At 64.4% G+C, this 55,313-nt stretch carries 55 protein-coding genes and 2 tRNA genes; 27 read left to right on the forward strand and 30 right to left on the reverse strand.

Annotation, left to right across the window (positions count from 1 at the left end; translation table 11 throughout):
* Positions 1–345 precede the first annotated feature (345 nt).
* Complete coding sequence (locus tag FFS18_RS11945; protein ID WP_137871012.1) at positions 346–696, forward strand: DUF2200 domain-containing protein; 351 nt, start codon at positions 346–348, stop codon at positions 694–696.
* Positions 697–708: 12 nt separating this feature from the next.
* The gene (locus FFS18_RS17475; RefSeq protein ID WP_171005301.1) at positions 709–867 is read left to right on the forward strand and encodes a hypothetical protein; all 159 of its coding nucleotides are present in this window, start codon (positions 709–711) and stop codon (positions 865–867) included.
* On the opposite strand, the gene FFS18_RS11950 is transcribed toward FFS18_RS17475, so the two are convergent.
* Positions 839–1,744 (reverse strand): LysR family transcriptional regulator, encoded by a 906-nt coding sequence (locus FFS18_RS11950; RefSeq protein ID WP_137871013.1) that lies wholly within the window; start codon positions 1,742–1,744, stop codon positions 839–841. The two genes, FFS18_RS17475 and FFS18_RS11950, sit on opposite strands and share 29 nt — an antisense overlap.
* A 94-nt stretch (positions 1,745–1,838) precedes the next feature.
* Between FFS18_RS11950 and bla the strand changes: the two genes are divergently transcribed.
* Positions 1,839–2,714 carry a subclass B3 metallo-beta-lactamase gene (gene bla / locus FFS18_RS11955; RefSeq protein ID WP_137871014.1) on the forward strand — a complete coding sequence of 292 codons (876 nt, stop codon included), beginning with the start codon at positions 1,839–1,841 and terminating at the stop codon, positions 2,712–2,714.
* Between the two features lie 155 nt (positions 2,715–2,869).
* On the opposite strand, the gene FFS18_RS11960 is transcribed toward bla, so the two are convergent.
* A complete protein-coding gene (locus FFS18_RS11960) occupies positions 2,870–4,084 on the reverse strand; it encodes an SPOR domain-containing protein (RefSeq protein ID WP_137871015.1) in 1,215 nt (404 codons plus the stop codon).
* Positions 4,085–4,327: 243 nt separating this feature from the next.
* Here FFS18_RS11960 and FFS18_RS11965 point away from each other — a divergent pair, with 243 nt between their 5' ends.
* From FFS18_RS11965 to FFS18_RS11975, 3 genes are read left to right on the forward strand one after another with little or no spacing between them, the layout of a single operon-like run.
* Positions 4,328–5,050, forward strand: coding sequence for an AAA family ATPase (locus FFS18_RS11965; RefSeq protein WP_120215849.1), 723 nt, complete (start codon positions 4,328–4,330; stop codon positions 5,048–5,050).
* 17 nt (positions 5,051–5,067) lie between these two features.
* Complete coding sequence (locus FFS18_RS11970) at positions 5,068–5,748, forward strand: hypothetical protein (RefSeq protein WP_120215850.1); 681 nt, start codon at positions 5,068–5,070, stop codon at positions 5,746–5,748.
* 23 nt (positions 5,749–5,771) lie between these two features.
* Complete coding sequence (locus FFS18_RS11975) at positions 5,772–7,163, forward strand: SPOR domain-containing protein (protein ID WP_137871016.1); 1,392 nt, start codon at positions 5,772–5,774, stop codon at positions 7,161–7,163.
* A 367-nt stretch (positions 7,164–7,530) separates the two neighbouring features.
* On the opposite strand, the gene mtgA is transcribed toward FFS18_RS11975, so the two are convergent.
* The 5 genes from mtgA to FFS18_RS12000 all read right to left on the reverse strand — a co-directional run bounded on the left by mtgA (position 7,531) and on the right by FFS18_RS12000 (position 12,313).
* On the reverse strand, positions 7,531–8,244 hold the full coding sequence (gene mtgA, locus FFS18_RS11980) for a monofunctional biosynthetic peptidoglycan transglycosylase (RefSeq protein ID WP_137871017.1): 714 nt from the start codon (positions 8,242–8,244) through the stop codon (positions 7,531–7,533).
* Positions 8,245–8,302: 58 nt separating this feature from the next.
* Positions 8,303–9,436: a M23 family metallopeptidase gene (locus tag FFS18_RS11985; protein WP_137871018.1), complete on the reverse strand. Its 1,134-nt coding sequence runs from the start codon at positions 9,434–9,436 to the stop codon at positions 8,303–8,305.
* A gap of 81 nt (positions 9,437–9,517) precedes the next feature.
* Positions 9,518–10,399 carry a LytR/AlgR family response regulator transcription factor gene (locus tag FFS18_RS11990; protein WP_137871019.1) on the reverse strand — a complete coding sequence of 294 codons (882 nt, stop codon included), beginning with the start codon at positions 10,397–10,399 and terminating at the stop codon, positions 9,518–9,520.
* On the reverse strand, positions 10,374–11,273 hold the full coding sequence (rpoH, locus tag FFS18_RS11995; protein WP_120215855.1) for an RNA polymerase sigma factor RpoH: 900 nt from the start codon (positions 11,271–11,273) through the stop codon (positions 10,374–10,376). Before rpoH ends, FFS18_RS11990 begins: the two co-directional genes overlap by 26 nt.
* Before the next feature lie 83 nt (positions 11,274–11,356).
* Complete coding sequence (locus FFS18_RS12000; protein ID WP_137871020.1) at positions 11,357–12,313, reverse strand: RluA family pseudouridine synthase; 957 nt, start codon at positions 12,311–12,313, stop codon at positions 11,357–11,359.
* A 194-nt stretch (positions 12,314–12,507) separates the two neighbouring features.
* Here FFS18_RS12000 and FFS18_RS12005 point away from each other — a divergent pair, with 194 nt between their 5' ends.
* Entirely contained in the window at positions 12,508–13,152 is a 645-nt protein-coding gene (locus FFS18_RS12005) for a histidine phosphotransferase family protein (RefSeq protein ID WP_120215857.1), read from the forward strand.
* Positions 13,153–13,190: 38 nt separating this feature from the next.
* On the opposite strand, the gene FFS18_RS12010 is transcribed toward FFS18_RS12005, so the two are convergent.
* Together FFS18_RS12010 and FFS18_RS12015 are read right to left on the reverse strand one after the other, a co-directional pair.
* On the reverse strand, positions 13,191–13,490 hold the full coding sequence (locus tag FFS18_RS12010) for a HigA family addiction module antitoxin (RefSeq protein ID WP_137871021.1): 300 nt from the start codon (positions 13,488–13,490) through the stop codon (positions 13,191–13,193).
* Positions 13,490–13,777 (reverse strand): type II toxin-antitoxin system RelE/ParE family toxin, encoded by a 288-nt coding sequence (locus tag FFS18_RS12015; RefSeq protein WP_137871022.1) that lies wholly within the window; start codon positions 13,775–13,777, stop codon positions 13,490–13,492. The genes FFS18_RS12010 and FFS18_RS12015 overlap by 1 nt, the downstream gene beginning before the upstream one ends.
* Positions 13,778–13,924: 147 nt before the next feature.
* Here FFS18_RS12015 and FFS18_RS12020 point away from each other — a divergent pair, with 147 nt between their 5' ends.
* From FFS18_RS12020 to FFS18_RS12045, 6 genes are all read left to right on the forward strand, one after another.
* Positions 13,925–16,357 carry a chemotaxis protein CheA gene (locus FFS18_RS12020; protein WP_137871023.1) on the forward strand — a complete coding sequence of 811 codons (2,433 nt, stop codon included), beginning with the start codon at positions 13,925–13,927 and terminating at the stop codon, positions 16,355–16,357.
* A complete protein-coding gene (locus FFS18_RS12025; RefSeq protein ID WP_120215861.1) occupies positions 16,354–16,791 on the forward strand; it encodes a chemotaxis protein CheW in 438 nt (145 codons plus the stop codon). The genes FFS18_RS12020 and FFS18_RS12025 overlap by 4 nt, the downstream gene beginning before the upstream one ends.
* Positions 16,792–16,855: 64 nt before the next feature.
* Complete coding sequence (locus tag FFS18_RS12030) at positions 16,856–17,230, forward strand: response regulator (protein ID WP_120215862.1); 375 nt, start codon at positions 16,856–16,858, stop codon at positions 17,228–17,230.
* 10 nt (positions 17,231–17,240) lie between these two features.
* A complete protein-coding gene (locus tag FFS18_RS12035) occupies positions 17,241–18,341 on the forward strand; it encodes a chemotaxis protein CheB (protein WP_249340387.1) in 1,101 nt (366 codons plus the stop codon).
* Positions 18,338–19,195 (forward strand): CheR family methyltransferase, encoded by an 858-nt coding sequence (locus FFS18_RS12040; protein WP_137871025.1) that lies wholly within the window; start codon positions 18,338–18,340, stop codon positions 19,193–19,195. The genes FFS18_RS12035 and FFS18_RS12040 overlap by 4 nt, the downstream gene beginning before the upstream one ends.
* Before the next feature lie 66 nt (positions 19,196–19,261).
* Positions 19,262–19,951: an N-acetylmuramoyl-L-alanine amidase gene (locus FFS18_RS12045; RefSeq protein ID WP_120215865.1), complete on the forward strand. Its 690-nt coding sequence runs from the start codon at positions 19,262–19,264 to the stop codon at positions 19,949–19,951.
* Between the two features lie 58 nt (positions 19,952–20,009).
* On the opposite strand, the gene FFS18_RS12050 is transcribed toward FFS18_RS12045, so the two are convergent.
* Together FFS18_RS12050 and FFS18_RS12055 are read right to left on the reverse strand one after the other, a co-directional pair.
* Positions 20,010–21,233, reverse strand: a complete 1,224-nt coding sequence (locus FFS18_RS12050; protein ID WP_137871026.1) for a dihydroorotase — start codon at positions 21,231–21,233, stop codon at positions 20,010–20,012.
* Positions 21,224–22,219: an aspartate carbamoyltransferase catalytic subunit gene (locus tag FFS18_RS12055; protein WP_120215867.1), complete on the reverse strand. Its 996-nt coding sequence runs from the start codon at positions 22,217–22,219 to the stop codon at positions 21,224–21,226. Before FFS18_RS12055 ends, FFS18_RS12050 begins: the two co-directional genes overlap by 10 nt.
* Before the next feature lie 29 nt (positions 22,220–22,248).
* Here FFS18_RS12055 and FFS18_RS12060 point away from each other — a divergent pair, with 29 nt between their 5' ends.
* A complete protein-coding gene (locus FFS18_RS12060) occupies positions 22,249–23,436 on the forward strand; it encodes a helix-turn-helix domain-containing protein (RefSeq protein WP_137871027.1) in 1,188 nt (395 codons plus the stop codon).
* Between the two features lie 4 nt (positions 23,437–23,440).
* On the opposite strand, the gene ruvX is transcribed toward FFS18_RS12060, so the two are convergent.
* Positions 23,441–23,896, reverse strand: coding sequence for a Holliday junction resolvase RuvX (ruvX, locus tag FFS18_RS12065; protein ID WP_137871028.1), 456 nt, complete (start codon positions 23,894–23,896; stop codon positions 23,441–23,443).
* Positions 23,897–23,992: 96 nt separating this feature from the next.
* Positions 23,993–25,273, reverse strand: coding sequence for a DUF3089 domain-containing protein (locus FFS18_RS12070; protein ID WP_137871029.1), 1,281 nt, complete (start codon positions 25,271–25,273; stop codon positions 23,993–23,995).
* An 86-nt stretch (positions 25,274–25,359) separates the two neighbouring features.
* On the opposite strand from FFS18_RS12070, the gene FFS18_RS12075 reads away from it, so the two are divergent.
* The 5 genes from FFS18_RS12075 (at position 25,360) to FFS18_RS12095 (ending at position 31,038) form a co-directional block, all read left to right on the forward strand.
* Positions 25,360–27,123, forward strand: coding sequence for a DUF4153 domain-containing protein (locus tag FFS18_RS12075; protein ID WP_249340388.1), 1,764 nt, complete (start codon positions 25,360–25,362; stop codon positions 27,121–27,123).
* A gap of 97 nt (positions 27,124–27,220) precedes the next feature.
* Positions 27,221–27,523: an Asp-tRNA(Asn)/Glu-tRNA(Gln) amidotransferase subunit GatC gene (gene gatC / locus FFS18_RS12080; protein WP_137871030.1), complete on the forward strand. Its 303-nt coding sequence runs from the start codon at positions 27,221–27,223 to the stop codon at positions 27,521–27,523.
* Positions 27,523–29,004: an Asp-tRNA(Asn)/Glu-tRNA(Gln) amidotransferase subunit GatA gene (gene gatA / locus FFS18_RS12085; protein WP_120215871.1), complete on the forward strand. Its 1,482-nt coding sequence runs from the start codon at positions 27,523–27,525 to the stop codon at positions 29,002–29,004. The genes gatC and gatA overlap by 1 nt, the downstream gene beginning before the upstream one ends.
* A gap of 1 nt (position 29,005) precedes the next feature.
* A complete protein-coding gene (gene gatB, locus FFS18_RS12090; RefSeq protein WP_137871031.1) occupies positions 29,006–30,472 on the forward strand; it encodes an Asp-tRNA(Asn)/Glu-tRNA(Gln) amidotransferase subunit GatB in 1,467 nt (488 codons plus the stop codon).
* Positions 30,473–30,564: 92 nt separating this feature from the next.
* Complete coding sequence (locus FFS18_RS12095; RefSeq protein WP_137871032.1) at positions 30,565–31,038, forward strand: hypothetical protein; 474 nt, start codon at positions 30,565–30,567, stop codon at positions 31,036–31,038.
* A gap of 7 nt (positions 31,039–31,045) precedes the next feature.
* Here the strand turns inward: FFS18_RS12095 and FFS18_RS12100 are convergent, their stop codons facing one another.
* Positions 31,046–32,737, reverse strand: a complete 1,692-nt coding sequence (locus tag FFS18_RS12100; RefSeq protein ID WP_137871033.1) for an amidohydrolase — start codon at positions 32,735–32,737, stop codon at positions 31,046–31,048.
* A 95-nt stretch (positions 32,738–32,832) separates the two neighbouring features.
* Positions 32,833–33,051, reverse strand: coding sequence for a hypothetical protein (locus FFS18_RS12105; protein WP_120215875.1), 219 nt, complete (start codon positions 33,049–33,051; stop codon positions 32,833–32,835).
* Positions 33,052–33,220: 169 nt separating this feature from the next.
* Between FFS18_RS12105 and FFS18_RS12110 the strand changes: the two genes are divergently transcribed.
* Together FFS18_RS12110 and tig are read left to right on the forward strand one after the other, a co-directional pair.
* Positions 33,221–33,305, forward strand: a tRNA-Leu gene (locus FFS18_RS12110).
* Positions 33,306–33,405: 100 nt separating this feature from the next.
* Positions 33,406–35,013, forward strand: coding sequence for a trigger factor (tig, locus tag FFS18_RS12115; protein ID WP_137871034.1), 1,608 nt, complete (start codon positions 33,406–33,408; stop codon positions 35,011–35,013).
* A 266-nt stretch (positions 35,014–35,279) separates the two neighbouring features.
* Here tig and FFS18_RS12120 read toward each other — a convergent pair whose 3' ends face one another.
* The gene (locus FFS18_RS12120; RefSeq protein WP_137871035.1) at positions 35,280–35,897 is read right to left on the reverse strand and encodes a DNA-3-methyladenine glycosylase family protein; all 618 of its coding nucleotides are present in this window, start codon (positions 35,895–35,897) and stop codon (positions 35,280–35,282) included.
* Positions 35,898–35,997: 100 nt separating this feature from the next.
* On the opposite strand from FFS18_RS12120, the gene FFS18_RS12125 reads away from it, so the two are divergent.
* Positions 35,998–36,315, forward strand: coding sequence for a 2Fe-2S iron-sulfur cluster-binding protein (locus tag FFS18_RS12125; RefSeq protein ID WP_137871036.1), 318 nt, complete (start codon positions 35,998–36,000; stop codon positions 36,313–36,315).
* A gap of 93 nt (positions 36,316–36,408) precedes the next feature.
* Here the strand turns inward: FFS18_RS12125 and rlmB are convergent, their stop codons facing one another.
* Entirely contained in the window at positions 36,409–37,176 is a 768-nt protein-coding gene (gene rlmB / locus FFS18_RS12130) for a 23S rRNA (guanosine(2251)-2'-O)-methyltransferase RlmB (protein WP_137871037.1), read from the reverse strand.
* An 80-nt stretch (positions 37,177–37,256) separates the two neighbouring features.
* Between rlmB and FFS18_RS12135 the strand changes: the two genes are divergently transcribed.
* Positions 37,257–37,342 (forward strand) — tRNA-Tyr (locus tag FFS18_RS12135).
* Positions 37,343–37,400: 58 nt separating this feature from the next.
* On the opposite strand, the gene FFS18_RS12140 is transcribed toward FFS18_RS12135, so the two are convergent.
* The 3 genes from FFS18_RS12140 to FFS18_RS12150 form a co-directional block, all read right to left on the reverse strand.
* Positions 37,401–39,506: a prolyl oligopeptidase family serine peptidase gene (locus FFS18_RS12140; RefSeq protein WP_137871038.1), complete on the reverse strand. Its 2,106-nt coding sequence runs from the start codon at positions 39,504–39,506 to the stop codon at positions 37,401–37,403.
* A gap of 101 nt (positions 39,507–39,607) precedes the next feature.
* Positions 39,608–40,030 (reverse strand): DUF4112 domain-containing protein, encoded by a 423-nt coding sequence (locus FFS18_RS12145; protein WP_120218116.1) that lies wholly within the window; start codon positions 40,028–40,030, stop codon positions 39,608–39,610.
* 40 nt (positions 40,031–40,070) lie between these two features.
* The gene (locus FFS18_RS12150; protein WP_137871039.1) at positions 40,071–41,573 is read right to left on the reverse strand and encodes an ABC transporter substrate-binding protein; all 1,503 of its coding nucleotides are present in this window, start codon (positions 41,571–41,573) and stop codon (positions 40,071–40,073) included.
* A gap of 89 nt (positions 41,574–41,662) precedes the next feature.
* On the opposite strand from FFS18_RS12150, the gene FFS18_RS12155 reads away from it, so the two are divergent.
* Complete coding sequence (locus FFS18_RS12155) at positions 41,663–42,595, forward strand: GNAT family N-acetyltransferase (RefSeq protein ID WP_137871040.1); 933 nt, start codon at positions 41,663–41,665, stop codon at positions 42,593–42,595.
* Between the two features lie 253 nt (positions 42,596–42,848).
* Here the strand turns inward: FFS18_RS12155 and FFS18_RS12160 are convergent, their stop codons facing one another.
* The 8 genes from FFS18_RS12160 to FFS18_RS12195 form a co-directional block, all read right to left on the reverse strand.
* Complete coding sequence (locus FFS18_RS12160) at positions 42,849–43,037, reverse strand: DUF6961 family protein (protein WP_137871041.1); 189 nt, start codon at positions 43,035–43,037, stop codon at positions 42,849–42,851.
* Complete coding sequence (locus FFS18_RS12165) at positions 43,027–43,782, reverse strand: hypothetical protein (protein ID WP_137871042.1); 756 nt, start codon at positions 43,780–43,782, stop codon at positions 43,027–43,029. The genes FFS18_RS12160 and FFS18_RS12165 overlap by 11 nt, the downstream gene beginning before the upstream one ends.
* Before the next feature lie 47 nt (positions 43,783–43,829).
* Complete coding sequence (locus tag FFS18_RS12170) at positions 43,830–48,545, reverse strand: thermonuclease family protein (protein ID WP_137871043.1); 4,716 nt, start codon at positions 48,543–48,545, stop codon at positions 43,830–43,832.
* Positions 48,542–49,669, reverse strand: a complete 1,128-nt coding sequence (locus FFS18_RS12175; RefSeq protein WP_137871044.1) for a hypothetical protein — start codon at positions 49,667–49,669, stop codon at positions 48,542–48,544. The genes FFS18_RS12170 and FFS18_RS12175 overlap by 4 nt, the downstream gene beginning before the upstream one ends.
* A gap of 14 nt (positions 49,670–49,683) precedes the next feature.
* A complete protein-coding gene (locus FFS18_RS12180) occupies positions 49,684–50,250 on the reverse strand; it encodes a hypothetical protein (RefSeq protein WP_137871045.1) in 567 nt (188 codons plus the stop codon).
* A 71-nt stretch (positions 50,251–50,321) separates the two neighbouring features.
* Positions 50,322–50,708 (reverse strand): hypothetical protein, encoded by a 387-nt coding sequence (locus FFS18_RS12185; RefSeq protein WP_137871046.1) that lies wholly within the window; start codon positions 50,706–50,708, stop codon positions 50,322–50,324.
* Between the two features lie 70 nt (positions 50,709–50,778).
* Complete coding sequence (locus FFS18_RS12190; protein ID WP_137871047.1) at positions 50,779–51,171, reverse strand: hypothetical protein; 393 nt, start codon at positions 51,169–51,171, stop codon at positions 50,779–50,781.
* Positions 51,168–51,386: a helix-turn-helix domain-containing protein gene (locus FFS18_RS12195; RefSeq protein ID WP_249340389.1), complete on the reverse strand. Its 219-nt coding sequence runs from the start codon at positions 51,384–51,386 to the stop codon at positions 51,168–51,170. The genes FFS18_RS12190 and FFS18_RS12195 overlap by 4 nt, the downstream gene beginning before the upstream one ends.
* Positions 51,387–51,537: 151 nt before the next feature.
* Here FFS18_RS12195 and FFS18_RS12200 point away from each other — a divergent pair, with 151 nt between their 5' ends.
* The 3 genes from FFS18_RS12200 to FFS18_RS12210 all read left to right on the forward strand — a co-directional run bounded on the left by FFS18_RS12200 (position 51,538) and on the right by FFS18_RS12210 (position 53,100).
* A complete protein-coding gene (locus FFS18_RS12200; protein WP_137871048.1) occupies positions 51,538–52,251 on the forward strand; it encodes a hypothetical protein in 714 nt (237 codons plus the stop codon).
* Complete coding sequence (locus FFS18_RS12205; RefSeq protein ID WP_137871049.1) at positions 52,248–52,604, forward strand: hypothetical protein; 357 nt, start codon at positions 52,248–52,250, stop codon at positions 52,602–52,604. Before FFS18_RS12200 ends, FFS18_RS12205 begins: the two co-directional genes overlap by 4 nt.
* Before the next feature lie 112 nt (positions 52,605–52,716).
* Positions 52,717–53,100 (forward strand): hypothetical protein, encoded by a 384-nt coding sequence (locus FFS18_RS12210; RefSeq protein ID WP_137871050.1) that lies wholly within the window; start codon positions 52,717–52,719, stop codon positions 53,098–53,100.
* Between the two features lie 154 nt (positions 53,101–53,254).
* Here the strand turns inward: FFS18_RS12210 and FFS18_RS12215 are convergent, their stop codons facing one another.
* Together FFS18_RS12215 and FFS18_RS12220 are read right to left on the reverse strand one after the other, a co-directional pair.
* The gene (locus tag FFS18_RS12215; RefSeq protein WP_171005302.1) at positions 53,255–54,535 is read right to left on the reverse strand and encodes a hypothetical protein; all 1,281 of its coding nucleotides are present in this window, start codon (positions 54,533–54,535) and stop codon (positions 53,255–53,257) included.
* 126 nt (positions 54,536–54,661) lie between these two features.
* Positions 54,662–55,003: a hypothetical protein gene (locus FFS18_RS12220; protein ID WP_137871052.1), complete on the reverse strand. Its 342-nt coding sequence runs from the start codon at positions 55,001–55,003 to the stop codon at positions 54,662–54,664.
* Between the last annotated feature and the right edge of the window lie 310 nt (positions 55,004–55,313).

A 55,313-nucleotide genomic window follows, 5' to 3' on the forward strand; every position in this document is an offset into this window, starting at 1 on the left:
GTCCCCCTCCCCCAACGGGGGAGGGGGACCACCCGAAGGGTGGTGGAGGGGCACAGGAGGTTACCGCAGCCTCAATCGAATGTGCTGACTTTTCCGAAGACCGAGCCGTGGAGCACGACTTCGGCGGCAAGGCAAACCGATGGTGCCCCTCCACCAGCTTCGCTGGTCCCCCTCCCCGTTCCGGGGAGGATCGCTCCGGCATCTCCCCACCCCAAAGTAGCCGAGCTCCTCGTCATGCCGGACTTGATCCGGGATCCATGACTCCAGCGCCGCGGTGGATCCCGGATCAAGTTCGGGATGACGAAGGGGTGGGCGATGGTTATGGTGTCCAATGTGGAGGCTCCGATGACCAAACACCGCATCTTTTCGATCAGCGTCGCGAGCGTCTATCCGCATTATATTGCCAAGGCGGAGAAGAAGGGGCGGACGAAGGCCGAGGTCGACGAGATTATTCGCTGGCTGACGGGGTATAGCCAGAAAGCGCTGGAGAGCGAACTGGCGAAGGGGACGAACTTCGAGGATTTCTTTGCGCGGGCGCCGCGGCTGAACCCGGCTCGAGAGCTAATCACCGGGGTGATTTGCGGGATCCGCGTCGAGGCGATCGAAGACCCGCTGATGCGCGAGCTGCGCTATCTCGACAAGCTGATCGACGAATTGGCGCGGGGGAAGGCGATGGAGAAAATCCTGCGCGGGTAGCGGCTTTGATCTGTGCTGTTCCCGGTGCCGCCAGCCGATCCGCAACATGTCGATTTCGTTCAGCTGGCGCAGGACAGTATCGCGGCGGCGCGGCGTCGCCGCGAGCATGATGCCGAAGCCGCCTATCTGGTCGCGCTGGGCGTCATGCAGCAGTTTCACGCGCCGTCCTAGCCTCCTCGTCCGCCACGATTTCACCCGACAGCCACCCCCGGAACCGCGCCATCGCGTCGCTTTCGGGGCGCGATATCAGGCGAGTGAGCCAATAGCGGCCCGCGTCGATGGTGGCGGCGAACGGTTGGACCAGAATCTCCGCGGCGAGCTCGCGGGTGAACATGGCGGGCGGGGCGAGGGCGATGCCCTGGCCGGCGGCGGCGGCGGTCGCCATCAGCGCGCTGCTGTCGAACATCGGGCCGCGCAGCAGCGGCGCGACTAGCCCGATGCTGGTAAACCAGCGCGCCCATTCGTCGCTGCGGTACGAACGCAGCAGGCGTTCGGGGATGAGGTCGGCGGGCGATTGCAGCCGCGCCGCGACGGCGGGGGCGCAGAGCGGTGCGAGCGGGGCGGAGAGCAGGGGCTCGGCGTGGGTGGCGTGCCAGGCGCCATCGCCGAAGCGGATCGCGAAATCGAGCGCCTCGCCCGCGAGATCGACGCGGTTGTTGTTGGTCGCGATGCGCAGATCGATCGACGGATGCGCGCGCGCGAAGGCATCGAGGCGTGGGAGCAGCCAGCCGGTGGCAAAGGTGCCGACGACCCCGACCTTGAGCACCTCGCGAAACCGCCCGTCCGCATATTGATCGAGCGTCGCGGCGACGCGATCGAAGGCGTCGGCGACGACGGGGACGAGCGCCTGCCCCTCGTCGGTGAGCGCGAGGCCGCGCGGCAGGCGGTGGAACAGGCGGGTGCCGAGGCGGCGTTCGAGCTGCGCCACCTGATGGCTCACCGCGCCCTGGCTGACGCAAAGCTCGATCGCGGCGCGGGTGAAGTTGAGGTGGCGCGCGGCGGCATCGAAGGCGCGCAGGGCGTTCAAGGGGAGCTGGGCGCGGTCCATAGCCTACTATCAATTATTCTCATGGCTTTGTCGAGAATTCATGCTTTGTCGGGCGCGCGCGCGCTTGGCATCCTGACTGCGAAGGGAGACGATGATGTTTGAAGCAATCAGCCTGTTGGCCTGGCTCGCCGCGGCGAGCGGGGCGCCGGTTCCGGCGGTCGATCCGCTGACCCAGCCGATCGTCACGTCGCGCTCGGCAGAGTGGCTGGCGCCCGCGAAGCCGGAGAAAATTCTGGGGAACAGCTATCTGGTCGGGTTCGGCGGGATGAGCGTCGTGCTGATCGACACCGGCGCCGGGCTGGTGCTGGTCGATGGCGCGCTGCCGCAGGCGGCGCCGGCAATCCTGGCGAACGTCCGCGCGTTGGGGTTCGACCCCAAAGACATCAAATTTATTCTGAGCACCGAGCCGCATTTCGACCATGCGGGCGGGATCGCGGCGCTGGCGCGCGACACCGGCGCGACGGTTGTGGCGAGCGCGCGCGGCGCCGAGGGGTTGCGGTCGGGGCGGCACGCCGCCGACGATCCGCAGCTCGCCTATGGCGGCAGATGGCCCGCGGTCACGACGCCGATGCGCGTGATGGCGGACGGCGAGGTGCTGCGGCTGGGCAAGACCGCGATCACCGCGCATGCGACCCCGGGGCATACGATGGGCAGCATGAGCTGGAGCTGGCAGGCGTGCGCCGATGAAGGTGGGGCGGAGGCGTGCAAGGAGATCGTCTTTGCGTCGAGCCTGAACCCGGTGTCGGCGGACGATTACAAGTTCAGCAGCGCGGCGGGGGCGCCTTTCGTCGCGGCCTTTGCGCAAAGCTGGCGCACGGTCGAAGCGCTGAAATGCGACATATTGATCGCGGCGCATCCCGACAATGCGGGCGAGGGGCGGTATAACGCCAGTCCCGGCGCGTGTCGGAGCTATGCTGATCGGTCGCGTCAGGCGCTCACGAAGCGGTTGGCGGCGGAGAAGGGGGAGTAGATGGGTTTCAATCCTCCCTGTGGCGAAGCCATGGGGAGGGGGACCGCTTGCGAAGCAAGTGGTGGAGGGGCTTTGCGACGGTAGCGCTACCGCCCCTCCGTCAGCGCTTCGCGCTGCCCCCTCCCCATGGCTTCGCCACAGGGAGGATTTTGGCGTTATTTATCCACCACCAGACAGGCTTGCCCGCTCTTGCTGAGCGCGGCGCAGAAATTGTTGGCTTCACCCTTGTTGGCAAAGCCGCCGGTCTGGAGGCGGGTGACCTTGCCCGTCTTCAGATAGATCGGCTGGCGCGCGGCGACGGCAGGATGTTTCTTGCCGAGCGATGCCCAGAGATTGCGGGCGTTGGCCTCGACACCAAAGGCGCCGAGCTGGGCGCGCCAGGGGCTGTTGCCGCCGGTGGGGCGCGCTGGGGTCGGGGTTTCGCGAACCGCGATCGGCGCGTTGTTTGCCGGTTTCGGCTTGGGCGCGGCCGCCGCGGGCGGCTGCTTTTCGCTGGCGGGCGGCGGGGCATAGGTCGTGCCGGGCTTGCCCTTGGCCGCATCGGCAGCGGCCGTCGCTTCGACGGCGGCGATCGTGGCGGCTTGCGCGGCGGGTGTCGGCATCGTGGTGGCGTGGGGAAGCGGTTGCTGTTTCTCTGGCGGCACACGCGGCGGTAAGGCGAGCACCGGCGGCGGCGTATAGCTGGCGCCGGGAACCGAGGCGGGGAGGCTCGCGGTCTTGATCGGTGAGGGCGGGGCGGCGCTGGACGCGGGCGCCGGCGTCGAAGCGGTCACCGCGGCGAGTCGCGCGCGCGCTTCACTTTTTTCGATCTCGGGCAGCATCGCGAGGCCGCGCTGGCGCTGTTCGAGCGGGATCAGGCTGTCGAGCTGCGCGAGCCGTGCCGAGGCGATGCCGAGCCCGGCGTCGCTGGCGCGCTTGGTCAGCGCATAGGCGCGGGCCAGATCGCGCGGCGCCAGGTCGCCGTTGAAATGGGCGGTGCCAAGGACATATTGGGCGCGGGGTTCGCCGCGCTCGGCCGAGCGGGTGATGAAGGGCATGGCTTCGTCGCGGCGGTTCGCGGTGAACAGGACGAGGCCGAGATTATCCTCGGCCTGCAGATGCCCCTGTTTGGCGGCGCGGCGATACCAGGCCTCGGCCTGCGCCAGATCGGTGGGAACGCCGCGGCCGAGCTTGTACGCCTGGCCGAGATTGAACTGCGCATCGGCATCGCCCGCGAGCGCAGCAGGACGCCATTCGGCGACGGCACCCTGATAGTCGCCGCGCTGCCACGCATCGACGCCGTCCTTGACATCGGCATGGGCGGGTGCGGCGAGCATCGACGCCGCGAGCAGCGGCAGCGCCAGCGAGACGGCGGTGCGGAAGTGAGGCATCTTGTTCTCCAATGACTGGCATTGCTGCAGTCCCCGACGGCTTTTTAGGGTGGAATGGCTAACAGCGCGTTAGCAACCCGCAGCTTGTGCCATATTTGGTCCATTTCGGGACAGGTTGATGTTGAACGCTTGTTAACCATGATCGCGAGCGGGCCGTTCACCTTCTTTTTATCATCGTTAACTCAATTTTAGCGCCCCGCATGGCATTCCACCGCCAATTACTGGTTTTTCAGGGGGACAGCTGTGCGCGTTTTGGCATTGGCTTCACAAAAAGGCGGGTCGGGAAAGACGACCCTGTCGGGGCATCTCGCGGTACAGGCGCAGCTGGCGGGCGCGGGCCCGGTTGTCCTGATCGACATCGATCCGCAGGGCTCGCTCGCCGACTGGTGGAACGAGCGCGAGACCGACCTTCCGGCCTTTGCGCAGACCACCGTCGCGCGGCTGGCATCCGACCTGGAAATCCTGCGTCAGCAAGGGTTTAAACTCGCGGTCATCGACACGCCGCCGGCGATCACCATGGCGATCCAGAGCGTGATTTCGGTCGCCGAACTGATCGTCGTGCCGACGCGGCCCTCGCCGCATGACCTGCGCGCCGTCGGCGCCACCGTCGATCTTTGCGAACGCGCCGGCAAGCCGCTGGTGTTCGTCGTCAACGCCGCGACTCCGAAAGCGAAAATCACCAGCGAGGCCGCGGTCGCGCTGTCGCAGCATGGCACCGTGGCGCCGGTCACGCTGCACCACCGCACCGATTATGCGGCGTCGATGATCGACGGCCGCACGGTGATGGAGGTCGATCCCAATGGCCGCTCGGCCGAAGAGATCCGCCAGCTGTGGACCTATATGAATGATCGGCTGGAAAAGAATTTCCGCCGTACCGTGTTTGCCGCGCCGACCCCGACGCAGGGCAATTATGGCGCAGTCCGCCCGATGGGCGGTGGCTTTGGCCGCCGCATCGCTGGCCAGTGACGGGAGGGATGGGAACCATGGGCGAACCGAAACCCCTCGCATCGCTGAGCGCCGGATTGCTGGCCCGCAAGGGTGGCGCACGGCCCGCCATGCGCCGTCAGCCGCTGGGCAGCGGCCCTGCACCGGTCAACGCCGTCGGCTATGACGATCTTGGCTGGAACGACATGGGCTATGACGTCGACCCCGATCAGTCGGGCGAACCGGCGCGGATGCTCGATCTGAAGCCGCTGCTCACCGGGTCGGTGCTGGCCCATAATGCCGAAGCCGAACATGCGGTCGACGACAGCGTCGGCCACGAACTGACCGATGCGATCGCTGAGGATTATGCTGCGGCAGATCATGGTGCCGAGGCTTTCGAGCCGGAAGTGCATGAAGTGCCCGAAATCGTTCGCCAGCAGGAATCGCTGATCGACCGCGTCGCCGCCGTGGCGCGCAAGGTCGAGGCGCGGCCCGAGCCGAAAGCGAAGAAGGAAAAGGCGCCGCGTGCCTTGCGGGCCCGCGAAAAGGCGGCGTTCACGCTGCGGCTCGATGCCGAACGGCATCTCAGGCTGCGGTTGGCGAGCGCGGTGACCAACCGGTCGTCGCAGGTGATCCTGACCGATCTGCTCGACGAATATCTGGCGTCGCTGCCCGAAATCGACGCGATGGCAAGCCGCCTGCCGGCGGCGCGCCCGACGCGCCAGACGATGCCGCGCTGAACCAATCAAGAGGGGACCGAGTCATGAACCGCAAGATGCTGATGAACCTCGCCATGTCGGGCTTTGTCCTGAGCGTTGCGACCGGATGCAGCGGGATGGGGGCGATGGCCGAAGCGCCGTCGCGCGCCGCGGGCAAGCCCGCGCTCGCCGTCAAATCGGCGACGCAGGCGCGCGCTGCACTGGAAGCCGGGAAGGTCAGCAAGGCGGTCGGCCTGGCCGAAGCCGCGGTGGCGGGAAGCCCGCGCGACGCGAGCTATCGTGCGCTGCTGGGGCAGGCCTATTTGAACGACGGTCGCTTTGCGTCGGCGACGGCGGCGCTCACCGAAGCGATGGAACTGGGCGCGACCGACAGCAATACGATCATCGCGCTGACGCTGGCGCATATCGCGCAGGGCAAGGGCGCCGAGGCGATCACGCTGCTCCAGGCGCATCGCGACACCGTACCCGCATCGGACATCGGACTGGCGCTGGCGCTGGCCGGGGATAGCGAAGGCGCGATTTACGTGCTGACCGACGCGGCGCGCGCGCCCGACGCAAGCGCGCGGACGCGGCAGAATCTGGCGCTGGCCTTTGCTCTGTCGGGGCGCTGGGCGCAGGCGCAGATTTTGGCATCGCAGGACCTGTCGCCCGCCAAGCTGGAAGCGCGGATGGCCGAATGGTCGAAGCTTGCCGAAACGCCGAACGCGCAGCTGCGCGTCGCGAGCCTGATCGGTACCAAGGCGCAGAGCGACACCGGGATGCCGGTTCGTCTGGCGCTGAGCAATTTTGCCGACACCCAGATGGCCGCCGCCGAGGCGCCTGTCGAACTGGCGAGCGCCGATCCGGCGCCAGTCGCCGCCTATGCGCCGCCGCCGCCGGTGCTGGCGGACGCGAGCAGCGCGATCCGCAGCGTCGAATTGCCGATGCCCGAACGCACCGCCGATGGCGTGGTGCCGGTCACCGAATTGCCGCAGCCGAAGCCCGCGAGCGAAGTCATCATGGCCGACGCCGCTCCTTACCGCGCCGCGCCGCGCGTCGCGGGCGAGGGACGCATTCGCCCCGCGCAGCAACAGGCGCTGGAACTGGCGACCGTGCTGATCCCGAAGGCCATCGCGTTCAACGCGCAAAAGCCGTCGGGCTGGGCGGTGCAGCTGGGTGCCTATGACAGCCTGGGGATCGCCAAGGAAAAATGGGGCGGGCTGAAAAAGCGCAATGGCGTGCTGGCTAATTTCCCGGCATCGAGCCACGCGGCGACGGTGAACGGGCGCACCTTCTATCGCCTGACCGTCAACGGCCTGGCGACCCGCGCCGATGCGAACAATCTGTGCCGAGAGCTGAAGGCGAAGGGCCAGACCTGCTTCGTCCGCGCGATGGGCGGCAGCGAAAGCATCCAGTGGGCGGCGAAATCCAGCCCGATGCGGCTTGCTTCGCGATGATTTAAGTTTCCCAGCCTGTCGGCGGGATCGATGGAAAAGGGGCGGGGCCGAGAGGCTGCGCCCCTTTTCTGTTGGGGCTCACGACGGGATGGGGAGGGGCGTGGCGGCGTGGTGATGGGTACGAGCAGCGGGTTTGCCTGATCCTCCCTGTGGCGAAGCCATGGGGAGGTGGCAGCGCAAAGCGCTGACGGAGGGGCGATGGCGCTAACGTAGCGGCCCCTTCACCACGCCCTTCGGGCGCGGTCCCGCTGGCGCTACGCGCCGTCTGCAACTCCCCCATGGCTCCCCCACAGGGAGGATTGGCGCGGATTGCGTCGCGGTGCTGTATTGCGCGGCCTTCGTCATTCCCCTGAACGCGGTAGCAGCCCTAGTTATAGATGCACCCGTCCAGCCCACCACGGCGGACCTGGCCGATCCGCCGCTGGATCGTGTTGCCGTAGCGGCGCGTAAAGCCCGATGGGCTGACCGCTTCGCGTTTCTTGGGGAGCGGCAGGATTGCGGCGATGCGGGCGGCTTCGGCGGGGGTCAGCTTGCCCGCGCCATGCTTGAAATAGCGCTGTGCGCCGGCTTCGACGCCATAGGTACCGATGCCGGTCTCGGCGACGTTCAGATAGACTTCCATGATCCGCCGCTTGCCCCAGATATTTTCGATCAGGAAGGTGAACCATACTTCGGGCACCTTGCGGACATAGCGGGTCCAGCCGCTGCCCTGCCACAGGAAGACATTTTTCGCGGTCTGCTGGCTGATCGTCGATCCGCCGCGCATCCGCTTGCCCTTGGCGTTGCGTTCGATCGCCTGTTCGATCGCTTCGGTATCGAAGCCGTTGTGCGAGCAGAATTTGCCGTCCTCCGCGGCGATCACCGCGCGGACCATGTTGCGGTCGATGGCGGACAGGCTGGTCCAGTCCTTGGTGATGCCGTTGCTGTCGGCGAGCATCGTGAAGGTCACCGGCGGCGGCACGACCGCATAGAGCAGCACCCACAGCACCGAAATCGCAATGAACCACAACAGCCATTTGAACGGTCGCAGGTACCAGGGGAGATTGCGGCGCTTCGGGCGTTTTTTGGCGGCGGTCGTCATGCCGTTTTCATAGCCGCTTGCCGATGGTCGGCAAGCGGCTGATTGACATGATGCCTTTTCAGGGCGCCTTGGGCCGCTCGCCGCGCTTGCCAATCGGCGCCGCGTCGAACGCGATCACCGCATTGGCGGGCGGCAGGCCGTCGATGGCGCGTGCGGCGACTGGTTGCCAGGCCTTCCGGTCGTTGAAGTCGGCGATGTCGGCGTAGCGTCCGACGATCCGCCCGGCGCCAAAGCGATAGGGCAGGCCTTCGCCGTCGAGCGGCGCGACGCGGTCGGCGATATGGAAATGGAGATGCGGGCGGGTGACATGCCCCGACGATCCGACGCGTCCGATCACCTGTCCGCGCCGCACCCGCGTGCCGACCCTGATCCCGATGCCGGGCGCCAGATGCTGGTAAAAGGCGTAGCGGCCATCGGGCAGGCGCAGCACGATCATCGCCCCGGTTTCATCCTCGACGCTGGCGGGTGCGCTGGAGGCAGCGACCTCCTTGACCGTCACTACCTCGGCGTCGGCCACCGCGAGCACGTCGGCGCCCGATCCGTCAGCGGCGACGTCGGTGCCGGTCGAACCGGGATCAAAGCCCGCCGCGGGCATCCAGTCGATCGCGTGCCGCCCCGGCAGGCGCACCCGCCCGCTGACCGCATAGGGAAAGCGGCGATTGCCTTTGTCGACATCGGGCAGCGCGACCGCGGTCCATGGCCCCCCGCGCAGCGGGGCGCCCAGCGCCGCGGCAAAGGCGCGCGTCGGGGTGAATTCGCCGCCGGCGATCGTGACGCGGGCGCCCGGACCGCTGGCGCGGATCGGGGTCAGGCTGATCCGGTGAACGAGCGCCTTGGCATCGCCGCCCGCCCACGCGATCGACAGGTAAAAGATCGCGCGGCCGCCCGGCGCGATTTCGGTCGCGCCGCCCGGCTCCGCGCCGATCCGGCGCATCGGTCCGGCCGGGTCGATCCGGGCGACGCAGGCGCCATGCGCCGCCGGGCAAATGTCGATGGCGTCGATCGCGAGCGGCTGCGCGGCGAAATTGGTCGCGTGCAGTTCATAGACCAGCCGGTCCACCCCATCGATCCGCGCGATCGACGGCACATAGGGGACCTCGAGATGGAGCGACTGAAAGGGACGCACCGCCGCAGGCTCGGCAATCGGTGCGGGGGTGGGGGCGGCAAGGGCGATCAGCAGGGCAAAGATCATCGGCAGGGCTCCAGTCAGGAAATGGGCCTGCGCTTTGGCGCCGAGAGGCACCCGCAATCGAGCGCCGATCTGTAGGCGGGATTATGGCACCGGTTCGGCGGGCGGCGATCGCGGCGCCAGCAGCATCGCCAGATTGGCGCGGTAGCGGCGGCTCAGCCGCAACTCGGCGCCGTTCGTCAGCCGGACATGGGCATCGCCGCGCCCGATCGGCGCAATTTCGCGCACCCGGTCGATCCGGATCAGCGCACCGCGATGGATGCGCGCAAACTGGGCGGCGGGCAGCCGCTCGGCCAGCGAGGTGAGCGACTGTTCGATCAGATGGGCGCCGTGCGCACTGTGGATTTCGGCATAATCGCCCGCAGCGCCGATCCAGTCGATGCTGTCAAAGCGAAGGCGGCGGACGGTGCCGCGATTGCGGACGACCAGCGCATCGTCGTCGGTCGTCGGGGACGATGCGGCGCGCGCCGCCTGTCGCCGCGGCCAGCGCAGCCAGCCGATCGTCAGGCCGACGAGCGCCAGATAGAGGAGGCCGCTCGTATCGAGGTTGCGCACGAACATGACCGACGTCATCTCCCAACGCGTCGCGGCCGCTCCGCCGCGATAGACCGGCCAATAGATCAGCGCGAACAGCAGGACATGCGCGCCGACCACCACCGGCCACAGCGACAGATAGGCGATGATGCGGAGCGACAGGCGGCGTATGCGGCGCTCGATCGCGATCACCGCGCCGACGATCGGCCAGCTCAGCAGCGCCCAGATCGAATAGATCGCCGCCGTATAGCCGAAGGTCGTCCACCAAGGTTGCGGGGTGCCGCGATAGGCGGCAAGGAAATTGCCCTGCAACGCCTGCGCCAGCGCGACGAGCGCCCAGCCCGACAGAATGATCGCGCTCCACGCGCGCCGATTGTCGGACAGGAACAGCCGCCGCGCCCGCGGCTCAGGCGCTGACGAGGCGCCGGTCACCGGCGAGCTTCAGCATCGCCTTTTGCAGCTTTTCGAACGCGCGCACCTCGATCTGGCGGACGCGTTCACGGCTGACGTCGTACACCTGGCTCAGATCCTCGAGCGTCTTGGGATCGTCGGTCAGGCGGCGCTCGGTCAGGATATGGCGTTCGCGCTCGTTGAGCGTTTCCAGCGCTTCGCTGAGCAGCGAATGGCGCAGGTCGCGTTCCTGTGCCTCGGCGACGCGCTCGTCCTGAAGCGGGCCTTCGTCGCCGAGCAAGTCCTGCCACTGGCTGTCGCCATCCTCGCCCATCGGGACGTTCAGCGAGGTGTCGCCGCCCATCGCCATGCGGCGGTTCATGCTGGTGACCTCTTCCTCGGTCACGCCAAGGTCGGTCGCAATCTTGGCCAGATGTTCGGGCGACAGGTCGCCATCCTCGAACGCTTCCAGATTGTTCTTCATCCGGCGGAGGTTGAAGAACAGCTTTTTCTGCGCCGCGGTGGTGCCCATTTTGACGAGGCTCCACGACCGCAGGATGAATTCCTGGATCGAGGCGCGAATCCACCACATCGCATAGGTCGCGAGGCGGAAGCCGCGTTCGGGGTCGAATTTCTTCACCCCCTGCATCAGTCCGATATTGCCTTCGCTGATCAGCTCGCTGACCGGCAGGCCATAACCGCGATAGCCCATCGCGATCTTGGCCACGAGGCGCAGATGGCTGGTGACGAGCTGCGCCGCAGCTTCGTTGTCGCCATGCTCCTGAAACCGCTTTGCGAGCATATATTCCTGCTCGGGGGTCAGCAGAGGGAATTTGCGAATTTCGGCCAGATAGCGGTTCAGGCTGGCTTCGCCGCCGAGCGCTGGCACCGTCGCCGGAACATTGCTTTTAGCCATTGGAGAGCGTCTTCCCTTTTATATCTTGAGTCAGAATATGCCGCGGTTGGTTCCGGCGGTCAAAATAGATTTTCATTCGAAACCTAAACGCGCAATTCATCGATCAGTTCCCGCATGTCCGCTGGGAGTTCGCTGTCGAGCGCGATCCTGTTACCGGTCACCGGATGAATAAAGCCCAAATGGGCCGCGTGCAATGCCTGCCGCGCGAAATTCCGCGCTTTCAGAACCTCCGACAGCGGCTTTTTGGCGCGTCCATAGACCGGGTCGCCGAGCAGCGGATGGCCGATATGCATCATGTGGACGCGAACCTGATGGGTTCGGCCGGTTTCCAGCCGGCATTCGACCAACGTCGCGCCCGCCAGCGGTTCGACGGTGCGATAATGGGTCACCGCCCGCTTGCCGCGCCCTTCGCCGACGACCGCCATTTTCTTGCGATTGGTGGACGAGCGCCCGAGTTCGGCGTCGACCGTGCCGTTCGCGGGCATCGGACGCCCCGTCGCGATCGCGATATAGCGGCGGTCGATACTGTGCGCGGCGAACTGCTTCGCAAGCCCTTCGTGCGCGCGGTCATGCTTGGCGGCGACGATCAGCCCGCTGGTGTCCTTGTCGATGCGGTGGACGATGCCGGGCCGCGCGACGCCGCCGATCCCCGACAGCTGGCCCGCGCAATGATGGAGCAGCGCGTTGACCATTGTCCCGTCGAGATTGCCCGCGGCGGGGTGGACGACCATGCCCGCGGGCTTGTCGACGACGATCAGATGCTCGTCCTCGAACGCGATCACCAGCCCCATATCCTGCGCGATATTGTGCGCCGGGGCGGCTGCGGGAACGCGCACTTCGAGCGTGGCGGAGGCCGCGGCCTTTGCTGCGGGATCCCACAGGATCGTGCCGCTGCCATTGGTGACGCGGCCACCCTTGATCAGGCTTTTGACCCGCTCGCGCGACAGGCTGGGCAGCGCCTCGGCCAGCGCGCGGTCGAGGCGCAGTCCTGCCGCGCTGTCCGCCAGTGCCACGGTCAAAATATCATCATCCCCCTGCATTGATCAGGATGTGGAAATTGGCGGCGCAATTTCAAGAGGAGGGGGCTTCGCTGCCACGTCAACGCACCATAACGTCATCCCGGCCTAAGCCGGGATGACAAACTATAGGGATCGTTCTTGCTCTGAACCGGCTCGGTGTCCTAGGGAGCATGCGCGCGCCGCTGATGTCTGGCTTGCGGGGAGTTAACCAATTCATGTCCGACGACCGCGTCGATTTTGCCTCCATGCTGGCCTCGCGCCTGTGCCACGACCTTTTGAGCCCGGTCGGCGCGTTCGCCAACGGGCTCGAACTGCTCGCCGACGAAAAAGACCCGGCGATGCGCGAACGCTGTTTCGAACTGCTCGAACAGAGCGCGCGGACGTCGGCGAACAAGCTGAAATTCTTTCGTCTCGCCTTCGGCTCGGCGGGCGGCTTTGGCGAGCTTGTCCCGGCGGACGAGGCCAAATCGGCGATTCAAGGGATTATCGGCGATCGCGCGATCGACCTCAACTGGATGATCGGGACCGAGCCGCTGCCCAAACCGGCGGTAAAGATCATCCTCAACCTGTCGCTGCTCCTCGTCGACGCGCTGGTGCGCGGCGGCCGGCTCGACGTCGGCTGCGAAAAGCAGGGGGAGGGCATCGAAATTGCCCTGCACGTCGAGGCCGAGCGCATCTTCCTCGACGCCGATGTCGAACGCATCCTGGCCGAAGGCGAGGGCGCAAGCCCGATGACCTCGCGCACCGCGCCCGCGGTGCTGGTGCAGGCGGTCGCGCGGCAGAGCGGCGGCACCGTCATGCTAGCCCGCGAAACGCCGACGTCGCTGCTGGTCGGCGCGGTGCTGCGCGGGCGCGGGTAAAGCCTCGCAGCAAGACGGGTATTTGCCTGCCCGAAAAACTACGCTGCGATCAGGCTGCGAACGGCCAGTTCGGTGCCGTGTTCGCGAGCCTTTGCCAGTTCGTAGCGGGCCTGCATCCGCATTAGCGTTTCGGCCTTCACCCCGAAGGCGTTTTCGAACCGGATCGCCATCTCGGCGGTCAGCGCATAGCGACCGTTGAGCAAGCCGCTGATCGCTTGGCGGCTGACCCCAAACGCCTCGGCCAGATCGTTGATCTTGACGCCGTGCGCCTCGACGATTTCGGTCTTCAGCCATTCCCCGGCATGGATCGCGAACGACGGGTGAACCTTGATAGCCATCAGTGATAATCCTCTAAATCCAGATCGATGATCGCATCCTGATCGTCGATCGCGAATGTCATGCGCCAATTGCGCGTCACGGTCATCGCCCAGGTTCCGGCGCGGTCCCCGGTCAGGGGATGAAAGCCGTAGTTGGGCGGCGTCGCAAGTTCGTCCAGCGTGTCCGCGGCGATGATGAAGTTCAGCATCTTGAACAACCGGTCGGTCAAATCACCCGGCAAGCCCTTCGGCTTTCCGGTTTCGACGAACCGACGGAGCGCCTTGTGCCGGATGCTCCCAATCTCCATTCGTAAAGCAATGCCTTACATTTCGTCATTCGTCAAGCGATAATGTAATGCACCGCTTTACGTATGGCGGCGCCTGTCGCCAAGATTCGATCGGTCATCGCCGAAAGGGGGGAGAATATGCAAACCCTACATTAACCATTATCGGCCATGGTGCTGCTTCAGTTTCTGGGGCGCACCGGTACCGTGATAGACGATCTGCTGAACGATTTTTTGGCCGAAACGGCGGAAATCCTGTCCGAAGCGGGCGGGGCACTGGTGGCGTGGGAAGCCGATCCGGCCGACCGCGCGCAACTCGACGCCATTTTCCGGCTTGTCCACACGATCAAGGGCAGCTCGGGCTTTCTGTCCTTGCCGCGGGTCACCGCGCTGTCGCACGCCGCCGAAGATGCGCTCGATCAGGTCCGGCGCGGCAAGCGCGAGGCCAATTCGGCGCTGGTCACCGGGGTCCTTGGCATCGTCGACCGGCTGAACATCCTGTGCGCCGCTCTGGGCAAGGATGGCGTCGAACCGACCGGCGACGATAGCGATGTGATTGCGGCGCTCGGCGAGCAGGCGGCGTCGACCGAGACGCGGTACGAGGTTGCAGGCGTGCCGCTGCGCCGCGACGATGATTTTCAGGCCGAACTGCAAAGCTGGCGATCGATCCGGGTGCCGCTGCCGCTGCTCGACAGCGTGATGACGGGGGTCACCGACATCGTCCTCGCGCGCAACGAATTTGCCCGGATGCTGCGCGAATCGGGTGCCAGCGCGACGGTGATCGCGTCGTTCGACCGGCTGTCGGATTCGATCGCCGGGATGCGCCAGTCGGTCAGCCAGATGCGGATGCAGCGCATCGACAAGCTGTTTGCGCCGCTGCCGCGGATCGTCCGCGACCTGGCGCAGGACATGGGCAAGAAGATCGCGTTCCAGACCAGCGGCGGCGAAGTCGAGCTGGACCGCGAGATGATGGAAAATATCCGCGACCCGCTGATCCACATCGTCCGCAACGCGATCGACCATGGCATCGAAGCGCTGGAGGATCGCGTCGCGGCGGGCAAGGATATCACCGCGACCATTTCGGTGTCGGCGCGTCAGTCGGGCAACCAGATCGAAATCGAAATCCGCGACGACGGCCGCGGCATGTCGCCCGACGCGCTGGTCGCCAAGGCGATCGCGTCGCGCGCGATCACCGCCGCCGAGGCGCGCGCGCTGTCGCCCAAGGACAAGCTGGAACTGGTCTTTCGCCCCGGCTTTTCGACCGCGGCGAAAATTACCGAAGTGTCGGGGCGCGGCGTCGGCATGGACATCGTCAAGGCGAATGTCGAAAAGATCGGCGGCGTCGTCGAACTGCGCAACGATGAAGGGCGCGGCCTTTCGATCCTGCTCCGCGTGCCGATGACGCTGACCATCATTTCGGGGCTGATGGTGCGCGCGGCGGGCCAATATTTCGCGATCCCGCGCGGCGCGGTCCGCGAAATCCTGCTCGAAAATGGCGACACGGTGCGGATCGACCGCGTCGGGGGTGGCGAACTGGCGATGGTGCGCGGCGAACAATATCCGCTGTTGCGGCTGGAAACGGTGTTGGGACGTGCGGCGAGCGACGATGATGATATCGACGACCGGGCGCTGGTGATCGTGCGGCCGGGACAGGGGCAAAGCTATGCCCTGAGCGTCGCGGCTATCCACGATCATGAGGAACTGGTGATCAAGCCCGCCGCGCCGATGATCATGGCGACCGGGCTTTATGCCGGGACGACGTTGCCCGACAATGGCCGCCCCGTGTTGCTGCTCGACGTGCAGGGGCTGGTGGCGGCCGCGGCGATCGATGCAACCGAAGCCGGCCGCAATCATGATCAGATCGTTGCCGCCGAAGCGCAGGCCAATGCGGCGCGCAACGCGGCGCAGCTGCTGCTGTTCCGCGACACCAATGGCCGGGTCCGCGGCGTCCGCTTGTCGGTGATCGAGCGGGTCGAGGACGTGCCCGCATCGGCGCTGTTCGAAAGTGCGGGCCGGGTTCAGGCCCAGATCGGCGACGATATCTTCGCGGTTCATGCCGCAAAGCTCCCCGAGACGGAGGGCTCGCTCAAGCTGCTCCGCCTCTACGACGGTCATTCGGTGCTCTGTTATCCGATCGCCGAAGTCATCGACATCGTGCGCCTGCCCGATGCGGTTCAGCCGTCGGCGGCGCCGGGGCTGATCGCGGGCGTCGTGCTCGTCGGGGGCGATCCGGTCGAGCTGATCGATCCGTTCTGGCTGATGGCGCAATATGCGGCGGGCGCCGCCGCGCCGGTGCCGCACCAACCGCTTTGCCGCCTTGCTGACGACCATGACGGGTGGGGTGACAATTTCCTCGCGCCGATCCTGCGGAGTGCCGGTTATCGCGTGCTGTCGGGCAGCGAAGACGCCGACGAGGCGCCCGATGTGCTGCTGTGCCTGACCGAGGATGGTGCGTCCTGTACACATAGCGGCGAGGAAATTCCGGTGATCCGCCTGCGCAGCGCGATTGCTGCGACCGGGCCCGACGATGAAACCGTCTATCGCTATGACCGGCAGGCGTTGCTCGACGCCCTGGCGCGTCGCGTCGGGGGAGGCTGGGCATGATGGAAAAACTGTATCTGATCGCGCGCATCGCCGACACGCGCGTCGCGCTGCGCAGCCGCGCCATCAATTCGGTGGTCACCGTCGGGACGCCGGTCGAGGTACCGGGCGCGCCGCCGCATGTCGCAGGGCTGTTCGCGCTGCGCAGCCGCGTCTTTACGCTGATCGATCCGCATGTGGTCATCGGCCTGCCGCCGGTCCCCGTCGCACCCGGCCAGCGGGTGATCGTCGTCGATGTCGCCGATCATGGCTACGCCCTGCTCGCCGACGAGATCGAGGATGTCTGCTTCATCGACGCGCCCGAAACGCGGGTTGCGGGCAAGCTGCTGCCGGGTTGGGCGCGGGTGGCCGATGCGATGATCGAACATGAAGGCGCTTCGCTGCTGGTCGTCGATCCGTCGCATTTCATCACCCTGCCGGTGATGAAAGCCGCGTGAGTTAACGGGCTGGATACGCATTCACACTAGCATGACGTGAAATATGGGTGTTGCGGAGGAATGAATGTCTAAATCTTGCCTGGTTGTCGATGACAGTAAAGTCATTCGCAAGGTCGCGCGCCATATTCTTGAAAGCATGGCCTTTGCCGTGGAAGAAGCCGCCGACGGGCAGGAGGCGTTGACCTTTTGCCGCGCCAACCGCCCCGACGTGATCCTGCTCGACTGGAACATGCCGGTGATGAGCGGGATGGAGTTTCTGGGCGCGTTCAACGACCTGGATTATGGCCATGAGGAACGCCCCCGCGTCGTGTTCTGCACCACCGAAAACAGCATCGACCATATCCGCGCCGCGATCGAAGCGGGCGCGGACGAATATGTGATGAAGCCGTTCGATCGCGAAACGCTGGAAGGAAAATTGCAGCTCGTCGGCGTCGCGTAAGCCGATGTCGATGCCGCGTCCGGTCCCCCTGATCCCCGACCCGGAACCGTCGACGCGCACGGTCCGGGTCATGCTGGTCGACGACAGCCTGGTCGTCCGCAGCATCCTCGAGAGGATCGTCGATCATCATCCCGGGCTGGAAATTTGCGCGTCGGTTGCCTCGGCGCACGACGCACTGGCCTATCTGGCGCGCGAGCCCGTCGATGTCGTCGTGCTCGACATCGAAATGCCGGGGATGAGCGGGATCGACGCGCTGCCGCATATCCTGACCCGCGCCGCCAAGGCGCGCGTGCTCATCCTCTCGTCCAACTGCGTCGAAGGCGGTCCGGCGGCGATCGAGGCGTTGGCGCTCGGCGCCAGCGACACGCTGGCGAAACCCGGTCGCGGCAGTTTTTCGGGGCGCTTCGCCGAAGTGCTCACCGATCGCATCATGTCGCTGGGGAACCAGCAGGATTTCCCGGCACCGGTCCTGGTCGCCGAACGCCGCGCGCCTGCTCCGGTGGCGCTCGCCATCGACAGCGATCAGGCAATCGACTGTATCGCGGTTGCGGCATCGACGGGCGGCATCCCCGCCTTCACCAACTTCCTCGCCAACCTCGACCCGCGGATCACCGCGCCGATCCTGCTGACCCAGCATCTGCCCGATGCCTTCATGGAATTTTACGCCAAACAGATCGCGCTGATGACGACGCGCCAGGTGTGCGTGGCGCAGGCCGGGATGGTCGTCGAGCGCAACAATATCTATCTCGCGCCGGGCGATGCCCATCTGCTTGTCGTCGCCAACGGCCGCCGCCGCGAAATCGCGCTCGACCATCGCGTCGTCGACAACGGTTGCTGCCCCTCGGCCGACCCGATGCTCGATTCGGTGGCCGATATATATGGTAAGGGCGGGGTCGCGATCATCCTGAGCGGCATGGGCCGCGACGGCGCGATCGGGGCGGCGCGCCTGAAAGAGGTGGGGGGAACGATTTTTGCCCAAGCGCCCGAAAGCTGCGTCATCTGGGGTATGCCCGGCGCGGTGGCCAAGGCGGGGCTTGCCGCGGCGACGCTCAACCCCGACGCGATCGCCCTGATGCTGCGGAGCTTCAGGCCGGGGCCGCACAAGCCATGATGGGGGCCAGCGCCAGCGAGTCAGCCTATCGGGTGCTGATGGGGGTGCTGGAATCGCGGACCGGACAGACACTGTCGCCCAGCCGCATCTGGCGCATCGAAATGTCGCTGAAACCGGTTATGCAGCGCCATGGCATCGCCGACCTGGACGCGCTGGTCGCGGCGCTGGTGACCTCTAGCAGCCGCCAGCTGCTCGACGACACGGTCGATGCGATGCTGAACAATGAAACCTATTTCTACCGCGAATACAGCGTATTCGACGACATTGCTGTGAAAGTTCTCGAGCAGCTGCGCGAGATCAACAAGCTGAAGCGACGGCTGACGATCTGGCATTGCGGCGTGTCGACCGGGCAGGAAGCCTATTCGCTGGCGATGCTGATTGCCGAACAGGGCGAAAAATGGGCCGGCTGGCAGGTCGACATCGTCGGCACCGACGTCAGCTATCATGCGATCAGCCGCGCCCGCGTCGGGCTGTACAGCCAGTTCGAGATCCAGCGCGGGCTGCCGATCCAGCGCATGGTGCGCTGGTTTGACCAGACCGAAGGCGGCTGGCTCGCCAAGGCCGATCTGCGTCGCCGGATCGATTTTTCGGTGCAGAATATGCTGACCGACCGGCCACCGCTCGCCAGCGCCGCCGACCTGATCTTCTGCCGCAATCTGCTGCTCTATTTTTCGGCGCCGATGCGGCAAAAGGCGTTTGCGAAATTGCGCGCGATGGCGGCGCCGCAAAGCTTCCTGGTGCTTGGGGCGGGCGAAACCGTGCTGGGGCAGACCGACCAGTTCGTCGCGAGCCCGCGGCTGCGCGGACTATATGAACCCGCCGACCAGCAGGTGCGGCGCGCGGCGGCCGCCTGACCTTGCATTTTGTGCGCTAGTGGCGCAATCGACGCACTGGCAAGCACAGGACGGGCCGCGAACCGCATGAGCGATTTTATCGAACGCTGGTCTCCCAATTTCGACGAGCGTGCGCTGCCCATCTCGATGGTCGTGCTGCATTACACCGGCATGAAGAGCGGCCCCGAAGCGATTGATTGGCTTGCCAATCCTGAATCGAAAGTGTCGGCGCATTATGTCGTCAGCGAGGACGGCCAGATCACCCATATGGTGCCCGAGGAAAAGCGCGCCTGGCACGCCGGAAAATCGCATTGGCGCGGGATCAGCGACATTAATTCGGCCAGCGTGGGGATCGAGATCGTCAATCCGGGGCACGAATGGGGCTATGTGCCATTCCCAGACCCGCAGGTCGCGTCGGTCGTCCGCCTCGTGCATCTGATCAAGGATCGATACGCGATCACCCGCGGCAATGTCGTCGGCCATTCGGACATCGCGCCGACGCGCAAACAGGATCCGGGCGAGCTGTTTCCATGGGAAGAACTTGCTCGCCGCCGCCTCGCCCTGCCGCGGCCGCGCAAGAAACTGACCGACCCGCTGTGGACCGACGCCGGGTTCCTGCTCGCGCTCGAACGCTTCGGCTATGACGTGACCGACGGTTTTGCTGCAACGGTGGCGTTCCAGCGGCGCTTCCGCCCCGAACTGATCGACGGCACGATCGACGGCGAATGCCGCGCGATCCTGCTCGCGCTGCTGCTGCCGCAGCCCGAGGGGAATTGATCTTCGGAACGCGCGGCGCATTGCCGCGTCGGCCATTCAATGCGGATCGGATACCGCCCTAGCGCACCCGCATGCCGCCCTTCCACATCGCGGTCGCGCGGCCCTGGACGGGCATGCCGTCGAACGGGGTGTTGCCCGCATAGGCCGCCATTTTCTTGGCATCGACCTGCCACGGGGTGCCGTCGTCGATCAGGATGAGGTCGGCGTCCTTGCCGACCGCAAGGCGCCCGGCGTCGAGGCCGAGCAGGCAGGCAGGGGTGGCGGCGAGCATGTCGAACAGGCGGCCCGGCGACACATGGCCGTCGCGCACGAGGTTCAGGCCCAGCGCGAGCAAGGTTTCGGCGCCCGCCATGCCGGGGAGCGCCTCGGCAAAGGGCAGGCGCTTGTCTTCGGGACCGCGCGGGTCGTGGCCCGACGACAGGACGTCGATCGTGCCGTCGGCCACCGCGGCGAGGCACGCTTGACGGTCGTCCTCGCTGCGCAGCGGCGGCGACAGGCGCGCAAAGGTTCGGAAATCGCCGATCGCGGTGTCTGACAGGAACAGGTGCGCGGGGGTGATGCCGCAGAGGACGGGCAGTCCCTTGGCCTTGGCGGCGCGGATCAGGTCGAGCCCGCGCGCGGTCGTGACCTGGCGGAAATGGACGGGGGCGCCGGTTTCCTCGACGAGCGCAAGATCGCGGGCGATCGCCATCGCCTCGGCGATCGCGGGCGCAGAGGCGAGGCCGAGCCGCGTCGCCATTTCGCCGTCGGTGGCGACCGCGCCTGCGGTCAGGCCTTCATCCTCGGCATGGATGATCGTGACGAGGCCGAGCGAGGCGGCATAGGCGAGGACGCGGCGCATCACGCCGCTGTCGGCGATGCGGGTGCGGCCGGTGGCGATGGCGCGGGCGCCGGCGCTTTTCATCAGGCCGATTTCGGCGAGCTCGCGGCCTGCGAGGCCTTTGGTGGCGGCGGCTAGCGGGTGGACCCACAGGTCGGGCTTGCCGCCCTTGGCAGCGCGCTCGACGAGTCCGGGGTCGTCGAGCGGCCCGGCGTCTGGCATCAGCGCGGCGCGGGTGATGCCGCCGAAGTGAAACGCGGGCTTGTCGGTCGCAAAGACGCCGAGGTCGATGATTCCGGGGGCGAGCCATTGGCCTTTGGCATCGACAATTTCGCTGCCTTCGGGCGTTTCCGTCGGGTCGAGCGCGGCGATCCGTCCGTCGATGACGAGCAGGCTGCCCGCGCGCGGCGTTTCGGCGTCGACCAGCTGCGCGTTGACGATGTGGAGCGGTTTCAGTTCCATCCCGGCACTCCCCGTTTGCGGCGCGTCAGGATGTCGAGGCACGCCATGCGCACGGCGACCCCCATTTCGACCTGTTCGGTGATCGTCGAGCGGGTGGGGTGGTCGGCGACATTGCTGTCGATCTCGACCCCGCGGTTCATCGGGCCGGGGTGCATTACGATTGCGTCGGGTTTGGCCTTTTCGAGCCGCTTCGGCGTCAAGCCATAGAACGCGTGATATTCGCGCGCGCTGGGCAGGTAGGCGCCGTCCATGCGCTCGTTCTGGAGGCGGAGCATCATCACGACGTCGGCGTCTTTCAATCCTTCGTCCATGTCGGTGAAGGTGGTGACGTGCATCCGGTCGACCGCAGGCGGGGTGAGCGTCGGCGGCGCGACGATCCGCACTTCGTTGCCGAGGAGGGTGAGCGCGAGGATGTTCGAGCGCGCGACGCGGCTGTGGAGGACGTCGCCGCAGATCGCGATGGTGAGGCCTTCGACCCGGCCCAGGCGGCGGCGGATGGTGAGCGCATCGAGCAGCGCCTGCGTCGGATGCTCGTGGCGGCCGTCGCCGGCGTTGAGGACCGGGCAGTCGACCTTGTCGGCGATAAGCTGCACCGCGCCCGACGACGCATGGCGAATGACCATCGCGTCGGCGCGCATCGCGTTCAGCGTCATCGCGGTGTCGATCAGCGTCTCGCCCTTTTTCACGCTCGACTGTGCCGCGTGCATGTTGACGACGTCGGCGCCGAGGCGCTTGCCCGCGATTTCGAACGACAAAAGCGTGCGCGTGGAGTTCTCGAAAAAGGCGTTGATGATGGTGAGGCCCGCGAGCCGGTCGTCATGCTTCGCCGCGCCGCTGCGGTTGAGTTCGACCCATTGTTCGGCGGCGTCGAGGACGTAGCTGATCTCCCACGGAGTCAGCTGGGCGATGCCGATCAGGTGGCGATGGCGAAAGGCATCGCCGCCGGGCGGATAGTCGCTGGCGGGTCGGGTGGTGGCGCTTGTCATTAAAGGGGAGCATCTATGACCATTTTGCTGTGAGAGCAAGTTTCAGTGCATGTTGTGATTTTGCCATTGCTTCACTAGCAATGTTCGATGACGAGATCGCAGGCGGAGGCATCGTAATGGAACCAATAATAGGGGATATTGATGTTAGGATGGCTCGCCTAAAGGCGAATCATAATCGTTTAGAGACCGTGCTAAAATCACTAAATGAGCCGGAAGTTTCTGATAAAATTGAAATAGTTCTTGGTGTTCTTTTCAGATTTATCGAGCGCCATGAAAAAATAGATATTCATGAAATTTGGCAAGATGCCCTCAATGTTCATTCATTGGTGAGCATGGATCAGATAGATTCTGATCTGATCGACAAGCCAGCAGATCATCCGACTGTAATTGCCCAAGATAGAATCATCAGCATATCAAATGAGTGCTTAGCGATCGCGAACACCGCGAAGGGCATAATTGAAAGCAATACTGAAGAAAAAATTGAAGTATCTTCTAGTGAACTTATAGAAAAGAAGAAATTTTCTGAAGATATTGATCGAATATCAGGAAGAATAAATGATCTAGAAAAAGTTCTTCAGAAAGCAGTTGAAAACGAAAAATCTATGAAATCGGGGGATAGGCATCTAACCAATCTAGCCGATAAATTAAGCATAAATATTAATACTATTAAAATATCAATAGATGTTGGAGAAATAATAGATTTGGCTGTTGTAGAGAGATCTGTAAAATCTATTTATAGCGCAATACAGGATGCAGGCATTTCTATAGCAAAGTACATCAGATCGGTTCCGCATAGCGTTTTGGATTTACTATCAAAAATTCGAGCAACTGGGAATAAGCTTGTTGAGTCAACTCATGAGTTATTGGTATCGGTTAGGGAGGAGATGCAACGGAAGCGATCTGTTTCCGACGCAAGGCCACCAGAAATGCCGCAATATAACAAGGAATGGATAGACAATCAGTTTAAAGTTATCGGGAAAATGATACACGAAGAAAGAAGGAAATTAAAGATAGAAATTTCGGCATTTTCTTCCAATACTAGAATAAAAATTGAATATCTCAGAATGATAGAGAATGGTGAGCTGCACAGCACTCACTTAAAACCTGTGTATGTTCTAGGGTTTACGAGAACATATTTGCGATATCTTTCCATGGATGAGCACAATCTTATGAAGGGTATCAAGAACTATAAATATTACTATCAGTCCGATTCTTGACTTCCTAGCGCGTCATCGCGTCGATCGCGCCTTGCAAAATGAAAGCCGCTGCGGCGCTGTCGACGCGTTCGGCGCGTTTGGCGCGGCTGACGTCGGCGGCGATCATCGCGCGCTCGACCGCGGCGGTCGACCAGCGTTCGTCCCAGAGCAGGATGGGCAGGCCGAGGGGCAAAAGGTTGCGGGCGAAGGCGCGGGTGCTCTGGGTGCGCGGGCTGTCGCTGCCGTCCATGTTGAGCGGCAGGCCGACGACAAGGCCGACGATATGGTGCTGCGCGAGGACGGCCTTCAGCGTTTCGAGATCGGCGGAGAATTTCTTGCGAATGATCGTCTTATCGGGGGTCGCGAAGCTCCAGTTCACATCGCAGGTCGCGACGCCGATCGTCTTGGTGCCGACATCGAGGCCCGCGAGGCGGCCGCCGCTGGGGAAGTTGGCGGCGAAGTCGGCGGCGGCGGTGATCATCGCTCCCCCTCTACCCGTTCGTGTCGAGCGAAGTCGAGACACGTCGAAGGGTTGTGCGTGCCAAACATGTCTCGACTTCGCTCGACACGAACGGATTTAGGTTTTCGGCGTTGCTGCTGCGGGCGCTGCTACAAGCGGCGCCGCCGCGGGCGGCACCGGCGACGGCTTGCCTTCATACACCGCCAGCCGCCGCAGCGCATCGGCGCGGACATTCGCCCAGAAGAGGGTGATGTCGTACACATGGTAATTATTCCCCGGCAGCACATAGCCCGCGACGACGTAGTTTTTAGCGATTTCGGCATCGCCGATCATCAGCAGGCCGCGCGTGTCGTCGCATGTCGCGCCGATCTTGCCCGCGATCAGCGCGCCGCTCTTGAACCCCTCGGTGGGTTTGAGGGTGCCGAGATTGGCATCGGGTGCCGCCGCTGCATCGGGGGTGCCGGTCAGCGGATTGGTGCACAGCATCCGCGTCCCCGCGCGCGGACGGCCGTCGAAACCGATCGTGCCGTCATAGGCGCTGGTCACCATTTCGGGGTCGGCGGGGTCGGCAAAGGTCGCCCAGCTGAGGATGCAGCCCTTTTGTTCGGGGGTCTGGCACGCGGGCAGGCCGAGCGCGGCCATGTCGGTGTCGAGGCTGATCGGCCAGCCGACGACATAGGCGGCAACGATGCGTTTCGCGAGCGGTGTCCCTGCGACCTTGTTCTTGAGCAGGGTGGTGAGGTGGAGCGCGCCCTGGCTGTGACCCGCGAGGATGATCGGCTTGCCCGCGGGCTGCGCGGCGATGAAGGCGTCGAAGGCCTTTTCGACGTCGCGATAGGCGGCATCGATCGCCTTGCCCGCAGTGACGCGATCTTCGGCGAGGAACGCACCGAGCGTCGCCTGGCGGTACCGCGGCGCCCAGATTTCGCCCGCATCGGCAAAGGCGCTCGCCATGCCCTGGACGAAAAGGTTGGCGCGGTGGTCCGAATCGCGATCCTCGAGCGGGGCGTTCCAGCTCGAGCGGCTGTAATAGCTGGTCGGGTGGACGAAAAAGACCGCGGCATTGCCCTTTTCGATCGGCGGCACGGCGGGTTCGGCAGCGCCTGCGGACGGGATCAGCTGGTCGCGCGACTGTGCGGCGGCGCTGTCGGGCGATGCTGCGCCCGCTCCTGCGGCGGCGGGGCGCCACGCGGACGGGTCGTTCGCCATGCCGGGACGCGCAAACCACATTTTGGCATCGTCATAGGCATTGGGTTCGACCGCCGCCTGTTGCTGAAATTCGGCGCTCGGCACGAAGGCGGTCCGCGCGACCCAGCCCGGAAACAGCTGGTACACGATGCCGGCAGCGAGGATCAGCAGGATGATCGCAGCGATGAAATAAAGAAATTTGCGGGCCAATGCGGGCTCCATGGGGGAGAAGGTGGGGGAGGACTGGTGCGCTGTTTGGCTTGCGCTTGGCAACGAAACAAGCCCAGATGTGGGGAATGACCGACGCGCCTGCAACCACGGCTCTCGCCGATTCGACCCGAGTCTCCGCCCGGTTGGACGACAATGACCCGCCCTGGCCGCTGCGCCCGTGGATCATGGCCGCGATCTGCGCGGCGGCGGGGCTCGCCTTCCACGCGCTGGTTGATCACAATTATGAGGACGGGCTGGCGCAATGGCGCAGCGCGCTGGCGACCGCGGTCGCGGTGGCCGCGGTGGTGTTCGTGCTGGGGGTCGAGCTGCGCCGCTGGAGCTGGGCGCTGGGGTTTGCGTTGCTGTGGGGCGTCGTGCTCGGGCTGATCGCGTGGCAGACGGCGGCGTATAATCTGCAGGGCAGTCCGATCGAATGGCCGTTCTGGTCGGGAATGCTCGCGGTGTTGGTCGCGACGCCGTTGTTCCAGACACGGCGCGATGTCGCACCCGACTGGCGGTTCTGGAAACTATGGCAAATGCCCTACGAACGGCTGCACAGCCATGCGTGGACCGACGCAGTCATCGGCGCGGCGAGCCTGGCGTTCGTCGGCATCGCATTCCTGCTGACCTTCCTGATATCCGAGATGTTCCACCTGATCGGGATCGACCTGATCCGCGACCTGCTCAACGACGAATGGTTCGGCTGGATGCTCGCGGGGGCGGCGTTTGGCGGCGCCGTCGGGCTGCTGCGCGAACGCGACAAGCTGGTCGCGACGCTGCAACGGCTGGTGATGATCGTACTGGCGGTGCTGGCGCCGGTACTGGCTGCGGCACTCATCATCTTCCTGCTGTCGCTGGCGGGGACGGGGCTCGCAAAGCTGTGGGCGTCGGGCTTTTCAACCGCCGCCCTGATGCTCGCGGCGGCGGCGTTCGCGGTGCTGCTCGCCAATGCCGTGATCGGAAACGGGACTGACGACCGCGCGACCAACCCCTTGCTCCGCTGGGCGGCGCCGGTGCTGGCGGTGGCGGTGCTACCGCTGGCGGGGATCGCCTATTTCTCGATGCAGCTCAGGATCGGGCAATATGGCTGGACGCCCGAGCGCATTTGGGGGCTGATCGCGACGCTGATCGCGCTGGCTTATGGCATCATCGGCCTGTGGGCGGTCGTGAAGGGGCGGCGCGATTTCGACGATGTGCTGCGCCCGTTGCAGCAAAAGCTGGCGATCGGGGTCGCGTTGCTTGCCCTCTTTCTCGCGTTGCCGGTACTCGATTTCGGGGCGATTTCGACGCGCGATCAGATGGCGCGGTTGAATTCGGGGGCGGTGAAGATCGAGAAATTTGATTGGGCCGCGCTTGCCTTTGATTTTGGTCCACGCGGGCGCGCGGCGCTGAATGATCTGGCCCGATCGCCGTACAAGGACCGCGCCGATGCAGCCAAGGCGGCGCTGGCGGCGGCGAATCGCTGGGATTTGACCGGACCCAAGGGGCCGGTACTGCTCAAGCCAATCGCCGAGCGCCTACGCATCATCCCCGCCGACCGCGCCCTGCCTGCCGAAGCGATCGAGCGCATCGCGGGAACCTATATGTGCAGCCGGGCAAGGGCATGCGTCGCGCTGTGGCTGGCCGATGACCGGATCGGAGTGCTGGGGCAGAATGAACCGGGCGAGGCGACGCAGTTCGATTTCGTGTCGCGTAATGCCGAAGGCCGCTGGGTGCAGGGCGATCTGCGCCGCAATACGCCGCAGCCGCAGATGATCGACGATCTGTCGAAGGCGACGATCACGGTCGAAACGGTTCCGCAGCGCCGGATCCAGATCGACGGCGTACCGCAGACGGCAACCTTTGACTGACCGGATCCTCGCGGCGACGAAGCCATGGGGAGGATCATAGTTGAAGCGATCGGGTGAGAATGCTAGCGGCGCTGCTTCTCCCGATAAGGCGAAATACATGGCAATCGATCAGGCAACGGTCAGGAAAATAGCGTCGCTGGCGCGCATCGCGATCAGCGATGCCGACGCCGCCGCGATGGAAGGTGAACTCAACGGCATTTTGGGCTGGGTCGAGCAACTCGGCGAGGTCGATGTGACCGGGGTCGAACCGATGACCGCGGTGATCCCGAACAAATTGCGGCTGCGCGACGATGTGATCGACGCCGACCCGCTGACCGGCGGCAACCGCCGCGATGATATTTTGGCCAATGCGCCTGCCGCGCAGCATGGCTTCTTTGGCGTGCCCAAGGTGATCGAATAATGACCGAGCTGACCAACCTGACCGTCGCGCAGATTCGCGATGGCCACCGCGCGGGCGACTTCAGTGCCGTCGAGGTCGCCGAGGCGTTCAACGCCAATGTCGCGGGCGCGAAGGCGCTGAACGCGTTTATCGTCGAGACGCCCGAGCATGCGATCGCCGCGGCGAAGCAAGCCGACGCCGACCGCGCGGCGGGGACGCTGAAGCCGCTGTCGGGCGTGCCGATCGGGATGAAGGATCTGTTCGCGACCAACGGGGTGCAGACGACCGCCGCGAGCCATATGCTCGAAGGCTTCGTGCCGCGCTATGAATCGACCGTTTCGCAGAAATTGTGGGACGCGGGTTGCGGGATGCTCGGCAAGCTCAACCTCGACCAGTTTGCGATGGGGTCGTCGAACGAGACCAGCTATTTCGGCAACGTCATCAGTCCGTGGAAGCGCAAGGACGGCGGCAATGCCGCGCTGGCGCCAGGCGGCTCGTCGGGTGGGTCGTCGTCGGCGATCGCGGCGCGGCTCTGCCCCGCGGCGACGGGAACCGACACCGGCGGTTCGATCCGCCAGCCCGCGGCCTTCACGGGCATTTCGGGGATCAAGCCGACCTATGGCCGCTGCTCGCGCTGGGGCATTGTCGCGTTCGCGAGCTCGCTCGACCAGGCGGGCCCTATGGCGCGCGACGTCCGCGACTGCGCGATTATGCTCGAAAATATGGCGGGCTTCGATCCAAAGGACGCGACGAGCCTCGATATGGCGGTGCCGAATTGGGAAGCGGCTTTGTCGAGTGATTTGAAGGGCAAGACGGTCGGGATTCCGAAGGAATATCGTCTCGAGGGCATCGATCCCGAGATCGATGCGATGTGGGATGCCGGCATCGCGATGCTGAAGGATGCTGGCGCCGCGGTCGTCGAGATCAGCCTGCCGCACACCAAATATGCGCTGCCGACTTACTATATCATCGCGCCCGCCGAAGCGTCGTCGAACCTCGCGCGCTACGACGGCGTGCGTTACGGGCTGCGCGACCTGCCGGAGGGGGCGGGGTTGCAGGACATGTACGCCGCGACGCGTGCCGACGGCTTCGGGCCCGAGGTCAAGCGCCGCATCATGATCGGTACCTATGTGCTGTCGGCGGGCTTCTACGACGCCTATTACACGCAGGCGCAGAAGGTGCGGACGCTGATCGCGCGCGATTTCGAGGCGGCTTTTGGCTCTTGCGACGTGATCCTCGCGCCGACCGCGCCGTCGGCGGCGTTCGGGCTGGGCGAAAAGATGGCCGACCCGCTGGCGATGTACCTCAACGACGTGTTCGCGGTCCCTGCGAGCCTCGCGGGGCTGCCCGCGATGTCGGTCCCCGCGGCGCTGAACCGCGAAGGGCTGCCGCTGGGCTTGCAGATCATCGGCAAGGCGTTCGACGAGCAGGGCGTGCTGAACGCGGGGCTGGCAATTGAAGAGCGGGCGGGCTTTACCGCGCGCGCCGAGAAGTGGTGGTAAGATGAGCGACTATCGCATCAAGGGCGAAACCGGCGAGTGGGAGGTCGTGATCGGCCTTGAGGTCCATGCGCAGGTCACCTCCAACGCCAAGCTGTTCTCGGGCGCCGCGACGGCGTTCGGGGCCGAGCCGAACACGCAGGTGTCGCTGGTTGACGCCGCGATGCCGGGCATGCTGCCGGTGCCGAACCGCGAGTGCATCCGCCAGGCGGTGCGCACGGGCATGGCGATCGAGGCGCAGATCAACAAATGGTCGCGCTTCGACCGCAAGAATTATTTCTACGCCGACCTGCCGCAGGGTTACCAGATTTCGCAGCTTTATCATCCGCTTGTCGGCGAAGGTTCGCTGACGATCGCGGCCGATGAGAAGGCGGGAATCCCAAGCGACAAGGTGATCGGGATCGAGCGCATCCATGTCGAGCAGGACGCCGGCAAGCTGATGCACGACCAGCATCCGACGATGTCCTACGTCGACCTCAACAGGTCGGGCGTCGCGCTGATGGAGATCGTCTCGCGCCCCGACATGCGCTCGCCCGCCGAAGCCGGCGCCTATGTGCGCAAGCTGCGCTCGATCCTGCGCTATGTCGGGTCGTGCGACGGCAATATGGAAGAGGGCTCGATGCGCGCCGACGTCAACGTGTCGGTCCGCAAGCCCGGCGACGAATTCGGCACGCGGACCGAGACGAAGAATGTCAATTCGGTGCGCTTCGTGATGGCGGTGATCGAGGGCGAGGCGAAGCGCCAGGTCGAGCTGATCGAAAGCGGCGGCACGGTGGTGCAGGAAACGCGGCTTTACGATCCCGACCGCAACGAGACGCGCTCGATGCGGTCGAAGGAAGATGCGCATGATTATCGCTACTTCCCCGATCCCGACCTGTTGCCGCTCGAACTCGAGGATGCGTTTCTCGACGAATGCCGCGCGAGCCTCCCCGAGCTGCCCGACGCCAAGCGCGCGCGCTACCTCAGCGAAGGCATTTCGGCGTATAACGCCGACGTGCTGACCGCCGAGGTCGAGGCGGCGCGCTGGTTCGACGCGCTGCTCGAAGCGGGCGCGAAGCCGGTCGCGGCAGCGAACTGGGTGACGAGCGAGCTGTTCGGCGCGCTCAACCGCATGGGCCGCGACATTTCGGATTCGCCGGTATCGCCCGCGCAGGCGGCCGAACTGCTCGGGCTTGTCGCCGATGGCACGATTTCGGGGACCATCGCCAAGCAGGTGTTCGAAAAGATGCTCGAAACCGGCGACGGCGCCGCGGCGATCGTCGATCGCGAAGGGCTGAAGCAGACGAGCGACACCGGCGCGATCGAAGCTGAGATCGCCAAGGTGCTCGCCGCGAACGCCGACAAGGTCGAGCAATATAAGGGCGGCAAGGAAGCGCTGTTCGGCTTCTTTGTCGGCCAGACGATGAAGGCAATGCAGGGCAAGGCGAACCCGCAGGTGGTCAACGAGCTGCTCAAAAAGGCGCTCGGCTGATCCGTCCTTGTGATCGACTTCACAGCAAATTCAGCGACTTCTGCCGCATATAGGCGCAACTGCGACGCTGATATGCGAATGAAGGAGCGATGATGAGGCGAACGATGATTACAGTGGGCGGCGCAATGATGCTGGTGCTCGGCGGCACCGCAAGCGCGGCGCCCGCGGTGAACGAGGGTTACGACTGGACGATGCGGGTCAACGAGGACCGGATTTCCGACGCGATCCTGGCCTATGAAGTCGATGGCACCGACGACCAGCCGCTGAATTTCACCTGCGAGCAGGGCGGCAATCGTATCTTTGCCGGGATTTCGGGCGGGTCGCCCGATCTGACCGCGATCGAGCTGGTGTCGGGCAGCGCCAAACTACGCGTCACCGGCACCACCGAAGTCGACGAAATGCCCTTCTTTCGGTCGCAGGAAATTGCCGGCGGGTCGCCGCTGATCCGCGCCTTTGCCGCGAATGGCTGGTTGCGCATGACCGCCAAAGGCCGCGCAGTCGACATGGCGGCGACGGCGACCGGCAGACAGGCGATCGCGCGCTTCGTGGCCTTTTGTACCAGGTGAATCGGGGTTAGTCGGCGGCTTTCCAGACGCTGCGGCCCTCCTTGGTGGTTTCCAGAACCTTGATGGCTTTGATGGCGTCAACCGGCGTCGTCAGCGGGTTTTTGTCGAGGATGACGAAATCGGCGAGCAGTCCCACCTTGATGCGGCCCTTGCGCTCTTCCTCGAAGATTTGCCATGCTGGGCCGGTGGTGAGCGCCTGTAACGCGGCATAGGCGTCGATGCGTTCGTCCGGTCCGCTGACCACGCCGGTGGGCGAGACGCGCGCCATCGACGTCCACAGCATGAAGCGGGTATCGAGCGGGGTGACGCTATAGTCGCTGTGGTTCGACGGGATGAGCCCCGCGGCGCGCGCCGAGCGGAGCGGGCTGATGAAGTCGACGACTTCGGCGGGAAAATTGGTGCGGTGGACGTCGCCCCAGTACCAGGCATGGTTCGAGAAATAGGCGGGGCCGACGCCGATGCGTTTATAGTCGGCGAGCTGGTCGCGGCGCTGGAACTGCGAATGGATCACGATGGGGCGGCGATTGTCGGCGGCCTTGATGCCGAGCGCGTCGAAGCCGCGGACCGCCATGTCGATCGCGGCATCGCCATTGGCGTGGACGAACAGCTGCCAGCCGCGGTCGTGAACCTTTTTGGCCTGCGCGATGAAGTCGCCTTCGGACAGGATCGGTTCGCCGTGCCAGGGGTGATGCCCCTCGGGGCTGCCGCGCCGGTAATCGCGGGTGAAATAGCCGGTGCGCGCCTGCACCGATCCGTCGAGGACGAACTTGATCCCCTGCAGCTTCACATGGCCCTGATAGACGCCGAATTTGAGGTCGGGATTGGCAAGCAGGCCGTCGAGGCCGGTCGAAAAGGGGAGCAGCGCGAGATCGATCCTGAGACGCTCGCGCGCCGCCGCGCTGGTGAGGAAGGCGATATCGGGCGGCTGCGTCGCGCCGTCCTGCGCATGGGTATAGCCTTCGGCGAAATAGGCATTTTGCGCGGCGTCGAGCGCGGCGAGCTTTTGCTCGGGCGTCGGCTGCGGCATTCTCGCGAGCAGTAGGAACATCGCCCTTTCCAGCAGCACGCCGTTAAGCTTGCCCGCATCGTCGCGCAGCATCATGCCGCCGGGCGGCACGGGGGTCGTCTCGTCGATCCCGGCGGCTTTCAGCGCGGCGCTGTTCGCGACCGCGCCGTGAAGCGAGACATGGAGTACGACGACCGGATGGTCGGGGGCGATTTCGTCGAGTTCGGCGCGCGTGATGTAGCGCTTTTCAGCGAGATTTTCCTGATCGAATTGCCAGACCGTCGTCCAGTCGCCGGGCGTCGGCCCCCGTCGCTGCATATAGTCGCGGATCTCGCGCTGGACGTCGTTGATGTCGGTGACAGGCTGGCGGGCGCCTGTGCGCAGGTCGAAACCGCCCGCGCTCATCGTCGCGACGGTGAAGTGCGAATGGGCGTCGATGAAGCCGGGGAGCAGGGTTGCGCCCTTCAGGTCGCGAATGACGGCATCATCGCCAGCGGCCTCGCGCGCCGCTTTTTCCGGACCGGCAAAGATGATGCGGCCATCGCGTGCCACGACCGCCTCGACGGTCTGCGGTGTGTCGCCGTCCATCGTGATGATCGGCCCGCCGTGGTAGAGCGTCGCGCCGTCCTGCGCGCTGGCTGGCGCGGCAACCGTCAAGAGCGACGCGGCGATGGCGGCAATAATCGCTTTCATACAACTCTCCCCACCGCGCACCGTGCGGAGCGAGTGGGGAGAGGTCAAGTCTCTCTATGCAAGTTATCGGGCGCTTGGCTGGTAAACGCGACCGTTCAGACCTGCTGCGGCGGGACTTCGTCGGGGCCGCGGCCCGGTTCGTCGATGTCGCCGCCGCCGGGTCCGCCGGGGATTTCCTGCGGCTGGCCCGCCGGGTCTTCCTGCGGGGTCGGTTGCACCGGATGCTCGGGCGGCGCCATCGGCTCGATGGTGTCGGGCTTGGGTTTGGGAAAGGGGTCGGTGGCGCGGACGTGCAGGCTGGATGCAAAGGTCATTGGGGCTCTCCTTGTCCCCAACAACGAACGGGCGTGACGCGCGTTCCCGCCGCCGAATTGTCGGGCTTTCGGCGCTTGCCCTCGGCGCCGCGTCTGCTATAGCCCCGCGCGGCCCGCACGGGCGTGCGCGGCACAGCGCGCGGCTTTGTGCACCCGGCCGACAGCCTCTGCGGGCGTGGCGGAATTGGTAGACGCGCTGGTTTTAGGTACCAGTATCGCAAGATGTGGGGGTTCGAGTCCCTTCGCCCGCACCAGTTCCGACGATCTGACGGGGATGGAGCCGGGATAGGGGAACCCCGCCATATGGCCGGGGTTCATCGATACGAGATTTTGAGCAAGGATAAGACCAAGGCAATGAAGACCGTCGAAACGCTGAACGAAGGCCTGAAGCGCGAATTTCGCGTGACCATCACCGCCAAGGATATCGACGCGCGCGTCGACGACGAGGTGAAGAACATCGCCCCGACCGTCCGCATGCCCGGCTTCCGCCCCGGCAAGGTTCCGCCGAACCTGATCCGCAAGATGCACGGCGCCGCGCTGTCGGCCGACGCGCTGAACAAGGCGATCGATCAGAGCGTCCGCGACCTGATGGCCAAGGAAAAGCTTCGCCCGGCGCTGCAGCCGGCGGTGACGCTGGCCGACGGTTATGAAACGGGCAAGGATGCTGAACTGACCGTGGCGCTGGAAGTGCTGCCCGACATCGAAACCCCGTCGATCGACGGCCTGAAGCTCGAGCGGCTGACGGTCCCCGCCGACGACAAGGCGGTGATGGCCAAGATCGAAGAATTCGCGGCGCAGATGAAGCGCTTTGAAGAAGCGCCCAAGACCAAGAAGGCCGCCACCGGCGATCAGGTCATCATCGACTTCGCCGGCAGCGTCGACGGCGTCGCTTTCGACGGCGGCACCGGCGAAGACATGGCGGTCGAAATCGGTTCGGGTCAGTTGATCCCGGGCTTCGAAGACCAGCTGATCGGCGCCAAGGTCGGTGACGAAAAGACCGTCAAGGTGACCTTCCCCGACGAATATCCGGTCGAGAATCTGAAAGGCGCCAAGGCCGAATTCGCCGTGACGGTGAAGGAAGTGAAGGTTCCGGCGGCGTCGAAGATCGACGACGAGTTTGCGAAATCGCTGGGCCTCGAAAGCCTCGACAAGCTGAAAGAGCTGATGAAGGATCAGGTCGAGCAGGAACTGAACGGCCTGACGCGCACCTATATGAAGCGCAAGCTGCTCGACCAGCTCGCCGCTGCCCACGACTTCGACGTGCCGCCGACGATGGTCGAGGCCGAATTCGGTCAGATCTGGCAGCAGCTGGAACAGGAAGTCGAGCGCGAGGATGATCCCGCTGCGGCAAAGGCCGAGCTCGAATCCGACCGCGACGATTATCACGCGATCGCGGTCCGCCGCGTGCGTCTGGGCCTGCTCCTGTCGGAAATCGGCCAGGCGCATGGTGTGCAGGTCAGCCAACAGGAAATGCAGCGGCTGATCATGCAGGCGGCGCAGCAGTATCGCCCCGAAGATCGCGGCCGCTTCATGGAATATGTGCAGCAGGACGCGCTCGCCGCGGCCCAGCTCCGCGCCCCGCTCTATGAGGACAAGGTCGTCGACTTCCTGTTCGAAAAGGCCGAGATCAGCGACCGCGAAGTGACGCGCGAAGAGCTGGAAGCAGCGATCGAAGCCGACGACGACAGCGGCCATGTCCACGGCCCGGGCTGCGGCCACGACCACGACCACAAGCCGGCTAAGAAGGCGGCAGCGAAAAAGCCCGCGGCGAAGAAGGCAGAGGTGAAGGAAGAAGCCAAGGCCGAGGAAGCTCCCGCCAAGAAGGCTCCGGCGAAGAAGGCCGCCGCCAAGGCTGAAGCCGAAGAGAAGCCCGCTGCGGCGAAAAAGGCTGCTCCGGCGAAGGCCGCAGCAGAAAAGCCCGCCGCCAAGGCTCCGGCGAAAAAGGCCGCGGCGAAGAAATAAGCTTCGGCTGACGGATCACCGAAAAGGCTGGGTGGAGGATGCTCCACCCGGCCTTTTTTTGGGATTTCGTGTAACCCTCCCCCTTGATGGGGGAGGCAGCGAGACTTGCCAGCTCGCTGGCTTAGTCGCAGCGGTGGGGGTGCGCTGTCGGCCTGAAGCGACGGGCGATGACGGGCCCTCACCCTCATCCAACTTCGCCTAATCGCTTCGCGATAAGGCTACGTATCCTTCCCCCATCAAGGGGGAGGGATATTTGACGATGAACTTCAAATCACCGCCATATTATAGCAATGCCAGCTGAAGATCGCGGCGGCACCGCGGTGCGGGCGCCAGGGTTCGGCGAGTTCGCGTGCCTGCTTCTCGCTCGGGCGCGCGCCGAGTTGGAGGATGCGGCCCACCGCTTCCTGTACCGCAAGATCGCCCGCGGGCCAGATGTCGGGGCGTCCTTCGGCGAAGAGCAGGTAAATCTCCGCCGACCAGCGGCCGATGCCCTTGACCTTGGTGAGCAGCGCGATGGCGTCCTCGTCGTCGGCGGGGAGGGCGTCGAACTTCAGCTCGCCATCGAGGATCAGTTGCGCGAGGCTCTTGGCATAGCCCTGCTTCTGCCCCGACAGGCCGCAGGCGCGCAGCGTATCGAAATCAGCGGCGGCCACCACCTCGGCAGGACAGCCTGCGCCAAACTGCGCTTCCAGCTTGTTCCAGATCGAGGTCGCGGCGGCAACGCTGACCTGCTGGCCGACGATCGTGCGGAGGAGGGTGGTGTAGCCCGGCGCGCGGATGCGCGGTTCGGGGTAGCCCGCGTTGCCGAGCGCGCGGGCAAAATTGGCGTCGCGCGCCGCCAGTGCGTCGATTCCGGCGTTCAGCTGTTCTTGCGACAGACCCATATATATTCCCTTTTTGTTCCTCTGATCGTCACTAGCAGCGCTTGATTTGGCGCGCAACGCGCGACATAGCGCCAGCAACTTCGAAGATATGGGGACTAGCATGGCCAAGCTGATTGTCGTGACGCGTGACGGAACCGAACATGAGATCGAGGGCGACACCAGCCTGACGGTGATGGAAAATATCCGCGACGCGGGGTTTGACGAACTGCTGGCGCTGTGCGGCGGGTGCTGTTCGTGCGCGACGTGCCATGTCCATGTCGAGGCGGGCGCCGCCGATCAACTGCCCGCGATGAGCGAGGACGAGAACGACCTGCTCGATTCGACCACCGACCGCGATGCCACTTCGCGGCTGTCGTGCCAGCTGCCGTTCAGCGAGGCGCTCGACGGGTTGAAGGTGCGGATCGCGGCGGAGGACTAAAACGTCGCCCCCGCGCAGGCGGGGGCCGCTGTCGGTTTAATCGGCGGCGCTGGAAAGGGCCGCTTGCGGCTCCCGCCTTCGCGGGGGCGACGCTTACTTGCCCGCCGTCGCGACCGCGTAGAGCGCGATCGCCGCGGCGTTCGAGATGTTGAGGCTCTCCATCCGCGGCGAGATCGGCAGCTTGGCTAGCACATCGCAATGTTCCATCACATTGTGCCGCATGCCGTCGCCCTCGGACCCCAGCACCAGCGCAACCTTGCTGCCGTCTAGCGTCGACCCGAGCGTCGTTTCGGTGTCGCCCATCAGCCCGATGCGCCAATATTGCGCTTCCGCGATTTCCTCCAGCGCGCGCGACAGGTTGACGACGCGCACCCATGGCACCGTCTCCAGCGCACCCGACGCCGATCGCGCGATCACGCCGCTTTCGGGCGGGCTGTGCCGATCCTGGGTGATGATCGCCGCCGCGTCGAACGCCGCCGCCGAACGCAGCACCGCGCCGATGTTATGCGGGTCAGTGACCTGGTCTAGGATGACGAGCGGACGTTTGCTTTCGGCGTCGACCTCTTCCTGCAACAGGTCGCCGAGGTAGATGCCCTCCAGCGGCTCGACCTCGATCACGAGTCCTTGGTGCGGCGCATCGCGCGCAACGAGTCGCGCGAGGTCGGTGACGTCGGCATAGGAGATCGGCACCACCGGCGGCAGATCGAGCTGGCCCAGCGCATCGCGGGTGCCCCAGATGCGCTTGACGGTGCGCTCGGGGTTGGCGAGCGCCGCCAACACGGCGTGGCGACCCCAGAAGCGAATGGCCTGTCCGCGCTGGCTTTGCCCGGCGGGACGGCGATGGCGAGAAAATTGACGCATGATGGGGCGCCTTTCCCACGACTGCCATTGACAGGCAAGCATCGTTTCGCCATTGGACCGCTTCCCAAAGCGGACCCCATGGACAGGTGGCCGAGTGGTTAAAGGCAGCAGACTGTAAATCTGCCCGGGTTTCCGTACGCTGGTTCGAATCCAGCCCTGTCCACCACCCTCTTCGATCGATGCCAGCAATGGCCCGGAGCCCGAGAGGCTCCGGGGTGATCGCGTTATTTCTTCTCCACCAGTTCACGCAGCAGAAAGGCGTGGAGCATCGCGGCGCGGACCGCGTCTTCGGCGTGGTCGGCGCCGACCGAGTGGCCGCCCTCGATATATTCGTGGTAATAGACGCTGTTGCCGAGTTCCTTCAGTCGCGCCGCATATTTGCGGGCGTGCCCCGGATGAACGCGGTCGTCCTTGGTCGACAGGTAAAGGAAGATCGGCGGATATTTCACGCCCTTGCGCACTGCCTGATAGGGCGAATATTTCGACAGGAAGGCCCAATCTTCGGGAACGTCGGGATCGCCATATTCGGCGACCCATGACGCGCCCGCGAGCATCTTGTCATAGCGCCACATATCCTTGATCGGCGATCCGGAGATGACCGCGCCATAGAGGTCGGGGCGCTGCGTCATCGCGGCGCCGACCAGGACGCCGCCGTTCGAACGACCCGAAATCGCGATCTTGCCTTTCGCGCTGATCCCGGCGGCGACCAGATCCTCGGCCACGGCGTGCAGGTCGTCGAAGCTGTTCTGGCGTTTTTCGCGCAGCGCCGCCTGATGCCAGGCCGGACCATATTCGCCCCCGCCGCGGATGTTGGCGAGGACATAGGCATTGCCGCCCTCGACCCAGTACAGGCCGAGCGGGCCGGCGCGGTAAGGCTGGCCGGTGAGATAGCCAGGCGTCTGTGCGGCGCGGAAACCGCCATAGGCATGGACCAGCGCGGGGACGGGGCCGCTGGCGCCCTTTTTGCGGGCGAGGAAATAGGGGATTTTGGTGCCGTCTTTCGACGTCGCAAAGCGTTTCTCGACGGTCATGTCCTTGGCGTCGAAGGTCGCGGGCAGGCTCTGCACCGCTTGCGGCGCCTTGTCTTCGGCTACTGCATAGAGGGTTGGCGGGGTCAGCATCGTTTCGGCGGTAGCGAGCACAAGGTCGCGTTTGCCGACCGTCCCGGCGATCCCAACGGTGGCGTTGGCGGCCAGCGGCACCTCCTTCTGGCTCCATTGGCCGGTTGCCGGGTTGCGGCGCAGCGCGAACAATTTGCCTTCGACGTCGTCCAGCGCCTTGACCCACAGGATATTGTCGGTCGCCGACACCTCCTCGATTGCCTGCGCGCTGGTCGGCGTCATCGCCGTGACGATCGGCACCTGCCGGTCGGCGGCCATGTCGGCGAGCGACAGCGAGACGAGTGATCCCGCGGGGATGCCCGACCATGGCTGGTTGAGGAAAATGATGAGCTGTCCGCCGATCACGTCGCGGATGCTCGCGGTGTCGGGGACGATGGTGGAGATGTAGCGCGACCCGTCGCCGCTGCGCAGCTTGATGTCGGCGGTGTAGAATGTCTTGCCGCGGCTGATCATCGGCCAGCGCCGGTCGCCATCGGTCAGCGCAAAGACGTTCATCCCGACGTCTTCGGTTTCACCCTCTGCCACCGTTTCGGCGGCGGCCAGCGGTGTCCCGCGTTTCCAGCGCTTGACGATGCGGGGATAGCCCGACGCGGTCATGCTGCCCGCGCCATAATCGGTCGCCACCAGCAGCGTGTCGGCATCCTCCCACGTAACGCTGCTTTTCGCCTGCGGCACGGTGAACCCGCCCTCGACAAAGCTTTTGGTCGTCCGGTCCCATTCGCGCACGACATCCGCGTCGGTGCCGCCGGGGCTCAGCGACACGAGGCAGCGGGTATAGGTGGGCGCCAAGCACTCGGCGCCGTGCCACACCCAGCTTTGCTTTTCGGCTTTGCCCAGTGCGTCGACGTCGATCAGCGTCGTCCACTCGGGCTTGCCAGCCAGCCAGGCATCGAGCGGGCTTTGCCGCCACAGCCCGCGGGGGTTGGCGGCGTCGCGCCAGAAGTTGACGATCATGTCGCCCATCACGCCGCCGGGCATCGCGATCTGGCGATCATCGTCCAGAATGTCGCGGGCGCGCTTGCGATCGGCTTCGAAACCCGGGCGATTGACGACCAGCGCGTCGGTGGCGGCATTTTCCTGTTTGACCCAGCCGAGCGCCTTTTCGCCTTCGATGTCTTCCAGCCACAGATAGGGATCGGATTCTTGCGCGGCGGCGACCGCCCCGAACGAACAGCTGAGAGCAAGCGCGGCAATGCTGGCGCGGATCATCAATATATCTCCCCTGGGGTATGGTGACGCTGTGCTAGCATCATCAGACACCCAAGGGGAAGGCTCTACCCGGCGTCGTTTCGTTCCGCGCCAAGACGGGGCTATTGATCGATAATCATCGTCCCGGGGTGATGTTTGTCGAGGTGGCGCTTGATGATCTTGAGATTGCGGCTGTTCGAACGAAAGAACAGGTCGAACGCGTCGCCCACCAGCGGGATTGCGCCCAGCGCCGTATCGACGCCGACGTTCCCGGCCATGCGCCACAGCTTCCATTTCGGCATGCCCAGATTGCGCGCTTCCCAGATCAGATAGGCGCCCATCAGTCCGGCGATGACGTCGCCGACCACCGGTACCAGACCGACGACGGCGTCGAGGCCGACCTGGCGATTGATGCCAGGAATGACGAAGCTGCGTTCGAGCAGGACTTCCAGCGTCTCGACGCGCTTGCGCAGCGCCGCAGGGTCGGTGCGGTTCGGGATCAGCGCGTCGAAAATGGCGTCGGGATTGGGCGGCGAAGGGGCCATGGGCGTGCTTTCATAAAGCGCCAAGATTGGCGCCGTCATTTTAGTTGGGAGCGGCGATCACATGATTCAATGGGTGCTGCGCACGCGGGTTCGGGCGCAAGCCGGTCAGACGCTGCGCGGCGACCGACCAGCGGAGCGGGGTGGCGAGAGGGATGAAGGGGGTATAGCGCGCCAGCACGACCTCGGCCTCGGTCACTTGGGTCGACCGCTGGCCGACGTCGATGTTGCGCATCGCCTGTTCGATCAAATCCTGTGCCTCGCGATTGCACAGCGTGTCGCGTCGGCACGACAGGCGGCGCAGCGCCCACAGCGGATCGTCATTGGGCGCTACCTCGTCGATCAGGCGCAGGTCGGCCGTCGACGCCATCGCCACCCGGCGGCTGGGAACGCCGATCGCGGTGAAATCGGCGGCGATATAAGCGAACAGGATGCGCCCGCCCGGCGAATCGGGGACGGCGATGCGGATCGGCTCGATCTCGCGGCCCGCCGCGCGCCAGGCGTCGACGACGCGTTTCGCCTGCGCCTGCCGCGACGCATCGTCATAGTCGGCCCATGCCGGCTGCAACGGCGCGGGGCCGCCACTGCGAACATGCACGACGGGGCGCAAGGTCAGCTGCGCTTGCCATTCTTCAAGCCCGAACGCTTCGACCAGCCGCTCGCGCCGGATCGCACGCGTCAGCGCGTCGCGATTGGTGTCGGTCGCCAGAAACCCTTCGGCGCGGACGAATGACAGGCCGAACAGTCCGGGCGCGGGGTCGAAGACCAGCCGCGATCGCGCGATGTTCGATGCGGCGAAATAGGGAAGGGTCGAAAATCGGCCGCCAACCACTCCGTCGGCATAGCCGTTCTTGAACCGCGCGAGCGCCCCCGCGGGCGAGGTGCCGACAAGCTCGATCGACGCGGCGGGATCATTGGCGGCGGCTTCGGCGGCGGCGGGGTCTTCGGCGAGCGGATCGGGCACCGGCGACAGCAGGATGGCGCGGCCGATCCTGCGCGCGCGCATCGGACCCCATCCCATCCCCTTGTTGACGATCGCCATCGACGGTTGCGCCAGCAGTTCGAGAATCGCGGGCTGCGGCACCGACAGCCGGATTTCGATCACCGTGTCGGTCATCGCCCGGATCGTCTCGATTTCCGGGAAGTCGTTTTTCAGCATGTGGCGGCTCGCCGGGGCCAGATAGGTGCGCAGGATCGCCGCGACATCCTGAGCCGTCACCTTGCGACCGTTGCCCCACTTTGCCTCGCGCAGCCGAAAGATATAGCTTCGCCCGTCGGTGGTCACCGTCCAGCGATCGGCCAGCCCGGTATCGATCTGGCCCTCGCCATCATAGCTGACCAGCCCCTGCGACGTCGCGTCGAGCAGCGCGGCGTTGGTCGCGGACAATTCGCCGTTCAGCGGACTGGCGGCAGGGTTGATCGATCCCATCGCGGCGATCCGCACCGGGCCCGCCTCTCCGAAGAGGCCGCAGCTCGACACGGTCAGCACAAGGCCTGCCGCCGCCATCAGCATGGTGGTGCGCCGATATCTGCCTGCCGCCGTCATTCCTGGTCTGGTCCTTTTCGTCTGCGTAAGCCAATCATAACCAAAGGCTGCGAAACCGGAATAGGGCTATCGTCGCAAATGGTGAGAGAATGAACGGGCAGGGCGACCAACTACCGGGGCAATCGGTGGCGCTGCGCGTCGAGGTGGCCGGGCGCGCGGTCGGGCATGTCCGGCGGCAATTGAGCGTGGTCCCGCACGGGCTGGACGCCGCCCTGGCAGGGGGCGCGGTCGTGCTGCCGCCGGCAGGGCGCGACGGCTGGCTGCTGCGGTCGCTGCCGGCGCACCATCTGCCCGCGCTCCGCGCCCAACTCGGCGGCTGGCTGTTCGCCGTCCGCCAGCATTATCCGCGCCACTATATCGCGATGCAGGGCGGCAGTTTCGACGATTGGTGGCAGGGGTTTTCGTCAAAGACCCGTTCGACGCTGTCGCGCAAGGCGCGGCGGCTGGGCGACCAGTTCGACGGTGGTTTCACCGTCCGCTCCTATCGCACTGCGGCGGAGGTCGCCGAATTCATGGCGATCGCGGGCGATCTGTCGCGCCGCACCTATCAGGCCCGGTTGATGCAGGCCGGGCTCCCTTGCGACGTGGCGGACGTTGCGCAGGCGGTTGCCGCCGCTGCGGACGACAAGATCCGCGCCTTTCTGTTGTTCGCGGGTGGGCGGGCGATCGCCTATCTGTATCTGCCGGTCGAGCACGACGTGCTGGTCTATGCCTATCTTGGCTATGATCCCGACTACGCCGATCTTTCGCCCGGCACGGTCTTGCATGTCGAGGCGATGCGCGCGCTATATGGCGAAAACCGCTTTCGCGCCTTCGATTTCACCGAAGGCGATGGCGCGCACAAGGCGCAGTTCGGCCGCGCAACCATCGCCTGCGCCGATATACTCATACTCCGCCCGACGCTGCGAAACCGGCTAACACTGGCGGCGATGCAGGGGATCGACGGCGCGGCGGCGCGTGGCAAGGCGGTGCTCGACCATCTGGGACTGCGTGCCAAAGTCAAGGCGCTTATCCGTCGCTGACGGGGCTGGATTGCTGGTGCGGACGGCGGGACTTGAACCCGCATATCCAGAGGATGGCAGATTTTAAGTCCCGTCGCGTAACATTCCCGGCGCTTCCCGATCAATCCCGACGCTTGGAAAATCCGCGAAATTTGACAGGTTAGGCTGTTCCTGCCTGTTCCCGATTCGCCGGTCGGTTCCCCGACACGATTACACACGGATTGCACAAGACCCCGTTCTCCGTCCGTTCGTGCCGATAGCGCCAATAGTGCCGTTAGGTCACAGCCCCGCCATCTCGTAGCCGATCCAGCTTGTCGGCAATGGCTCGCCACCGCTCGACGCCAGCAAAATCGCCAGCCAGTGCCAACGTCGCGACGCGTTCGGCAATATGGGCATCTGCGCCGTCGCCGTGCTCGCGCTCGATCAGTAGCGCACAGGCCCACAGTTCTCGCTCAAGGGTCATCAGCGTCCACAGGCTTCCCGTTGTTCACCCAGAACGCCGCATCGCCCTTACCGCGTCCGTCAAGGATGGCCTCGACAGCCTCAGTAGAGCCGAACACGGTTTCAGGGTTGAACGCATGCTTGCGGAGCAGCGCGACTTTTACATTGCCGGAAAGCATCGACGTCACCGCCGAGATTCGTTTATCAAATTTGGCTTTGATCGCGATGATCGCCACCGGCACCATTCGTTCCAAACGCCGCAATGTGGGCGCATGATAACTGGTCTGGTTTGATGCCGACGCGACCGACCAACCCCCGTGCGGCCTCTCGACTGCAAAGAACACATCTCTATGCCAAATGTGGTCGCCAGCGTCCCGATCAGAATACACATGGGCCATCGCTTGGTTTCGGACAGCGAGGATCTTGCAATGATCGTCCCATTCGTCCGGCTGCATCTTGCTTTGTTCGAGCTGGATCGAACCCCTTTCGCCATGCTGCCCACTGGTAGAGGTGGCGCGAGCGTACAACATGACCGCTGTTGACATAAGCGAACGCTCAATCACCATTATGTCCGCAGTGTCAGTGTTGCGAGATTCCTCAATGCTCTGGCGCAAAAGAGTTACGCAGTCCTGACACTGCCTTAAATCGCCTAGGCAGGATTGCGCGCGCCACGCCATAGTAATGGCCGAGCGCAGTTTTGGAGAGGCGCCGCGCAGCGCCAGATCGTCCGCCAGTGCCGCCAAATCGGTAAACGTCGGAAAAGCCATTATGCCGGGATGACATGAAGGCCAGCGGGAGGCAATCCGGAGGTGCGCTAACGGTCCAGAACGAACCCATCTGGCAGCGGATCAACCTCAAACCCTTCTGGCAACCCAGCCGGTCGGCGCTTGCGCTCGCCCTTCACCGGGCGCTGGTCCAGTATCGGCTCGCCAGTCAGCACCGCGGCCTTTGCCGCTTTCCGCGCTCGCGTCATCACGTCGCCAATCTCGTCGGCCTGCGACTCGGTATCGAGCGCCTGATATTCCGGCGAGGCGATAAGCTGACCCAGCCACCTGCGGCCAACGGACCCGGCAACCTCTTGCAGCCGGTCATATTGTTCGGCGGTCAGGTCGCCCTTTTGCGGCTTCGATATGGTGGCATCGACGCGCAGAGCTTCCTTTGTGATCGGATCGTTGCGGTCGGTGCTCGTCCAGATGGGCGAGAGGATATCAGGACCAACGCCGCCTTCGCTGACAATGGGCTGACCCCAGACATCGCGCTTCGGCAACAGGTTATCCGACTGCCCCGGCATACGGGACGACATATAAGAGGCGATGTCCGGCGCCTCCCGCATTTTCGGATCGATCGTGCGGGCAATCTGCGCCGAACCCGTGGGAACGGTGGCAGCGCCGACCAGCCGCTTGATGAAGTTGTCCGAATGGCGTTCCGGGTCTTGCAAGGCTTCCAGCGCGTCAGTGACGCCCGAGAGCCAGGTACGGCTCGCAAGGTTCGCAACGACCGAGGCCGTCCAAAGCGCCGCGCCTTTCTCACGCTGTCTTTCCGTCATCCCTTCGCCCATCGTGGCGAGGTCGGCGGCGGTCCCAAACGTCATCGCGAACGGATCGAGGCGGCGGTAACTGTAATACTGGTCACCAATTTTGATCGAATAGGGTTGCCAGCCGTTGGCCAGCATCAGGCCGCGCTGGTTATCATCGCTCGGGGCCGATCCGGTGACGATGCCTTTCGCCGCAAGCTCGGCAATGACGGCCCCCACGCCGGAACCAACCATCACCTTCGCAATTGCCAGATCACGACGTGCGCCGCCTGCCATGAAATCCTTGCGCCATTCTGTGACCATGGGAGCGAGGGGCGAGCGTTCCGCGGTAAACTTGATCAGGTTCGTCGGCGTCCGAATGAACGGCAAGATCGCCTTGATGAGCGGATGATTCTGCGAATAGCGCGACAGCGTTCCGGCCAGCCCGTCACCGAGTGGGCGCTGGAAAGTCAGATAGCGCCCGTAATCAAGAACCTTTTCCATCATGTCATCGGGTGGGTTCGCTACCAGCTCGGCAACGCGGTCTTTCGCTTCCTGACCTTTACGGCCCTCGTTGGCAGCCTGCCGGACAGCGAGGCCCGATAGCTCCATACGGCGGGCCATCGCCTTGAACAGTTCGTCCTCTGCCGTCAGCAACCGTGTCGGAACCCGCAACACTTCGCCCTTGATACCCGGCACCGCCTTTTGCGTCTGCGATTCCATCTTGGTCACGAAATCCGAAGCCTCGCCGGTCCGGAACGCGCGGGCAAACTCGCGGATGCCCTCTTTCGTGCCTTGCAGCAGTCCAATCGAGCGAGCGCCCAATTCCGAGAACAGCACCCTATCAGCCGCCTCACGACTAAAGGCGCGGCGGGTTGCACCGATCCCTGCCGCGACGGCGTGTTCGGGAATTTGGCCCAGCGCCGTCATGGTGTTGGACAGCATGTTGACCATGTGCGTCTGCGGCCCGCTCAGAAGATAATTGTACCAAATTTCCTGCGCCCGATCCGAAAACTTCGGCTTGCTGACCTGTTCGATAAAGCGGTTGAGGTTGGCGGGGTCGCGCTCCAGATCAATGATCCGGTCGGCGGCATCGATCAGGCGACCAGAGCCGCCCCCCGCGTTTGCGAGGCCTTCCAGCACCCGCCCCGGTATGTCGCGGCTATCGGCTGCCATGCGGAAGGCGGACAGAGCACGCCCCGCTTCTGCCGTCATCCCTGACACCTGCTCCTGAATTGCCGTATGTCGCACCAGCGCCTTGCGGAACGATGCCAGCGCCTCCGAGCCGGGATCGACGCCGAGCGATTTGATGCGCTTGGCGAGGTTGACCAGTTCCGTGCCGGACTTCGCGAGGATCGCGCGGGCCGCATAGGCCTCTTCTGCGCTGAATGCCTGCCCCTTGCGGCGGGCAATCAGATCGTCGGCGGTCATCCCCAAGTCTTGAGCGAGCGCCTGCGTTTCTGCGAAGCTGATCTTGCCGCGCTTGGCAGCATCGAAGCCGCCTGCCACGTTGTCAGCAATCTTGAGCGCCTGTCCGATGTCCTGGGGGCTGTCCAGTTTATCGACGCGCACGTTGCCCACCTTCGACACGACCGCGTTAGTCCAGTCGTCATAGGCCGTTGCGGGCGGGGTGTTGGCAATGATGTCGTCGAAGGTGGCGGGCTGGCCCATATCATCGACCAGCGGGGCGCCTTCCTGCTTGGCACGTTCGACAGCAAGGCGCTGATCGCGGGCCGCATTGAACGCGTCAATCTCGGCGAAGTCATCGGGGCGGAACGTCCGATTGATCCCCCGGTAGGTATCGCCCAGCGCGGTCACAAATTCATCGACGGTCGGGCGCGTGGCGTGATCGGGGAAATACCCGGCCTCCCATGCCCGTTGCGCCATGTCGTCCAGCGATGAGCCGCTTTCGTCGTTCAACAGCGGGCCTAGGCGGTTCTCGCCCCCGGCAAAGTCATCGCCCTTGCGGGGTGCGTTCGACAGGCCAGCGGCTTTCAGTTCGCCGCGGAAATCGGCAACCCCACCTTCCGACCGGACATAGGCCGCCAGATCAAGCGGGCCTTTGCGGCTCAGCGTGTTTTCAGGATTGGCCCGCGAGGGGAATTGGCGGGTATCGAGATAGTCGCGTTCGCGTGGTGCGCGGACCTCAGGGTAAAGCCCCTCACTGATCCCGCCAAACTCATCGAGCGACTGGACCTCATTGGCAGGCCGGGGCAGCACGTCGCCCGGTTCAACGCGAGCAGCCGCCGCGTTCATCATGGCAGGCGTCGGGCCATCCAGCAGACGCGTGGTGCGGTTGGCGCTTACATCGATCACATCGGGCAGGCGCGGCGACGACAGGGACGGCATGGCGTTATCGGCTGCCATGTCGGCTGATTGCGGCGCATCGAGCGTGAAGCCTTCGGGCAGATCGTCAGCAGCGTTTGCCACCGGGCCGACAGAGGGCCTCGGCTGGCGGGGAGCAGCGGCACCAGCGCGCAACTGTGCCAGCCGGGAGATCGCTGACTTGAACGCTGGGGCGAGCAGTTCCTGACCCTTGCCCACACCGCCACCGATTACAGCCCCGCCAAGGGCATTTAGCGGGACGTTGGCGAGGCGTTGCGACAGGTTGCCGTCACCGGACCCGAACCCGTAGATTGCGCCCTCAGCAGCGCCAGCCTTGGCGAACCCGGCAGCACCGCGGACACCGCCACCGAACGGTAGCGCAACCCCGCTGACAAGCTGACCGGCAGCCCGCATATAGGGATGATTGGTTTCGTCATAATCGATGATCGCCCGGTTCTGGCGTAGGTTGTTGCGGTAGATGTCACCGAACGAGCGGTCGCTGTTAAAGACGTTTTCCCGGTAGCCAGTGAGGCCGAGCGCATCAGGCACAGCCCCCAATTCGTCGAGGAAGCCCAGGGGATCACCAAAGCCGCGAGCAGCAGCGCCAGTGCGACCGTCGCCGGGATCGATCAGGGGCAGCGGAATAGGTGCCGTGCGTCCCGCTTTCCGGGCCTCAAAGAAGGCTGACACGTCGCGGGGATCGAATGTCATGCCGTTCACTTCGGCGAATTGGGCAAGCTGTTCTGGCGTGGCGTCGGGCGATGACAGGAGGGAGCCATAGGCTTCCTGCACTTCGGGCCGCATACCGGCAAAGGCGTTTTGCTTTTTGAAGTCGGCCAGCGTGGCAGCATCCCATGCCGAATAGTCAATCGCGCCGACCTTTTGGCCCGACCGAATGCTATCGATAAACTCAGGGTCCGCCGCCTCCGAAGCCTGCCGCCCCTTGCCCTTCCAATAGGCGTCTAGGTCCGCCTGGCTGAAATTGGCATCGCCCGACTTGCTGGCGAGGAAGCCGTAAAAGTCGCGTTCCTCTTCGTCGGTCAGGCGCTGAAACTCGGGCCGCAGTTCCGGCAGATCGTTGGTAAACTCCACGCTTTCATCGGGGCGCAGCTTGAGGTTCCAGCGGTCGGCCTTGCGGTGGACATCGGGCGCCAGATATTGCGTGGCGTGGGCGCCCTGATTGTTCAGACGCCCAAGGCGTTCGGCTTCTGTGTAGGCAGCACGGCGGTCAGGATCGCCCTTAAGGTAATCAGGCGCGGCGAGCGTCGCACCTTGCCATAGCATCGGCAAGGCGGGATCGGTCGGGCCACTGCCCAGCGTGACGACGGGGCGCCCGTAAGTCTGCTTGCCGGTGGCGATGAGCGAGGTCGAGGGGCGGATATAGGCCGACAGCGAGCCAGCGGAAAGGTCGCCAAGGTTGATCGGCGCCTGCCCCGGTTTGTAGCCCATCTGCCCCTTCTCGAACGCATCGATCCCGAACAGCCGACCATTGCGGCCCGACGACAACCGCATGGTGTCGCCGTCGATGACTTGGCCTGTAGCCTGCAAGCGGGTGCCGGGAAGGATTGGCGGTTGCGGGGCCGACGTGCCGAGATCAACCACGTCATCGGTCGGAGTGTAGCCATCGAGGCGCGGACCCCGGCCTTTCGGCTTGGGAGGGTCCAGTTGGAAGCCGGGAGGAAGCCCGCTCATTTCGCAGGCACCCACTTGCCGCCGCGATAGACGACCTTGGCGCCCGTCTGCGGGTTGGTTGCGGTCTGACCTTCACGGATGCCGCCGCCAGAACCGCCAGAGCGCCCCCCGGAACGAGGCGGCAGGGGATTGGCCTGCCGATAGGTCGGAACGCCCTTGAGCGCCCGTTGCCCCGCTTGGCGCTGACCCAGCAGAGCCTCGCGATTGCCTTGGCGTTCGCCTTCCAATTCGAGCCGGTTGTCTTGGCGCCATTCTTCCCGGGTGTTGTAATTGTCGGTCGCGGTCGGTCCGCTGCCGCGCAGCACATAGTCCTGCACGAGCCGTTCAAATTCTGGCGTTCCGGGTTCGGCGCCCAGCGAAGCGGCATAGTCCTCGAAATCTTGCGGCGCTTCATACAGCACATCGGCGCGCCCGGTCGTGGGATCGATGCGGACGCGGCGATTGTTGACCGTGGCGTAATCCGGTTCGGCGAGCTTGATGCGGGCTTGTTCGCGCATCTGCGCAATGCGGTCCTGATGTTCGGCCTGTTGCTGGCGCAGCCTCCACATATTCGGGCCGTAGATACCCGGCTGCCCGGCAGCACCCAGCAGCGCATCGCCAGCGATACCGGCGATCATGCGCCAGTCGATGCCCTTTTTGCCCTTGCCGTTCGCGTCATCGATCGGTGGCGCGCCCCGGTTGCTGATCTTGTCGAGATGCATTGCGTCGGCCTCCGTCCCCGACGTGAGAGGGGGCAAGGTCGGCATACTGCCGAACATGCCGCGATTGCCGAGGCTGCCGATGCTACCGCCGCGCATTGCGGGGGCCGGGTTCATCTGCTCCATTTGCAGGCCGTTGTTCGCTGCCATCTGGGGAAGCTGCGACACCAGCGTTGCGCCAAGCGTCTTTTTCCAGTCAGCAGGCGGCGGCGGGGCTTCGCTGATCGGTGGGGGCTGCATACCGGGAGCGGCGGCGGGATCGAGCGGGGGCGACATGGCTACGCCGCCAGATGCCCCGGTGCCGTCACGTCCCGGCGTGTAGCCAGCGCGGCGGCGCCCCGATCCAAAAATGCCGCGAGGGATATTCGGCATGAGCAAGCCGAGCTGTGCGGCTTCCATCGCGGTGCGGGGCTGCATCGTGGTCATTGTCGGTAGTCCTTTCAGGCGAAGGCAGCGGCGCCGAATACGGGCGCGAAGATCGAACGATAAACCTTGGCCTGGGCCATGATTTCGGGGCTGGCCATGTCGGCAGCGGTGTTGAGGGTTTGCATCAGCGCGGCGGCGTTCGACGCGGGCAGCAAGTCGGTCGCTATCTCCAACATTCCGATAGCCTGACCGGCCCAATCGGCGGCGCACTCATCTTCGCCGCAGTCCGAATAGACCTTTGCCAAGTGGCTACAGTGATCGGCGGCCAGCATGATCGCATCTGGAACACCCTGTGCCGCGGCGAGACGGGCGTAAGTTAGCCCCTCAATAGAGGCGACGATTTCGTCAGCCTCACCGGCAACGACCAATGCGCGGGCGGAACGGGACAGGCGGAACTGCGCCTGCGCATCGCCAGCACTGGCAAGGCGAAGGTCTGCGATATTTTGGCGCGTGTCGTCGGCGACTGAATCGTCGTGCATGGTGGCCTCCTGTTGGGGAGGGCTGCGGCTGGTGGATTTTGTGGAGACTCTGGCGGGGTCTTCGGTTCGACCGTTTAGCGGTCGGCGCCAGTCGCAGCCCACGCCGAGGATAAAGCACGGATGGACGAAAAAGTCAAGGTATTGGCATTTTTAGTGCCAATTGTTTCAGGGGGTCAGTGGAACCGTTTTCTCGGCTTCCCCCAAGGGTTCAGCGGATCGACGCGAGCCGACATTGCACCCATGCCGACAGGGACGCCGAACAGAAGCAGCCAGTAAAGGAACGTCCCGGCGCGCTGCGCGTCCGATGCCTCGAAACCGTCGTCTGCGGACTGCGCGCAGGATCCGAACAGGGGATCGCCGTCGTCGCATGACGGGTTGCCGAGGGTGAAAGCAGCGAACGCCGCAATGGCCAGCACGAACCCTGTGCCCTTGAGCATTACCGGTATGCGGCCCGACGATGACGTAGCTTCTCGGGCAGTTTTAAACGCCAGATAGACGAGGCCAGCAATCGCTAGATCGCGACCGGCTTGGATTGCCTCACTACCGAGAACGTCGAGCATATCTCACCCCATCAGGGGCGGATATGTCGCCTATGCTGCCGAACGCGTCAAGATTAGGCCAAGTGGTGAATCATTCTGGCTCATATCCGTAGCATGCAACGGCCAAAATAACCGGATCAACGGCGCCAGGCAGAAATTCGTTTTTCGTGAGGCGCGCGATTACTTTCCCCTCAACGATCAGATAAGGTGGTTCAGTGCTGAATTTATTCATGGGGCTTTTGGTAGAAAACTCAGAACCGTAGCTGCCAAATCTATTCCAAATGCTGTTAGCGGCGAAGCGATTCCCATGCGTACCAAACTTATTGAAGACGCTTTTTTCGTCGTACTGGTCGGAAAGGCGGCCAAGAAACACACCATCCTCTGATAGTATCACCGCACCGTCGAATCGAGCGCACTCCGAAGGCCTCGCTGCGACAGATGGTGCAAGGACAGCTACCGCTATTAACAAGGCGGCCCTGTTCATTCCGGCACCGTCACCCCGACGCGACCAGCGCGGCGCGTGAAGTCGGCACCAGCAGCAGACAAGGCAGCTTTCATCTTGTCGATCGTTTCGACAGCCACCGGCTCGCCTAGCTCAAGACGCGCAACCGTGGCGCGCCCTACCCCAGCTTGGGTTGCCAGATCGGTCAGTGACCATTTCAGGGCGGCGCGCGCCATGCGTGATTGCGTCGGTGTCATGGCGATAACAATAGTATCACAAAAAGATTGACGCAACCGCTTTAGCAATGATAACGATGTTATCGCCAAGGCCAGAAGCCTAGGCGGACCGAGGCGGGATTGCCGTCCCATCCCCGGTCCTATCGCAACCCAGAGTAAGAGGGATGACGACATGAAAGCTGATAGCATCAGTGCGCCCAACGGCGCCACCACGTTAAGCACGAACGACGACGCGGCAATCATCGCCGCATTCGACCGCCGAGCCGCAGCCTTTGCGGCCCTTGGCGGATCGCCCGACCCTGCGACCACCGGCAGCGGCACCGACGAGCAAACCGCCCTCTGGTCCGTCATCGACGTTGCCGAGGCGGAAATCTGCACCAGCATTGCCACCACGGCCCGCGGCGCTGAATTGCAGCTATGGACCGCAGCAACCTACCTGTTCGACACCGCCGAGGACGAAGGGCCATGTTACCGCGCGGACCTAGACCACTTCACAGCGCAGGGCGACCGGCGCGACTGGAAAGACCGCTTGGTCATGTCGGCGCTTCGCTCGCTCGACGCACAGAAGGAAGCACAAAGCGCGTTCGTCCAGAAATGGCTGGCCGCATGGAAGGCAGACGGCGGCAGCGTCGTGATCGACGACGAGGGCAAAGCGCAAATCGGCTGGACGGTCTATGACCTGTCGCCCGCCTACCAAGCGCCCGATCCGGCATGGCCCGACGCCGTGCGCGATAACCATTTCCTCCACGCGCAGGCTCACCACGACGCCACCATGAAAACCCGCTACGAGGCTATCCGCATGGTCCCCGGCGGCGTCGATGCGCTCAAAGCGCACATGCGGGCCAACGGCATCCGCGTCGCGGTCAGCAAGGGGCCGGACCAGTGAGCGCCGCCGTCGTCAAGCTGCCGACCGCAGCCCCGCGCAAGGTCCGCCAACCGGGAACGCGCGAAGCTTGCAACGCCATGCGTTCGATCCGCGAGGAACAAGGGGCCGCGTTCCCGTTCCGCTTCCCGACGTTGCGGGAGGCCGACGAGATCGCACGGGCGCTGCACCCGATGACGCCGGAACGCTGGTTGTTGCTCGCCATGCTCCACGTCATGCCCCAAGAGCAATTCGCCAAGCTGGTCGCGTTCGGCGCCGTTGGTCATCCCGCTATCCGGGGTTTGATGAAGCTCGCGAAAGGCAGCGTCGGCCTCAATATGGACGTGATGACCGCACTCGAAAGGCTCGGTCAATGAGCGCCCGCAGGGAAGCCGAAAGCCCGGTTATGACGGCGAAGGGTTGGACGGCTTGCGTCGTCGTTTCGTGGTTCACCGTGCAGGCCGTGGACTTGGCCTTCCGGGTGCTGTCATGAGCGCGCTGCAATGGCACAAGCGGGGGGCTTCACGGCTCCCCGCCGACATCGCCCTGTCCCTGATACCGTCGCTGCCCCGCGCCACGCTCGAAAGGCTGGCGCAGCGGATCATCGACCATCTGGACGAAACCGACGCCACGACCGAGGACATGGAGGACGACGACCCGGCAGGCATGATGGACGAGGACGAGCTGACAACCGGGCCTAGCGTCTTTGCCATGCACGGCACCACGGACAGCGGGCCGGGTTGCCCCATAGCCGATGCAGGCGAAGCGGATTATCGGCGCAGCCCACGTCCGACCTTTGACGGCGAGGATTGCGGGGCCGTGATCCTATACCCTCCCAAGGGCTTCGCGCCGACAACGTGGGACGTGAGCTAGTCGCCGAACAGCAATGATCCGCACCTAGGCGGACACCGCGACCCAAAGACTAAGGGCGGCAGGGATGACCTTGCCGCCCTATTTGTTTGGATACTTATAGGCCAGACAACTGATGTCTTTGTTCCGCATTTTGCGGGACAATTGCCCAAGGCTTTTAATCCGACATTAGCTGGCGCAACAACGGAATGCCGTCCTCTTTCGGCATGGAAAGCACCGCCTCGAACAACGCCGCTGCGACTTGGCAGTGGCGCACCTCTGGACCCTGCTTGTTCATGGCAGCAACCATCTCGTCAAACGTGAGACCTAGACGCTTGCCCATGCCGGTGAGTGGGTTAATTAATGCTGAGCCAATCTCATCATCGCTCATCTTTGGGGGAGCCGGTACTAGTTTGGCGCGAAGAATTTCGTCGTAAAGTTCGACCTCTCTCCGCGCCATAGATGGGGGCACGAACGTATCCATCCCTATATCTTCCCCGTCGAGATATTCAGAGCAAAGACCAGGGCGCTCAGCTTGCATGAATCTGGTTTGTTCAATGCTCATCTGGATAAACTTTTCGAGAATGGGGGCCGGGAGTCTCGAAACCCGCGAGGTCACAAGCGGCGTTATTAACGCCCGCAGATCTCGCCGCATCTTTTGTCGATTACCGCTCGCCAGTCCTTGCCCGAGGATAGATCGGAGGCGAGCATTTTCAGCGGGAAAATTCTGCCTTATCGCAGCATAGAACGGTTCTTCCCGCTCTAGTTGGGCAACGGATTCCTCAAATGTCGGTGATTTTCTCACCGGTGGCGGAATGTAAACGGGCGGCGGGGCGGATGGCGGTGGACGGCGTGATTGCGCTTTTCCTGCGGTTTTTTTCTCCGTGGGCGCTCCACCGATGCGGTCCGCAATCATCGAAAACTCAATGCCGGAGGACGTGCGATTACCCTCGTTAAGCCAGCTAATTTGGTATGGCGATGCGCTGGTGGCAAAGATCACGGCGCGGTCGGAAAGGCTTAGCTGTGACAGATAGTGTCCCACCAACGCGTTGCCGACGCCTGTCTCTACAAGCCTGCCACCCTGATCTTTATAACTGGCATGAAATCCCAGTGAGCTGGCGGGTTCCAAGTAGCGCGGAGATCCCGCGAGCCAGATTAAGGCACATGCAGAGGTGCATTTTGAATTGCCCGTGACGACCGTCGAATATCCGCGCAACCTAATTTGGCGACCTATTTCCATTGCGGGGACGATTGCACCGCCTTCGCTGTGAAGGCCCACCATGGCATCGGGAAAGCGGATCGACAGCTCGCGGAACTTCTTTTCGTCGCCAGCAACGATCTCGCCAAATATGAAGATTATCGCTCCGTCCGCGTCCTCGTCATGACTAATTTCGGCAGCCATGCCGCAGGTTGGCAGGAGCGCAGCACACGCCATTCCCAAGATTTTTCCCGACGCCATCGCTCGCCTCCCCCAATGCTGCGCTTGCCCTCTTACTCCATCGGCGCGCATTTAATCTAGGCCGCTACGGATGCCATCTCGCAGCGTCATTGCCGTTGACCGCGAACGGCAGGTAGCGTTGCTGCATCAGGCCCGCGGCATGTCCCCGTCTTCCGATGGCAGATGACTGGCCAGCGGCACCCATGTTGCCCGCCACGCCTTGAACGCAGCATCATCGCATGGTGGTCGGCCAGCGGCGCGCAGAGCTTCACCGCGCGCCCGAACGCGATCCTGCAACTCGTTTTCCCGTTCCCGCCCCTCTCCCAGCATCGCAAAGCTCTCGGCGTTAATGTTCGCGGGGTCGGCGGTGAGGTGCTGCATAAGCTGACCATAGGCCCAAGCCTGATTGCGAAACTCGTCCAGCAATGCCCGGTCGGAGGGGTCATCGCTCGCGATCAAGTAATCTATCCAGCCACCACCTTCCGACATGCCGATTCCTTTCCTGTGCCAGCATCGCATGGGTGCGTGCGCTCAGCCAACAGGGCATCGTCACCAATATTTCACGAAACTGCGGCAGATGGACCTCAACCCCGCGTCTATGCGACCTCAGGACGCGGGGCCACTTCACCGAATCATTGCGCGCCGGTCGATGGCGGGATTAGCATCGACGAGTGGAAAGCGCCCAAGTCCTCCTAGACATGCTGCCCTGCGGATGCGAGCTGCGGACATCGGTTGCCGACGTTGGTCGGGGATGGGAGGCAACCGCGCAGATCGTCCACATCACCGACACGCCAAAGCC

It is taken from the genome of Sphingopyxis sp. 2PD (assembly GCF_005503695.1).
Classification (GTDB): domain Bacteria; phylum Pseudomonadota; class Alphaproteobacteria; order Sphingomonadales; family Sphingomonadaceae; genus Sphingopyxis.

What these genes read in the sequence shown, in the direction of transcription:
- FFS18_RS11945 (WP_137871012.1), top strand. Translation starts at nt 346, where the DNA reads ATGACCAAACACCGCATCTTTTCGATCAGCGTCGCGAGCGTCTATCCG.
- FFS18_RS11950 (WP_137871013.1), bottom strand. Translation starts at nt 1,744, where the DNA reads ATGGACCGCGCCCAGCTCCCCTTGAACGCCCTGCGCGCCTTCGATGCC.
- bla (WP_137871014.1), top strand. Translation starts at nt 1,839, where the DNA reads ATGTTTGAAGCAATCAGCCTGTTGGCCTGGCTCGCCGCGGCGAGCGGG.
- FFS18_RS11960 (WP_137871015.1), bottom strand. Translation starts at nt 4,084, where the DNA reads ATGCCTCACTTCCGCACCGCCGTCTCGCTGGCGCTGCCGCTGCTCGCG.
- FFS18_RS11970 (WP_120215850.1), top strand. Translation starts at nt 5,068, where the DNA reads ATGGGCGAACCGAAACCCCTCGCATCGCTGAGCGCCGGATTGCTGGCC.
- FFS18_RS11975 (WP_137871016.1), top strand. Translation starts at nt 5,772, where the DNA reads ATGAACCGCAAGATGCTGATGAACCTCGCCATGTCGGGCTTTGTCCTG.
- mtgA (WP_137871017.1), bottom strand. Translation starts at nt 8,244, where the DNA reads ATGACGACCGCCGCCAAAAAACGCCCGAAGCGCCGCAATCTCCCCTGG.
- FFS18_RS11985 (WP_137871018.1), bottom strand. Translation starts at nt 9,436, where the DNA reads ATGATCTTTGCCCTGCTGATCGCCCTTGCCGCCCCCACCCCCGCACCG.
- rpoH (WP_120215855.1), bottom strand. Translation starts at nt 11,273, where the DNA reads ATGGCTAAAAGCAATGTTCCGGCGACGGTGCCAGCGCTCGGCGGCGAA.
- FFS18_RS12000 (WP_137871020.1), bottom strand. Translation starts at nt 12,313, where the DNA reads ATGCAGGGGGATGATGATATTTTGACCGTGGCACTGGCGGACAGCGCG.
- FFS18_RS12005 (WP_120215857.1), top strand. Translation starts at nt 12,508, where the DNA reads ATGTCCGACGACCGCGTCGATTTTGCCTCCATGCTGGCCTCGCGCCTG.
- FFS18_RS12010 (WP_137871021.1), bottom strand. Translation starts at nt 13,490, where the DNA reads ATGGCTATCAAGGTTCACCCGTCGTTCGCGATCCATGCCGGGGAATGG.
- FFS18_RS12015 (WP_137871022.1), bottom strand. Translation starts at nt 13,777, where the DNA reads ATGGAGATTGGGAGCATCCGGCACAAGGCGCTCCGTCGGTTCGTCGAA.
- FFS18_RS12020 (WP_137871023.1), top strand. Translation starts at nt 13,925, where the DNA reads ATGGTGCTGCTTCAGTTTCTGGGGCGCACCGGTACCGTGATAGACGAT.
- FFS18_RS12025 (WP_120215861.1), top strand. Translation starts at nt 16,354, where the DNA reads ATGATGGAAAAACTGTATCTGATCGCGCGCATCGCCGACACGCGCGTC.
- FFS18_RS12030 (WP_120215862.1), top strand. Translation starts at nt 16,856, where the DNA reads ATGTCTAAATCTTGCCTGGTTGTCGATGACAGTAAAGTCATTCGCAAG.
- FFS18_RS12035 (WP_249340387.1), top strand. Translation starts at nt 17,241, where the DNA reads ATGCCGCGTCCGGTCCCCCTGATCCCCGACCCGGAACCGTCGACGCGC.
- FFS18_RS12040 (WP_137871025.1), top strand. Translation starts at nt 18,338, where the DNA reads ATGATGGGGGCCAGCGCCAGCGAGTCAGCCTATCGGGTGCTGATGGGG.
- FFS18_RS12045 (WP_120215865.1), top strand. Translation starts at nt 19,262, where the DNA reads ATGAGCGATTTTATCGAACGCTGGTCTCCCAATTTCGACGAGCGTGCG.
- FFS18_RS12050 (WP_137871026.1), bottom strand. Translation starts at nt 21,233, where the DNA reads ATGGAACTGAAACCGCTCCACATCGTCAACGCGCAGCTGGTCGACGCC.
- FFS18_RS12055 (WP_120215867.1), bottom strand. Translation starts at nt 22,219, where the DNA reads ATGACAAGCGCCACCACCCGACCCGCCAGCGACTATCCGCCCGGCGGC.
- ruvX (WP_137871028.1), bottom strand. Translation starts at nt 23,896, where the DNA reads ATGATCACCGCCGCCGCCGACTTCGCCGCCAACTTCCCCAGCGGCGGC.
- FFS18_RS12075 (WP_249340388.1), top strand. Translation starts at nt 25,360, where the DNA reads ATGACCGACGCGCCTGCAACCACGGCTCTCGCCGATTCGACCCGAGTC.
- gatC (WP_137871030.1), top strand. Translation starts at nt 27,221, where the DNA reads ATGGCAATCGATCAGGCAACGGTCAGGAAAATAGCGTCGCTGGCGCGC.
- gatA (WP_120215871.1), top strand. Translation starts at nt 27,523, where the DNA reads ATGACCGAGCTGACCAACCTGACCGTCGCGCAGATTCGCGATGGCCAC.
- gatB (WP_137871031.1), top strand. Translation starts at nt 29,006, where the DNA reads ATGAGCGACTATCGCATCAAGGGCGAAACCGGCGAGTGGGAGGTCGTG.
- FFS18_RS12095 (WP_137871032.1), top strand. Translation starts at nt 30,565, where the DNA reads ATGAGGCGAACGATGATTACAGTGGGCGGCGCAATGATGCTGGTGCTC.
- FFS18_RS12100 (WP_137871033.1), bottom strand. Translation starts at nt 32,737, where the DNA reads ATGAAAGCGATTATTGCCGCCATCGCCGCGTCGCTCTTGACGGTTGCC.
- FFS18_RS12105 (WP_120215875.1), bottom strand. Translation starts at nt 33,051, where the DNA reads ATGACCTTTGCATCCAGCCTGCACGTCCGCGCCACCGACCCCTTTCCC.
- tig (WP_137871034.1), top strand. Translation starts at nt 33,406, where the DNA reads ATGAAGACCGTCGAAACGCTGAACGAAGGCCTGAAGCGCGAATTTCGC.
- FFS18_RS12120 (WP_137871035.1), bottom strand. Translation starts at nt 35,897, where the DNA reads ATGGGTCTGTCGCAAGAACAGCTGAACGCCGGAATCGACGCACTGGCG.
- FFS18_RS12125 (WP_137871036.1), top strand. Translation starts at nt 35,998, where the DNA reads ATGGCCAAGCTGATTGTCGTGACGCGTGACGGAACCGAACATGAGATC.
- rlmB (WP_137871037.1), bottom strand. Translation starts at nt 37,176, where the DNA reads ATGCGTCAATTTTCTCGCCATCGCCGTCCCGCCGGGCAAAGCCAGCGC.
- FFS18_RS12140 (WP_137871038.1), bottom strand. Translation starts at nt 39,506, where the DNA reads ATGATCCGCGCCAGCATTGCCGCGCTTGCTCTCAGCTGTTCGTTCGGG.
- FFS18_RS12145 (WP_120218116.1), bottom strand. Translation starts at nt 40,030, where the DNA reads ATGGCCCCTTCGCCGCCCAATCCCGACGCCATTTTCGACGCGCTGATC.
- FFS18_RS12150 (WP_137871039.1), bottom strand. Translation starts at nt 41,573, where the DNA reads ATGACGGCGGCAGGCAGATATCGGCGCACCACCATGCTGATGGCGGCG.
- FFS18_RS12155 (WP_137871040.1), top strand. Translation starts at nt 41,663, where the DNA reads ATGAACGGGCAGGGCGACCAACTACCGGGGCAATCGGTGGCGCTGCGC.
- FFS18_RS12160 (WP_137871041.1), bottom strand. Translation starts at nt 43,037, where the DNA reads ATGACCCTTGAGCGAGAACTGTGGGCCTGTGCGCTACTGATCGAGCGC.
- FFS18_RS12165 (WP_137871042.1), bottom strand. Translation starts at nt 43,782, where the DNA reads ATGGCTTTTCCGACGTTTACCGATTTGGCGGCACTGGCGGACGATCTG.
- FFS18_RS12170 (WP_137871043.1), bottom strand. Translation starts at nt 48,545, where the DNA reads ATGAGCGGGCTTCCTCCCGGCTTCCAACTGGACCCTCCCAAGCCGAAA.
- FFS18_RS12175 (WP_137871044.1), bottom strand. Translation starts at nt 49,669, where the DNA reads ATGACCACGATGCAGCCCCGCACCGCGATGGAAGCCGCACAGCTCGGC.
- FFS18_RS12185 (WP_137871046.1), bottom strand. Translation starts at nt 50,708, where the DNA reads ATGCTCGACGTTCTCGGTAGTGAGGCAATCCAAGCCGGTCGCGATCTA.
- FFS18_RS12190 (WP_137871047.1), bottom strand. Translation starts at nt 51,171, where the DNA reads ATGAACAGGGCCGCCTTGTTAATAGCGGTAGCTGTCCTTGCACCATCT.
- FFS18_RS12195 (WP_249340389.1), bottom strand. Translation starts at nt 51,386, where the DNA reads ATGACACCGACGCAATCACGCATGGCGCGCGCCGCCCTGAAATGGTCA.
- FFS18_RS12200 (WP_137871048.1), top strand. Translation starts at nt 51,538, where the DNA reads ATGAAAGCTGATAGCATCAGTGCGCCCAACGGCGCCACCACGTTAAGC.
- FFS18_RS12210 (WP_137871050.1), top strand. Translation starts at nt 52,717, where the DNA reads ATGAGCGCGCTGCAATGGCACAAGCGGGGGGCTTCACGGCTCCCCGCC.
- FFS18_RS12215 (WP_171005302.1), bottom strand. Translation starts at nt 54,535, where the DNA reads ATGGCGTCGGGAAAAATCTTGGGAATGGCGTGTGCTGCGCTCCTGCCA.
- FFS18_RS12220 (WP_137871052.1), bottom strand. Translation starts at nt 55,003, where the DNA reads ATGTCGGAAGGTGGTGGCTGGATAGATTACTTGATCGCGAGCGATGAC.